The organism is Streptomyces sp. NPDC035033 (assembly GCF_040636735.1).
In the GTDB taxonomy this organism is placed as follows: domain Bacteria; phylum Actinomycetota; class Actinomycetes; order Streptomycetales; family Streptomycetaceae; genus Streptomyces.
On record NZ_JBEZUZ010000018.1, the window covers coordinates 1 to 54,355 of the forward strand.

Below are 54,355 nucleotides of genomic sequence, written 5' to 3' on the forward strand. Positions count from 1 at the left end.
GCGGCGCCGTCGCCGCGCGCGTCGGCGACGGCGTTCAGCGCGCAGCTCCGGGGGAGCTTCGGGAAGGCGTGGGTGGAGCCCTTCGTGCCGCCCTGGGTCTTGGCGTACAGGGACGGGGTGGCGGTGTGGGCGTCGACGATCCGGGCGACGATGCCGGCGTCCTTCGGGAGCGACGGGCGGGCGCGGTCGAGGACCCCGATGACCTTGTTGTCGCCGGCGGTGATCAGCTTGGCCTTCGGGCCCTTCGGGCTCATGATCAGCTTGGCGCCGGTGCCCGCGCCGATGTCCACGAAGCGGGTGACGGTGCACGCGCCGAGGGCGTCGGGGTCGGTGTCGACCGGGGTGGGCTCGCCCTGGCCGCCGCCGCCCATGCCGTACGGCTGCGGGGCGGCCTGCTTCGCGGAGCCGGGGATGTAGGCGGCGAAGCCCCCGTCGCGCTCCAGGACGACGACGGCCCTGCCGTACGTCCAGACCGCGCGGTCGCCGTCGAGGTAGGTGAAGCCGCGGCCCTTGTCGTTCTCGATGAGCTGGAGGCCGTAGCGGCCGTCCTTCCGGGCCAGCTCCAGGACGGTGCCGTCGGCGAGCCGGTAGATGCCGGGGGTGGCGCCGGGGCGGTGGTTGCCCACCCAGTTGTGGGTGGTGCCGTCGGGGTTGAGGACGAAGAACTCGCCGTTGTCCTGGCCGGCGACGGAGATCTCGTACGCCTTGAGGACGCCGACCGGGCGGCCGTCGCGGAACAGCTCGGCGCGGTGGTTCCCGGCCTTGACCTTGTAGATCTTGGCGACGGTGCCGCCGATGAGGGTCTGGGTGCGGACCAGCGTGCCCGTCGTGGTGGCGGCGGGGACGGCGGTGACCCGGCCCTCGAAGTCCAGGGTCACCGCGTGTCCGGCGAAGACCTTGGTCTCCTTCTGGGGGTATCCGGCGCCGGCCTTCAGCTCGCCCAGGACCGTGCCGCCCTTCAGGACGGTGGCGGTGACGTACGGGTGCTGGTCGCCCCGGGCGTACACCTTGGCCGACAGGCCGCCGGCCAGCTGGACGGTGCGGAGCAGGGTGCCCGCCGGCGCGGCGGCCGCGGTGGCCTTCGGCGCGGGGGTGGCCGCCGGGGCGGTCTGCGCGGCCGGGGCGGCCTTCGGAGCGGTCGGAGCGGCCGGAGCGGCCTTCGGAGCAGCCGGAGCGATCGGAGCGGCCGGGGCGGTCGCGGTGGCCTTCGGCGCCGGGGCCGTACCGGCGGCGAAGGCGCTGCCGGCCGCGAGGACCGGGGTGGCGGCGACGCCGGCGACCAGGGCGGTGGCGAGGGCGGTGCGAAGGGCGGTGCGCATAACGACTCCCGAGAAAGATTCGGTGGCGGAAGAGGAAGAGCCGCATGCCGCTGACATCTCGATCGGGGAGGGCCGGTGAGTTCTCGCTGGCTGCTGATAAGAATCTAAAGATCCCGTATGGGGGAGCCGTCCGCTCCGTGTCACGGACGTGTGACAGCCGTCACCGCCCCGACGGACCTTTCCCCGCCGCCCCTTCCCGGCCCCGTCCCCGCCGGGGCGCCACGCCGTCGCGCGCCCCCGACCTCGGCCTCCCCGCGGGGGCTCCCCTGTACAGGTCGCTACGCGCGTAGATATGCTCGACTGGTGACCATGCCCACCACTGCATCCGCAGCAGCAGCTTTCGCCGACGTGACCGCGTCCGAGAGCACGCTGCGCCGCTTCCTCCACGGGCTGCCCGGCGTCGACGCCGTGGGCCTGGAGGCGCGCGCCGCGTCCCTCGGCACCCGCTCGATCAAGACCACGGCCAAGGCGTACGCCATCGACCTGGCCATCTCCATGATCGACCTGACGACGCTCGAAGGCGCGGACACCCCGGGCAAGGTCCGGGCCCTCGCCGCCAAGGCCGTCCACCCCGACCCGACCGACCGCACGACCCCGACGACCGCCGCCGTCTGCGTCTACCCCGACATGGTGGCCACCGCCAAGGCCGCCCTCGCGGGCTCGGGCGTCAAGGTCGCCTCGGTCGCCACCGCCTTCCCGGCGGGCCGCGCGGCCCTCCCCGTGAAGCTGGCCGACACCACCGACGCGATCGCCGCCGGCGCGGACGAGATCGACATGGTCATCGACCGCGGCGCCTTCCTCGCCGGCCGCTACCTGGAGGTCCACGACCAGATCGCCGCGATCAAGGCCGAGTGCGGCGACCGCGCCCGCCTCAAGGTGATCTTCGAGACCGGCGAGCTGTCGACGTACGACAACATCCGCCGCGCCTCCTGGCTCGGCATGATGGCCGGCGCCGACTTCATCAAGACCTCGACCGGCAAGGTCGCGGTCAACGCCACCCCGGCGAACACCCTGCTCATGCTGGAGGCGGTGCGCGACTTCCGCGCGCAGACCGGTGTGCAGGTCGGCGTGAAGCCGGCCGGCGGCATCCGCAACACCAAGGAAGCGATCAAGTTCCTGGTGCTGGTCAACGAGACGGTCGGCACGGACTGGCTGGACAACCACTGGTTCCGCTTCGGCGCCTCCAGCCTGCTCAACGACCTGCTGATGCAGCGCCAGAAGATGGCGACCGGCCACTACTCCGGCCCCGATTACGTGACGGTGGACTGATCGACATGACCTCCCCCTTCGAGTACGCCCCCGCGCCCGAGTCGCGCGCGGTCGTCGACATCGCCCCGAGCTACGGCCTGTTCATCGACGGCGAGTTCACCGACGCGGCCGACGGCAAGGTCTTCAAGACCGTCTCCCCCTCCACCGAGGAGGTCCTCTCCGAGATCGCCCAGGCGGGCGAGGCGGACGTGGACCGCGCGGTGAAGGCCGCCCGCCGCGCCTTCGAGAAGTGGTCCGCGCTGCCCGGCTCCGAGCGCGCCAAGTACCTCTTCCGGATCGCCCGGATCATCCAGGAGCGCAGCCGCGAGCTGGCCGTCCTGGAGACCCTGGACAACGGCAAGCCGATCAAGGAGACCCGCGACGCGGACCTCCCCCTGGTCGCCGCGCACTTCTTCTACTACGCGGGCTGGGCCGACAAGCTCGACCACGCCGGCTTCGGCCCCGCGCCGAGGCCGCTGGGCGTGGCCGGCCAGGTCATCCCGTGGAACTTCCCGCTGCTGATGCTGGCGTGGAAGATCGCCCCGGCGCTCGCGACCGGCAACACGGTCGTCCTGAAGCCCGCCGAGACGACCCCGCTCTCCGCCCTGTTCTTCGCGGACATCTGCCGCCAGGCCGGTCTGCCCAAGGGCGTCGTCAACATCCTCCCCGGGTACGGCGACACCGGCGCCGCCCTGGTCGCGCACCCGGACGTGAACAAGGTCGCCTTCACCGGCTCGACCGCCGTCGGCAAGCAGATCGCCCGCACGGTCGCCGGCACCGGCAAGAAGCTCACCCTGGAGCTGGGCGGCAAGGGCGCCAACATCGTCTTCGACGACGCGCCGATCGACCAGGCCGTCGAGGGCATCGTCAACGGCATCTTCTTCAACCAGGGCCAGGTCTGCTGCGCGGGCTCCCGCCTGCTGGTCCAGGAGTCGATCCAGGACGAGCTGCTCGACTCCCTCAAGCGCCGCCTGTCGACGCTCCGCCTCGGCGACCCGCTCGACAAGAACACCGACATCGGCGCCATCAACTCCGAGGAGCAGCTGACCCGCATCACCTCGCTGGTGGAGCAGGGCGAGGCGGAGGGCGCCGAGCGCTGGTCGCCCGCGTGCGAACTCCCCACGTCCGGCTACTGGTTCGCCCCGACGCTCTTCACGAACGTCACCCAGGCGCACACCATCGCCCGCGACGAGGTCTTCGGCCCGGTCCTGTCGGTCCTCACCTTCCGCACCCCGGACGAGGCCGTCGCCAAGGCCAACAACAGCCAGTACGGCCTCTCCGCCGGCATCTGGACGGAGAAGGGCTCCCGCATCCTCGCGGTCGCGAACAAGCTCCGCGCCGGCGTCGTCTGGGCCAACACGTTCAACAAGTTCGACCCGACCTCGCCCTTCGGCGGCTACAAGGAGTCGGGCTTCGGCCGCGAGGGCGGCCGCCACGGTCTGGAGGCCTACCTCGATGTCTGAGCAGACCCGACTCTCCGTCTTCAAGACCTACAAGCTGTACGTCGGGGGCAAGTTCCCCCGCTCCGAGAGCGGCCGGGTGTACGAGGTGACCGACTCCAAGGGCAACTGGCTGGCGAACGCGCCCCTCTCCTCCCGCAAGGACGCCCGTGACGCGGTCGTCGCCGCCCGCAAGGCGCAGGGCGGCTGGGCGGGCGCCACCGCCTACCTGCGCGGCCAGATCCTCTACCGCGTCGCCGAGATGCTGGAGGGCCGCCGGGACCAGTTCGTCCGCGAGGTCGCGGACGCCGAGGGCCTGTCGAAGTCGAAGGCGGCGGCCCAGGTGGACGCCGCGATCGACCGCTGGGTCTGGTACGCGGGCTGGACCGACAAGATCGCCCAGGTCGTCGGCGGCGCCAACCCGGTCGCCGGCCCCTTCTTCAACCTCTCCACCCCGGAGCCGACCGGCGTCGTCGCCGTCGTCGCCCCCCAGGAGTCGTCCTTCCTGGGCCTGGTCTCGGTGATCGCCCCGGTCATCGCGACGGGCAACACGGCCGTCGTCATCGCCTCCGAGAAGGCCCCGCTCCCCGCCCTCTCCCTGGGCGAGGTCCTGGCCACCTCCGACCTCCCCGGCGGCGTGGTCAACATCCTCTCCGGCAAGGCCGTCGAGATGGGCCCGCACCTCGCGGCCCACCTCGACGTCAACGCGATCGACCTGACGGGCGCGGACGCCGACCTGGCCCGCGACCTGGAGATCGCGGCCGCGGAGAACCTGAAGCGCGTCCTGCGCCCCCGTACCGAGGACTTCGCCGAGTCCCCCGGCACGGACCGCATGACCGCCTTCCTGGAGACGAAGACCGTCTGGCACCCCACGGGTTCGCTGGGCGCCTCCGGCTCCTCGTACTAGCTCCGCCCTCCGCGAGGCCCCCGGGTGTCCGCACCCGGGGGCCTTGCGCCTGTCCGCGATCGGCCGGAGGATCCGGTCATGCTCAGGGGATTGATCAAGGGTGCCAACACCTTCGTCCCGACGGCGGCGCTGCGCGTCGCCGTCGGGGACCGCGTCGACGTCGCGGCGCTGCTGCTGACGGAGGAGGGCAGGGTCCGCGGGGACGCGGACGTCGTGTTCCACGGCGCGCCGGTCCACCCGTCGGGCGCGGTGCGGCTCGCCGCCGACGGGGACCGCGCGGTGGGGGTGGACGCCGACCTCGCGGACGTCGAGGAGGAGGTCGCCCGCGTCCTCGTGGTCGCCTCCACGGAGGAGGGCGCGCTGCGGGACGTGCGCGACCTGTCGGTGCGGGTCCTCGGACCGGACGGCACGACGGTCGTCGGGTACGAGGTGACGGACGCCGGCGACGAGACGGCGATGGTCCTCGCCGAGCTGTACCGCCGGGCGGGCGGCTGGAAGTTCCGCGCGGTGGGCCAGGGGTACGCGGACGGCCTCGCGGGCCTGGCGGCGAACCACGGCGCGGCGCCGGCGGAGGCCCCCGCGCGGGCGGTCCACGAGGCGCGGAAGCCGGAGGCCCCCGCACCGACGGCCCCCCACACGCGGAAGCCGAACGCCGCCCCGCCCACCGCCCTCGCCGTGAGCAAGACGGACACCGCCCCACCCGCCACCCCCGGCGTGAGCAAGACGGACACCACCCCGCCCGCCACCCCCGGCGTGAGCAAGACGGACACCACCCCGCCCGCCACCCCCGGCGTGAGCGAGACAGGCCCCGTCCCGTCCGCCACCCCCGGCGCGGGCGGGACGGGCCCCGTCCCGCTCGCCGCGGTGGAGGCCCCGCCCGCGTTCGCCGGTACGGAAGCGCACCCGTCGGACTGGACGTTCGGCAGCGTCTTCGAGCCGCGCGTGCTCACCGGCCCGGGGAACGACGTCATCGACGTGGAGGGCCTTCCGCCCGGCCCGGTCGTGGTCGAGCTCGCCCTGGAGACCCAGGGGTACACCGGCGTGTGGACCCTCACCGGGAAGAACAAGGAGAAGGACCTCCTCGTCAACAGCACGGAGGAGAACTTCCGGGGCCGTCTGCTCGTCGTCGTCCCCGCCGACGGGCGGCTGCGGCTGAAGCTCCGGGCGGACGGGCCCTGGCAGGTCCGGGTCCTGCCGCTGGCGTCCGCCCGGCGCCTCACCGAGGAGCCCCTGGAGTCCTGGGGCCCGGACGTCCTGCTGCACACGGGAGGGACGGCCGACGTCGCCTTCCACTACCGCGGCAGGTCCAACTTCATCGTGGACACCTACCACCTGGCGGGGCACGACGACCCCACCAGGCTCCCGCGGAACATATGGCCGCGCCTCAACGAGATCGGCCGGCGCCGGGAGACCCTGCCGCTGCCCGAGGGCCCGGTCGTCGTCCATCTGGGGCGGGCGGACGGCCCGTGGCGCGCGCGCCTGAAGGACCTGCGGCCGCACAGCGGACGGACCGACGGCGCCCCGGTGCGCCCGCCGGAGCCGGGCGGGGCGCGGGGCTGGCTCCGGCGGCTCGGGCGCTGACCCCCGCCCGCGCCCGGCCCGCTACGGCAGCAGCCTCTGCGTCAGCGGGCCCGCGACCGGCAGGTCGGCCACGGCCCCGCCCTGCGTGACGTGGTCGGTGACCAGGTTCGTGCCGACCGGCTTGAAGTCGGCGACCTGGGTGCCGAGGCCGTTGGCGAGCGGGTCGACGCCGGTGTTGGCGAGCGGGTCGAGCTGGAGCCGGGTCAGCGGGCCCACCCCGTGGGCGACGCCGGTCAGCGCGCCCGCGCCGGCCGCGCCGGCGTCGGTGCGGGTCAGCGAGTCCACCGGCAGCGGCACCGGCGCCACGGCCTGGGCGGAGGCGCCCGCGCCGAGGACGGCGGCACCGGCCGCGGTGACGCCGAGACCGGCCTTGAGGAGGAGGCCGCGGCGGGGGGCCTTCGGCTCTGCGTGACGCGCCATGAGGATCCTTCCGAGGGGTGAGCGGGCGGCCACCGACAGTAGTGGAGGTGTGATGCTCGATACCAACGGCCCTCCTCGGTGGTCCCCTGGACGGGGGAATGCCTCACACTGGTGTCCCGTGAGTTCCCAACCGATCCCGACCCGGGTCGTCCTGCTCGCGGGCCCCTCCGGCTCCGGCAAGTCGTCCCTCGCCGCCGTCGCCGGCCTCCCGGTCCTGCGCCTCGACGACTTCTACAAGGAGCACGACGACCCGTCGCTCCCGCTCGTCGACGGCTCCACGGACGTCGACTGGGACTCCCCGCGTTCCTGGGACGCGGACGCCGCCGTCGCCGCGATCGTCGAGCTGTGCCGCACGGGCCGGACCGAGGTCCCGGTCTACTCCATCGCCACCAGCTCGCGCACCGGCAGCGAGTGCCTCGACATCGAGCGGACCCCGCTCTTCATCGCCGAGGGCATCTTCGCCGCCGAGATCGTGGACCGCTGCCGGGAGCTCGGCGTGCTGGCCGACGCGCTCTGCCTGCGCGGCCGCCCGTCCACGACCTTCCGCCGCCGGCTCCTGCGCGACCTCAAGGAGGGCCGCAAGTCGGTCCCGTTCCTGCTGCGCCGCGGCTGGCGCCTGATGCGCGCCGAGCGCGCCATCGTCGCCCGCCAGACCGCCCTGGGCGCCCACCCCTGCGCCAAGCCGGAGGCCCTCGGCCGGCTGGCCGCCGCGGCGGCCGGCCGCCACCGCGCCCCGGCGAACCGCTGACCGCGCGGAGACCTGGAGCCACGGCACCCCGGCAACACGGCACCCCGGCAGCACGGAAAGCACGAAGCGGGCCCTACGAGACCCCCCGGACTCGTACGACCCGCTTCGCTTTTTCCCCCGTGGGCCCCAGATCCCCCCTGAGGCCTCCCCCCGTGGTGTTCCCCCGTGTCCCCCCGGGGTTTCCCCCTGCCCTCAGGCGACGAGCTCGCCGAAGGACTCCTCCTCGTCACGGCCGAAGCTCAGCACCTCGTCCTCGCGCAGTCGCCGCAGCGAGCGCCAGATGCTCGACTTCACCGTGCCGACGCTGATGTCCAGGATCTCCGCGATCTCCGGATCGGTCCGGCCCTCGTAGTAGCGCAGCACCAGCATGGTCCGCTGGAGCTCGGGCAGGCGGGCCAGGGCCTGCCACAGCACCGCGCGCAGCTCGGTGCCGCGCATCGCGTCCGTCTCGCCGACCGTCTCCGGCAGCTCCTCGGTCGGGTACTCGTTGACCTTGCGCCGGCGCCAGGCGCTGATGTGCAGGTTGGTCATCGTGCGGCGCAGGTAACCGCCGACGGCGGCCTTGTCGCTGATCCGGTCCCAGGCGCGGTACGTGGAGAACAGCGCGCTCTGGAGCAGGTCCTCGGCCTCGAAACGGTCACCGGTCAGGTGGTAGGCGGTGGCGTACAGGGAGGCCCGGCGCTCCTGGACGTAGGCCGTGAACTCGGCCTCCGAGCAGGAACGCTCCCCCGTGGCCTCCCCGTACGCCGCTCCCCCGTCAGCGACGGCGACCATGTACGGCGCCTTGCGCTGACGTCCGACGGTACGAACGCACCCCCGTCCGTTCACACCCCCGGACTTCTCCGTGCCCCGCACGTCGTGGAGACGCGTGACAACTGCGCTGGAACTGGTGCCGTGCAGTGTGTTCATCTCGCGCCCCCCGTCGTTCGGAGTGAGTGTTTCGGTCCGTGTGCCAAGAAGCTTGCCCGGCGCACATCATGGCGCTGTCCGCCGACTGTCACAGGCGTGTCACAGGGGCGGCGACGGAAGCGCGCCTCCGGGCGGTCGATCTCCGACGGCTCATGAGCCAGAATGACGTCCGTGCCTTTTCTGTTGCTGATCGAGGACGACGACGCCATCCGCACGGCCCTCGAACTCTCCCTGTCCCGGCAGGGCCACCGGGTGGCCACCGCCGCGTCGGGCGAGGACGGCCTGCAGTTGCTGAAGGAGCAGCGGCCGGACCTGGTCGTGCTCGACGTGATGCTGCCCGGCATCGACGGCTTCGAGGTGTGCCGGCGGATCCGCCGCACCGACCAGCTCCCGATCATCCTGCTGACCGCGCGCAGCGACGACATCGACGTGGTGGTGGGCCTGGAGTCGGGCGCCGACGACTACGTGGTGAAGCCGGTGCAGGGCCGGGTGCTCGACGCCCGGATCCGGGCCGTGCTGCGGCGCGGCGAGCGGGAGTCGACGGACTCGGCGACCTTCGGCTCGCTGGTGATCGACCGGGCCGCGATGACGGTGACGAAGAACGGGCAGGACCTCCAGCTGACCCCGACCGAGCTGCGGCTGCTGCTCGAACTGAGCCGGCGGCCCGGACAGGCGCTGTCCCGGCAGCAGTTGCTGCGGCTCGTGTGGGAGCACGACTACCTGGGCGACTCGCGCCTGGTGGACGCGTGCGTGCAGCGGCTGCGGGCGAAGGTGGAGGACGTGCCGTCCTCGCCGACCCTGATCCGCACGGTGCGGGGCGTCGGTTACCGACTGGACGTCCCTGCGTGACCGAGGGGAACAAGGGGGTGTTCGGCCGGCTGCGCCTGTCCAGTCTGCGGCTGCGGCTCGTCGTGGTGTTCGCGCTGGTGGCGCTGACGGCGGCGGTGTCGGCGTCGGGGATCGCGTACTGGCTGAACCGCGAGGCGGTGCTCAAGCGGACCCAGGACAGCGCGCTGAACGACTTCCGGCAGGAGATGCAGAACCGGGTGGCGACGCTGCCGCTGCGGCCGACCCAGGAGGACCTGCGGCGCGCCTCCGAGGAGATGACGGCGGGCGGTGCCGGCTACCAGGTGCTGCTGCTCGGGGAGCGGGCCGCGGGCAAGCCGATCGTGGGCGCCTCGGACCCGGACGTGTTCACCCTGACCGACGTGCCGACGGCGCTGCGGGAGGCGGTGGACACCCGGCGCCCGGTGACGGACGCGAACCCGTACCCGTACCACCTGTTCTGGCAGCGGACCGAGCGGGGCGGGACGCCGTACCTGGTCGGCGGGACGCGGATCGACGGCGGCGGGCCGGCCGGCTACATGTTCAAGTCGCTGGCGGCGGAGAAGGCGGACCTCAACTCGCTGGGGTGGTCGCTGGGGATCGCGACCGGGCTCGCGGTGATCGGCTCGGTGCTGCTCGCGCAGGTGGCGGCCTCGACGGTGCTGCGGCCGGTGCGGCGGCTCGGCGAGGCGGCCCGGCAGCTCGGCGAGGGCAAGCTCGACACCCGGCTGCGGGTCTCCGGCGCGGACGAACTGTCCGACCTGTCGCGGACGTTCAACAGCGCGGCGGAGAACCTGCAGAAGAAGGTGGCGGACATGAGCGCCCGGGAGGAGTCCTCCCGGCGCTTCGTGGCCGACATGTCGCACGAGCTGCGGACCCCGCTGACGGCGCTGACGGCGGTGACGGAGGTGCTGGAGGACGAGCAGGACTCCCTGGACCCGATGATCGCCCCGGCGGTGGCCCTGGTGGTCTCCGAGACCCGGCGGCTGAACGACCTGGTGGAGAACCTGATGGAGGTGACCCGCTTCGACGCGGGCACCGCCCGGCTGGTCCTGGACGACGTGGACATCGCCGACCAGATCACCGCGTGCGTCGACGCGCGGGCCTGGCTGGACGCGGTGGAGCTGGACGCGGAGCGCGGCATCGTGTGCCGGCTCGACCCGCGCCGCCTCGACGTGATCCTGGCGAACCTGATCGGGAACGCGCTGAAGCACGGCGGGTCGCCGGTGCGGGTCTCGGTCCGCACCGAGGAGGGGCCGGACGGCGAGGACCTGGTCATCGCCGTCCGGGACCACGGGCCCGGCATCCCCGAGGAGGTGCTGCCGCACGTCTTCGACCGCTTCTACAAGGCGAGCGCGCAGCGGCCGCGCTCGGACGGCTCCGGGCTCGGCCTGTCGATCGCCATGGAGAACGCGCTGATCCACGGCGGGACGATCTCCGCCGCGAACTCGGCGGGCGAGGACGGCGCGGTGGACGGCGCGGTGTTCGTGCTGCGGCTGCCCCGGGACGCGTCGGCGGTCGCCGGCGAGCCGGGCACCCGGTCCCCGCAGGGCGAGGGGGAGGACGCGTGAGGCTGCGTACGGTGGCGGTGGCGGCGCTCGCCTTGCTGACCGCCGGCTGCGGGATCAGGACGACGTCGGTGCCGGTGGACGCGGGCGCGGCCCCGTCGCGGGTGCCGTGCAACGTGCCGGAGGCGCCGTCCCCGGCGCAGGGGGTGCCGGTGCGGGCCTTCCTGGTGTGCGGCTCGCAGCTGGAGCCGGTGGACCGCAGGTCGCCGCAGCCGGAGGACAAGGCGAGCGGTGATCCGGTGCGGACGGCGTCGGCGCTGCTCGCGCAGCTCCTGGCGGAGCCTTCGGAAGCGGAGCGGCAGGCCGGTTTCACCACGGCGGTACGGGCTCCGCTGAAGGTGGCGGGCGGCCGGGCCGGCGATCCGGCGGGCACGCTGCGGCTGAGCCGGCAGCCGGAGGACCTGGCCCCGGCGGCGCTGTCGCAGCTGGTGTGCACCTTCGCGGAGAGCTCGGCGGGGGCGGGCGGGCACACGGTGCTGCTCGCGGGCCCGGGGGCGTACCCGCCGAAGCGGTACCGCTGCACGACGGAGCTGCGGGAGCGGCCGGAGTCGGCCCCGCCGACGGCCCCGGTGCCGTCCGCCGCGGCGACGCCGGAGGGCTGAACCGGAACCGTTCCCGGCGCGGTCCGCGTCTTGGGGGGCGTGCAGCGTCAAGGTTCGGGCGGGAACGCCGCCGTGGTCGTCCGCGTGACCGGGTTCGTGCTCCTGGTCGCGCATCTGCTGCTCGTCGCCTGGTTCGGCCTGCTGCCACGCGACGTCGCCTGGGTGACCGCGCCGAACACCGTGCCGCTGGCCGGGCTGCGGGCCGAGCTGGCGCTCGGGCCCGCCGAGGCGGCCCGGCAGATCGCCGGAGGGCTGCTGCTGCTCGCCCCGCTCGGGGTGCTGCTGCCGATGTGCGAGGGGCGCCTCGACGTGTCGGGGTGGGGGTCGCTGGCCCGGACGACGGCGGCGGGGGCGCTGGTGTCGCTGGCCCTGGAGCTGTTGCAGACGGCGGTGCCGGGGCAGGTCGTGGACGTGGACTCGGTGTTCCTGAACACGCTCGGGGTGGCGCTGGCGCACCTGCTGGTGGTGCCGGCCGCGCGGGCGCGGCTGCGGCGCCGGCGGGCGTCCCGGCAGGGCCGGGGCCGGGTCGTGATCGGGAACGAGGCGGGTCAGGGTCGTACCCCGAGGATTCCCAGGGTTCCGATCGCCCGGTAGACCGACGTCGCAGGGTGGGGCCGGGCGGCACCATGGAGTCATCGGGAGCCCGAGGGAGCGGTTCCCGGAATCGACGAAGGAGCCCACCATGGCCGCACTTGTCCGCCCCCGCGAAGGCCGGATGATCGGCGGGGTGTGCGCGGCGCTCGCCCGGCGCTTCGGCACCTCCGCCACGACGATGCGCGTGATCACCCTGGGCCTGTGCCTGATCCCCGGCCCGCAGTTCCTGGTCTACCTGGCGCTGTGGCTGCTGCTGCCGAGCGAGTCGCGGACCAAGGCCGCGGCCTGGTAGCGGGCCGGCGTACGGACCGCGTGCCGAAGGGGCGCGGACCCGGGTTCTTCCGGGTGCGCGCCCCTTCGGCGTGGGGGTGCGGGTCAGCCGATCGGCAGACCGCCGGCGCCCAGCGGCAGGCCGCCGAGGAGGCCGCCGAGCGGGGTGGCGCCGAGGGCGCCGGTGGCGGCGTCGGTCGGCAGGTTCTGGGTGGCCTGGCCGGCCGCCGCGGGAAGGGTCTTCACGCCCTGGTCGAGGCCCTGGCCGAGGGCGCCCTGGCCGGCGCCGAGGGCCTCGCCCGCACCGTCGGGGAGCTCGGTGAGGCCGTCGCCCAGGGGGGCGAGCTGGGTCACGGAGCCCAGCGCGTCGGCGCCGTCGAGCGGTGCCGGGAGCGGGGCCGCGGAGGCCGTGCCGGCGGCGGCAGCGGCGAATGCGGCGCCGAGGGCGGCGACACCGAGCTTCTTGGCAGCAGACTGCTTCATCTGAAAATCTTCCTTGGGGCTTGGGGGCTGAGCTTCGGGCCATCACGCGAAGAAATCCCACGCGAAGAAATCCGGAACAGGGGAATCCGGACAGGCAGAGCAGCTCCGCAAACTAACCGCCCCGCTCCGGCTCCGCAATCACCGGAAAGCCGCCGGGTGTCGCACTCCCCCGGCGGCCCCGCGGCCCTCCGTCGGCCTCTTCTCAGCCCTCCTGACCGGAATACGCGCTGGTCGTGGCGGTCTGCCGGAAAAGCCACTCGGACTTCAGTTCGGCATATCCGGGCTTGATCACGTCATTGATCATGGCGAGTCGTTCATCGAAAGGAATGAACGCTGATTTCATCGCATTGACCGTGAACCACTGGAGATCGTCGAGCGTGTAGTCGAAGGCGTCGACCAGGAGCTCGAATTCCCGGCTCATGCTGGTACCGCTCATCAGCCGGTTGTCCGTGTTCACCGTGGCCCGGAAGTGGAGCTTTCGGAGCAGCCCGATGGGGTGCTCCGCGTACGAGGCGGCGGCGCCGGTCTGGAGGTTGGAGGTGGGGCACATCTCCAGCGGGATCCGCTTGTCGCGGACGTACGCGGCGAGCCGGCCGAGCCGCACCGAGCCGTCCCCGGCCACCTCGATGTCGTCGATGATCCGGACCCCGTGGCCGAGGCGGTCGGCGCCGCACCACTGGAGGGCCTGCCAGATGGAGGGCAGGCCGAAGGCCTCGCCGGCGTGGATGGTGAAGTGGTTGTTCTCCCGCTTGAGGTACTCGAAGGCGTCGAGGTGGCGGGTGGGCGGGTAGCCGGCCTCGGCTCCTGCGATGTCGAAGCCGACCACGCCCTCGTCCCGGTACCGGTTGGCCAACTCGGCGATCTCCAGGGCGCGGGCCGCGTGCCGCATGGCGGTGAGCAGGGCGCCGACCCGGATCCGGTGGCCGTTCGCCCGCGCCCGCCGCTCGCCCTCCCGGAAGCCCTCGTTGACCGCCTCGACGACCTCCTCCAGGGTCAGCCCGGCCTCCAGGTGCTGCTCGGGGGCGTACCGCACCTCGGCGTAGACGACGCCGTCCTCGGCGAGGTCGACGGCGCACTCGGCGGCGACCCGGAAGAGCGCCTCGCGGGTCTGCATGACGGCGCAGGTGTGCGCGAAGGTCTCCAGGTAGCGCTCCAGGGAGCCGGAGTCGGCGGCCTCGCGGAACCAGACGCCGAGCTTGTCGGCCTCGGTCTCGGGCAGCTTCGCGTAGCCCTGCTCCCGGGCGAGTTCGATGATCGTGCCGGGGCGCAGTCCGCCGTCGAGGTGGTCGTGGAGCAGCACCTTCGGGGCACGGCGGATCTGGTCCGCGGTGGGGACGTGGGATGTCTGGCTCGTCATTGCCGCACTCTAGCCCCTACGCGCGTAGAACGCGCCCTGTCGGCGCCGGGTCCGCGGCGGGCTTTTCCGGTGCGGGGGTGGGCGCGGCCCGCCTGGGCTCGCGCCACGAGCCCCGCCGCGCACGCCGCCGAACCGCCCCGCCTCCACGCCTTCGTGTCCGCCTTCACCCGCCGGCGGGCGGCACGGACCGTCGACCTCCCCGGCGGCTTCGCGGCCCTCGACGACGCCTACGCGCTGTCGCGCGGCGACAACCACCTCCCGGTCGGCGGGCCCACCGGCCCCGAGGCCCTGCCCGGACGCGCGGACGAACTCCTGGCGCACCTCCCGCACCGGGCGGCGCACGTGCCCGACGGGACGACCGCCGACGCCTGCGCCGCGCCGCCGGCACGAGCGGCGCGGCTTCGTCCCGATCGGGACCGTCCACTGCTTCGAACGCGGGTAGAGGGGACGGGCGTTCGCTCTCCGGACGATACGTAACAGAGACCGCGCGTACGACTGCCGTACACCTCGGCTTCTGAGACTGTTCTGCCATGGCGCAGTACGCACTCGTGGGGACTGCCGACGGCCGGAGACCCCGGCTCGGTCGGCCTGTCGGGGTTTCGCGGTCGGCGACGGCGGTGGGGGGCGTGGTGCTGCTCCTCCCCGACGGCGAGCCGGTGTCGGACCGCCGGGCCTCGGTCCGGGCGCACACGGCCGTGCTGCCGCTGGGACGCGAACTCGCCCGCGCGGGACGGTCGGAGGGGCTGGTCGCCCAGGTGGTCCGCTACCGCGGGCGGGGCTGGAACGGCGCCGACGCGGAGCTCGCGGCGGACGCCTCCTGGGCGGTCGCCGAGGCGGTGCGGCGCTACGGCGACGTCCCGGTCTGCCTGATCGGCCACGGGATGGGCGGCCGGGCGGCGCTGCGGGCCGGCGGGCACCCGGCGGTCGCCGCGGTGCTGGCGCTCGCGCCCTGGCTGCCCGAGGACGACGTGGCCGCCGAGCCCGAGCCCGTGCGGCACCTGGTGGGGCGGCGGGTGCTCCTCGTGCACGGCACCAACGACGCCCGCACCGACCCCGAGCTCTCCTTCCGCTTCGCGGCCCGCGCCAAGAAGGCGAACCGCGAGACCTGCCGCTTCGAGGTGCACACGGACGGGCACGGGCTGCGCCAGTACGCCGACGAGGTGCGGGCGCTGGCCGCCGACTTCGTCCTCGGCGCGCTCTTCGCCCGCCCCGTCGCCCGGCCGCTCACGGACGCCATGGCGGCCCCGCCGCCGATCGGACTCCGGATGCCGCTCGCGGCCGGCTTCGGCACCGGCTCACGCCGGCGCTGACTCCTCCGGCGGCGGCTGGGACCCCTTCGGGAGGAGGTGGCCCCGGCGGCTCAGGAGGAACTTCTTGAAGGCGGCCACCGGGGGCGTGTCCGGGTGGCCGTCCAGCCAGGCCACGCCGATCTCGCGGACCGCGCGCGGCGCGGTGACGGTCAGTTCGACCACTCCGGGGCGGGCCACGGCGGGCGGCGGCAGGAGCGCCACCCCGAGCCCGGCCGCGACCAGGCCGCGCAGGGTCTCGGCCTCCTCGCCCTCGAAGGCGACCCGGGGCGCGAAGCCGGCCTCGGCGCACAGGTCGTCGGTGATGCGGCGGAGCCCGTACCCCGGTTCGAGGGTCACGAAGGTCTCCTCGGCGGCCTCGGCGAGCCGGATGCGGCGGCGGCCGGCGAGCCGGTGGTCGTCGGGGACGACGAGCCGCAGCCGCTGCTCGTCGAGCCGGCGGCCCACCAGGTCGGGGGCGTCCGGCACCGGCGAGGTCAGGCAGAGGTCGAGCTCGCCGGCCCGGAGCCGTTCGATCATCGCCTCGCCGTAGTTCTGGACGAGGGTGAAGCGGACCTTCGGGTGGTCCACCCGGAAGGCGCGGATCAGCGCGGGCACGGTCTCGGAGCCCATGGTGTGCAGGAAGCCGAAGGCGACCCGCCCGGCGGTGGGATCGGCGTCGGCCCGTACGGTGTCGGCGGCCCGCTCGACCTCGGCGAGGGCCCGCTCGGCGGCGGTCAGGAAGCGGCGGCCCGCCGGGGTGAGCGCGACGGTCCGGCCGCGCCGGGCGAAGAGGGCGACGCCGAGGTCCGCCTCCAGCCGGACCATCGCCCGCGACAGCGTCGACTGCGGCACGCCCATCTCGGCCGCCGCCCGGGTCACGTGCTCGTGCCGGGCGACCGCGGCGAAGTACGCGAGCCGCGGCGCGAGCACCGGTCCCATGTCTTCTTCGTTACTGTTCGGTGACAGCCGCGGCTGCGACCTGTACTCATGCGCCATGGGAACGATTACAGCAGTTCCGTGCATTGGACGCATGAAGCGGACCGGCCTACGTTCGGGGCATGCCTTCCGCCAGTACCGAGGCGGGCGCCACCACCCCCGCGTCCGCCGACACCGCAGCCGACACCCGCCTCGCGCCGGGCGCCCCCGGCCACCGCCGGATGAGCCTCGCGCTCTTCGCCGCCGGCCTGGCCGCCTTCGCCCTCCTCTACTCCACCCAGGCCCTCCTCCCTGCGATCTCCGCCGAGTTCGGCGCCACCGCCTCGGCCGCCTCCTGGACCGTCTCCGCCGCGACCGGCGCGCTCGCCCTGTGCGTGCTGCCGCTCAGCGCCCTGTCGGAGCGGTTCGGCCGGCGCACGATGATGACGGCCTCCCTCGCGGTCGCGGTCGGCGTGGCGCTCCTGGTGCCCTTCGCGCCCAGCCTGGAGGTGCTGATCGCGCTGCGGGCGGTGCAGGGCGCGGCCCTGGCCGGACTGCCGGCCTCGGCGATGGCGTACCTGGCCGAGGAGGTGCGGCCCCGGGCGCTGATCGGCGCCATCGGCCTCTTCGTCGCGGGCAACTCGATCGGCGGCATGAGCGGCCGCCTCGTCACCGGCTGGATCGCCCAGCTGTGGGGCTGGCGGGCGGGGCTCGCCGCGGTGGGCCTGACCGCGCTGCTGTGCGCGCTCGCCTTCCGGGCGCTGCTGCCGAAGGCCCGCCACTTCACCCCGGGCACCCTGAACCCGAAGGCGCTCGCCGCCACGGTGAAGGGGCACCTGGCGGACCCGCTGCTGATGCGCCTGTACGGGATCGGCGCGCTGTTCATGACGGTCTTCGGCGCCGTCTACACGGTGATCGGCTACCGGCTCGCCGAGGCCCCGTTCTCGCTGCCGCAGGGCGTGGTCGGCTCGGTCTTCCTCGTCTACCTGGTCGGTACGGTCTCCTCGGCGGCGGCCGGGAAGCTGGTCGGCCGGCTGGGCCGGCGCGGGGCGCTGTACCTGGCGGTCTCCACGACCGCGGCGGGCCTGCTGCTCTCGCTCTCCGACTCCCTGGCGGCGGTCCTGGCGGGCCTGGTCCTCATCACGGCCGGTTTCTTCGCGGGGCACGCGGTGGCGTCCTCCTCGGTGAGCCGGACCGCGAGGACGGGCCGCGCGCAGGCCTCGGCGCTCTACCAGTCCGCCTACTACCTGGGCTCCAGCGCGGGCGGCACGCTCGGCGCGGTCGCCTTCCACGCGGGCGGCTGGGCCGGGACGGTCGGGATCGGCCTGGTGGCGGTGGCCGGCGTCGTCTCGATCACCCTGTACGGGTCGCACAGCGCGCGCGTCGAGGCGCGGCGGATCCGTCCGGCAACGGCCTGAGCACGCCCGGATGACCGTACGGTCACGACCCGCGGGGCCGTGCAACCGTGCCGCTCCCCCGGACGTCCCACATTTCAGGACTCAAGGGGGAGTTGACGATCATGAACGGATTCGCGCACCGGGCGGGGAAGAGAGCCGGCATAGCCGCCGGCCTCACCTCGCTGCTCGTGCCGGCGGCCCTCGCGCTGGGCGCCTCGCCGGCCCAGGCCGCGTCGTGCAACGTGACGACGGGGCCCTACCAGAAGCAGGTCGAGAAGTTCCTCGGCCGCACCGCCGACGGGCGCCAGTCGCTCGGCGACTGCCAGGCGATCCAGGCCTTCCAGCGCAAGCACGGCATCACGCCGGCCATGGGCTACGCGGGCCCGCTGACCTGGCGCACGATGAACACGATGATCCAGCAGAAGGCGGCCGGGACCAACCCGAACAAGGCCGGCAAGTGCCCGACCAACAAGGGCCGGATCGCGTGCGTGGACCTCACCCGCCAGCTCAGCTGGATCCAGGACGGCTCGCGCCTCAAGTACGGCCCGGTGCCGGTGCGCACCGGCAAGGACGGCACCGAGACCCGTACCGGCCTGAAGAAGATCTACTGGCGGAACATCAACCACTGGTCGACGATCTACCACGTGTCGATGCCGTACTCGCAGTTCTTCGACGGCGGGCAGGCCTTCCACTCGACCACCAAGTCCATGTGGAACCCGCCCGGTTCGGGCGGCTGCGTCAACATGCGGTCGGCCGACGCCAAGGCGTACTGGAACCTGCTGCGCAACGGCGACGACGTCTACGTCTACGGCCGGAAGCCGGGAACCTGACCCCGGCTGTCGGTGCGCTGCGGTAGCTTCGCTCTCACCGGTGCCGAACGCCGGCGCCGGTGAGGGGTGAGTGGGGACGCGATGGGCGAGACCGCCGTGGTGACGACCGATGAACTCGACAAGTACCGGCGCGAGCTGACCGGTTACTGCTACCGGATGCTCGGTTCCTCCTTCGAGGCGGAGGACGCGGTGCAGGACACGATGGTGCGGGCCTGGAAGGCCATGGACTCCTTCGAGGGGCGCTCGTCCCTGCGGTCCTGGCTCTACCGGATCGCGACCAACGTCTGCCTCGACGCGCTGAACGCGGGGAACAAGCGGGCCCGGCCCATGGACCTCTCCGGGCCGACGCCCGTCGCGCAGGCGCAGCTCGTCAAGCAGCCGGAGATCACCTGGCTGGAGCCGATCCCGGACGGGCGCGTGCTGCCGACCGCCGGCGACCCGGCGGAGGCGGCGCTGCACCGGGAGACCGTGCGGCTCGCCTTCGTCGCCGCGCTCCAGCACCTGGCGCCCAAGCAGCGGGCGGTGCTGATCCTGCGCGAGGTGCTCGCGTGGAAGGCGAGCGAGGTCGCCGAGCTGCTCGACACCTCGGTCGCCTCGGTGAACAGCGCGCTCCAGCGGGCCCGGGCGACCATCGCCGAGCAGGCCCCGGCCGAGTCGGACGCGGCGAACCCGCTGGACGAGGAGCAGCAGGCGCTCCTGGAGCGGTACGTGGCCGCGTTCGAGGGCTACGACATGAAGGCGCTGACCGCGCTCCTCCACGAGGACGCGACCATGACCATGCCGCCGTACGACCTCTGGCTGCGGGGCCACGACGACATCGTGGGCTGGATGCTGGGCGTCGGCGACGTGTGCCGCGGCTCGAAGCTGGTCCCGACGGTGGCCAACGGCTCGCCGGCCTTCGCGCACTACCACCCGGACCCGGAGGGCGGTTACAGCCCGTGGGCCCTGATCGTCCTGGAGGTGCGGGACGGCAAGGTGGCCGGGATGGACTTCTTCCTGGACACCCCGCGCTGGTTCCCGCTCTTCGACCTGCCGGAGCGGCTGGAGGCGTAGTCCTTCACAGGACCTCGTCGAGGCCGGTGAGGCGGAGCAGGGCCGTGAGGTCGGGCCCCGCTCCGCGGAAGGTCAGCCGGTGGCCCGCGCGGCGGGCCGCCAGGGCGAGCCGGGCCAGGGCGTCGACGGCGGCGAGCCCCTGCGCGCGCGGGTCGACCTCGCACCGCACCTCCCCCGGCGGGGCGGCGGCCAGCTCGGCGCAGAGCCGGGCGACCTCCTCGCGGGTCGGCGCGGCGGGCAGGGTGACGACGAGGGGCTGACTGGTGTCCACGTCCATGGTGACCGGCCCGGGGGCCGGAACTCATCGCGTGAGAAGCTCGTGATCATGACTTCTCACCCTGTCGAACTGGTGATCTTCGACTGCGACGGCGTTCTGGTGGACAGCGAGCGGCTCTACTGCCGGGTGGACCGGGAGGTCTTCGCGGAGCTGGGCGCCGAGTTCACCGAGGCGGAACTGGTCGAGCACCTGGTGGGCTCCCCCATGGAGATCTGGACCGCGCTGGTCGAGGAGCGCCGGGGCCGGCCGCTGGAGCCGGGCTGGATGGAGCCGTACCGGCCGCGCTACGAAGCGGTCCTCGACGCCGAGCTGACGGCGGTGGAGGGCGTCGCGGACGCGCTGGAGGCGCTGCGCGTCCCGTACTGCCTGGCCTCGAACGGCGGGCACGAGGAGATCCGCCGCAACCTGGCCCGCACCGGCCTGCGGGAGCACTTCGCCGACGACCGGATCTTCAGTGCCCGCGACGTCGCCCGCGGCAAGCCCGCCCCGGACCTCTTCCTGCACGCCGCCGCCACCATGGGCGTCCCGCCGGAGCGGTGCGCGGTGGTGGAGGACAGCCCGTACGGCGTCCGCGCGGCCCGCGCCGCCGGCATGCGCGCGTACGGCTACACGGGCGGCCTGACCCCGGCCCACCGCCTGGAGGGCCCCGGCACGGTGGTCTTCGCGGACATGCGCGAGCTGAGGGGGCTGCTGGGCGTCAGCTGACGGGGAACTCGGCGGTGTCGAGGGCGAGGTCGAAGGGGGCGGGGAGATGGATCTTCTCGCCGAACGGGGCGGCGCTCAGGACCCGGTAGACGGAGTCCTTCGGCTCGCCGTAGAGGGTGACGGTGGGGCCGCCGGGGGCATGGCGGTCGACGAGGAGGTAGAGCGGTACGCCGGCTTCCGCGTAGACAGCGGCCTTCGTGATCCGGTCGGTGGTCGCGTTCGACGGAGAGGTGACTTCGACGACCAGTTCCGCCGCCGTGGCTGGGACGAGATGGCCGGGTCCGTCCAGTTCGGCCAACGGAGCCACGAGGAGATCAGGGATGAAGGCGCTCATACGGCTCGGAATCGAGACGGACTGCGTCTGGTAGACGCCCCAGTCCTCGGGGATGACAGCGGTGAGCCGCCGCAGAACCCGGTAGGCGATGCTGTTGTGTCGTGCGGATGGCGTGGGTGCCACGGTGATGATCCCCTCGACGATCTCCACCTTGCAGCCCTCGGGCCAGTCCATCGACTCCCAGCGACGGACCAGGTCCTCCCAGCCGTTGCCCGCGTCGGCGTGGGGCTCGGCAGCGAGTGCGCTCATGGTGTGCTCCTCAATCGGTCGTCACCGATCCCAGCATGCCGAACGGGACCGGTGGGGGTCCACCGGTCCCGTTCGCCCGAAGGTGTCAGCGGCACGTGCCAGGGCCGTTACGCGATGCGGTCCAGGACGATCGGGGTCGGGGTGAAGGCGGTGCCCTCGGGGGCGATGTCCCAGGCGGCGTCCAGGGACGCGAGGGCGTAGTCGAACTTCTCCGGGGTGTCCGTGTGGAGGGTGAGGAGGGGCTGGCCCGCCGTCACCGTGTCACCGGGCTTGGCGTGCAGCTCGACGCCGGCGCCGGCCTGCACCGGGTCCTCCTTGCGGGCGCGGCCGGCGCCGAGGCGCCAGGCGGCGATGCCGATGTCGTACGCGTCGAGGCGGGTGAGGACGCCGGAGGACGGGGCCGTCACGACGTGCCGCTCGCGGGCGACCGGGAGGGCCGCGTCCGGGTCGCCGCCCTGGGCCGCGATCATCCGGCGCCAGACGTCCATCGCGGAGCCGTCCTTGAGGGCCTTCGCCGGGTCGGCGTCCTTGATGCCGGCCGCGGCCAGCATCTCGGCGGCGAGGGCGACCGTCAGGTCGACGACGTCCTGCGGGCCGCCGCCGGCGAGGACCTCGACGGACTCGCGGACCTCCAGGGCGTTGCCGGCCGTCAGGCCGAGCGGGGTCGACATGTCGGTGAGGAGCGCGACCGTCCTCACGCCGCTGTCGGTGCCGAGCGCCACCATGGTGGAGGCCAGCTCGCGGGCGTCCTCGATGGTCTTCATGAAGGCGCCGGTGCCGACCTTGACGTCGAGGACGAGGGAGCCGGTGCCCTCGGCGATCTTCTTCGACATGATCGAGGAGGCGATGAGCGGGATCGCCTCGACGGTGCCGGTGACGTCGCGGAGCGCGTACAGCTTCTTGTCGGCGGGGGCCAGGCCGTCGCCGGCCGCGCAGATGACCGCGCCGGTCGTGTCGAGGACGTGGAGCATCTCCTCGTTGGAGAGCAGCGCGCGCCAGCCGGGGATGGACTCCAGCTTGTCGAGGGTGCCGCCGGTGTGGCCGAGGCCGCGCCCGGAGAGCTGCGGGACGGCCGCGCCGCAGGCGGCGACGAGCGGGGCGAGCGGGAGGGTGATCTTGTCGCCGACGCCGCCGGTGGAGTGCTTGTCGGCGGTGGGGCGGGAGAGGGAGTCGAAGTTCATCCGCTCGCCGCTGGCGATCATCGCCGCCGTCCAGCGGGCGATCTCGTCGCGGTTCATGCCGTTGAGCAGGATCGCCATGGCCAGGGCCGACATCTGCTCGTCGGCGACCTCGCCGCGGGTGTAGGCGTCGATGACCCAGTCGATCTGCTCCGGGCTCAGCTCGCCCTTGTCCCGCTTGGTCCGGATGACGGAGATGACGTCCATGTCGTGGTGCCTCTTTCTACGCGCATAGAGGGGGGAACGGAGGGAGCGGCCCTTCCATGGTGCCGGAAGGGCCGCTCCGAGGTGTTACTTGGCGAGGTGGTCCGGGCCGAAGGCCTGCGGCAGCATCTCGGCCAGGGTCAGGAACCCGGCGGGCGTCTCCAGGACGAGCTCGGGGCCGCCGAACTCGTACAGGAGCTGCCGGCACCGGCCGCACGGGACGAGGGACTCGCCCCGGCCGTCCACGCACACGAAGTGGGTGAGCCGGCCGCCGCCGGTGGCCTGGAGCTGCGAGACCAGGCCGCACTCGGCGCACAGGCCGAGCCCGAAGGAGGCGTTCTCCACGTTGCAGCCGGAGACCGTCCGTCCGTCGTCGACGAGGGCGGCCGCTCCGACCGGGAAGCCGGAGTACGGGGCGTAGGCACGGGCCATCGCCTCGCGCGCCGCGACCCGCAGGGCCTCCCAGTCGGGCCCGCCGGCGGGGGCCGTCACTTGCCCTGGCCCTTCCGGTACGGCAGGCCGTCCGCCTTCGGCATCCTCAGCCGCTGTGCGGACAGGGCCAGCACGAGCAGGGTGGTGACGTACGGGGCGGCGTCGACGAACTGGCTCGGGACCTGGTCGGTGAACGCGTACCAGAGGAAGAAGCCGACCGCGAAGACGGCGGAGATCACGGCGGGCACGTACTTCTTCTTGTACAGCTGCCAGGCGGCGGCCAGCACCAGGAGGATCGCGACGAGCAGCAGCAGCGCGTGGACGTTCTCGGCGCCGCCGCGGATCTTGAGGCTGTCGGTGAAGCCGAAGAGGCCGGCGCCGAGCGCCATGCCGCCCGGCATCCAGTTGCCGAAGATCATCGCGGCGAGACCGATGTAGCCGCGGCCGCCGGTCTGGCCCTCCTGGTAGATGCCGGTGGAGACGATCGCCAGGAACGCGCCGCCGAGGCCGGCGAGGGCGCCGGAGACGACGACCGCGATGTACTTGTACTTGTAGACGTTGACGCCGAGGGACTCGGCGGCGACCGGGTTCTCACCGCAGGAGCGCAGCCGCAGGCCGAACGCCGTGCGCCACAGCACCCACCAGGTGGCCGGGATCAGCAGGATCGCGACGATGGTGAGCAGCGACAGGTTGGTGACCAGGCCGCCGAGGATGCCGGCGAGGTCGGAGATGAGGAACCAGTGCTTCTGCTGGAGGTCCTGGAGCCCGTCGGAGAGCCCCGGGATCGTGATCTGGGTGATCTGGTCGATGCGCGGGGACTGCTTGGAGGAGCCGCCCTCGGCCTCCGCGAACGTGAAGTTCGAGAGGTACATCGTGAAGCCGGCCGCGAGGATGTTGATCGCCACGCCGGAGACGATGTGGTTCACGTTGAACGTCACGGTGATGATCGCGTGCAGCAGGCCGCCGAGGGCGCCGCCGAGGAGACCGAAGAGGACGCCCACCCAGGGGCCCCACTGGTAGCCGGCCCAGGCGCCGAACCAGGTGCCCAGGATCAGCATGCCTTCGAGACCGATGTTGACCACGCCCGCGCGCTCGGCCCACAGGCCGCCGAGGCCGGCCATGCCGATCGGGACGGCGAGCTGGAGCGCGCCGGACACCTGGCCGACGGAGGTCAGGTCGTCGGCGCCGGAGACGACGCGGACGAGGGAGAAGAGGACGAGGCCGGCCGCGACGATCAGCAGGATCCAGGGCCAGGTGAGCTTGCGGCGCCCGGGCTTCTGGGGAGCGGCGCTCGGCTTGGCGACGGTTCCGGTGCTCATGCCGAGACCTCCTTGTCGGTCTTGATGGCGCCGCCGGCGGCCAGCTCCTCGCCGACCTTCTGCTGCTGACGACGGAGGCCGTAACGGCGGACGAGTTCGTAGGAGACGACCACGGCGATCACGATGATGCCCTGCATGATCTGCGTGATCTCCTTCGGGTAGCCCTCGACGTCGAGCGACGAGGACGCCTTGTCGAGGAACGCGAAGAGCAGCGCGGCGAAGAGGATGCCGACCGGGTTGTTGCGGCCGAGCAGCGCGATCGTGATGGCGGTGAAGCCGACGCCGACCGGGAACGACAGGCTGTACGTGTGGGTGTCGCCGAGCAGCGTGGGCATGCCGGAGAGGCCCGCGAGACCACCGGAGATGAGCATCGAGGTGAGGATCATCTTCTTGGCGTCGACGCCGCTGGCCTGGGCCGCGGACTCGCTCTCGCCGGTGGCGCGCAGGTCGAAGCCGAAGCGGGTGCGGTTGAGGACGAACCAGTAGACGACCCCGAGGGCGAGGGCGACGAAGGTGAAGCCGTAGATCTCGCCGTTGCCCTGGCCCATGTCGATGCCGGGGAACCAGCCGGACTCGGCGATCTTGCCGGTCGTGAGGTCGTTGGAGCCCTCGGGCTGGACGCCGAGGTTCTTCGGCAGGATCAGCCAGGCGATCAGGGAGGTCGCGATGGCGTTGAGCATGATCGTCGAGACGACCTCGGAGACGCCCCGGGTGGTCTTGAGGATGCCGGCGATGCCGGCCCAGAAGGCACCGGTGAGCATCGCGACGACCACGATCAGCAGGATGTGCAGCGGACCGGGCAGCTCGATCGAGGCGCCGACGACGGCGGAGAGCATCGCGGCGAGGCGGTACTGGCCGTCGACGCCGATGTTGAAGAGGTTCATCCGGAAGCCGATGGCGACGGCCAGGGCTGCCAGGTAGTAGATCCCCGTCTGGTTGACGATCAGGACCTGGATGTCCGAGTACCCGGCGTTCTCGATCATCAGCTGGATCGGCTCGATCGGGTCGAGGCCCGTCGCGAGCAGCACCAGCATGGTGAGCACGAACGAGGAGACCAGCGCGAGCACCGGGCCGGCGGCCCCGATGATCAGCTTGTCCTTGTCGAATTTCATCATCGGGCGTCACCGTCTTCGGACTGCTCGGTGCCTTCGAGGTGGCCGGTGGCCGCGCCGGTCATGGCGGAGCCCAGCTGCTCGGGCGTGATGGTGGCGGGGTCCGCGTCCGCGACGAGCTTGCCGCGGTACATGACCCGGAGGGTGTCGGAGAGGCCGATCAGCTCGTCGAGGTCGGCGGAGATCAGCAGCACCGCCAGGCCCTCGCGGCGGGCGTCGCGGATCGCGTCCCAGATCTGCGCCTGGGCGCCGACGTCCACACCGCGGGTGGGGTGGGCGGCGATCAGGAACTTGGGGTCGTGGCTCATCTCGCGGCCGACGATCAGCTTCTGCTGGTTGCCGCCGGAGAGGGAGGCCGCGGTCACGTCGATGCCCGGGGTGCGGACGTCGTACTCGCGGACGATCCGCTCGGTGTCCTGGCGGGCCGCCTTCGGGTCGAGGATGCCGCGCTTGGAGTTGGGCGCCTCGGTGACGTGACCGAGGATGCGGTTCTCCCAGAGCGGGGCCTCCAGGAGCAGGCCGTGGCGGTGGCGGTCCTCGGGGATGTAGCCGATGCCGCCCTCGCGGCGCTTGCGCACGGAGACGGAGGTGATGTCCTGGCCGTCGAGGGTGATCACGCCCGCGTCGGGGACGGCCATGCCCATGAGGGCCTCGATGAGCTCGGTCTGGCCGTTGCCCTCGACACCGGCGATGCCGAGGATCTCGCCCTTGTGGATGGTGAGCGAGATGTCGTCGAGGAGCTTGCGGCCCGCGCCGACCTCCTGGAGGGCGACCGTGCCGGACGGGTCCGGCGGGGCGGCGGTGGTCAGCGGCGCGGCGGCCGCGGCACCGGCCTCGGTCAGCGTCAGGCCCTTGACCTCCAGCATCGGCACGTCGGTGACGGTCGACTCGCGGGTCTCCGGGGAGGGCAGCTCGCTGCCGACCATCAGCTCGGCGAGCTGCTTGGTGGTGGCGGTCTTCGGGTCGGCGGTGCCGACGGTGGTGCCGCGCCGGATGACGGTGATGTCGTCGGCGACCTTCAGGACCTCGCCCAGCTTGTGCGAGATGAAGATGACGGTCAGGCCCTCGGCCTTGAGCTCGCGCAGGTTGTCGAAGAGCGCGTCGACCTCCTGCGGGACGAGGACGGCGGTCGGCTCGTCGAGGATGAGGATCTTCGCGCCGCGGTAGAGGACCTTCAGGATCTCGACGCGCTGGCGGTCGGCGACGCCGAGGTCCTCGACGAGGGCGTCGGGACGGACGCCGAGGCCGTACGCGTCGGAGATCTCCTTGATCTTCTTGCGGGCCTTCGCGCCGATGCCGTACAGCTTCTCGCCGCCGAGGACGACGTTCTCCAGGACGGTGAGGTTGTCGGCGAGCATGAAGTGCTGGTGCACCATGCCGATGCCGCGCGCGATGGCGTCGCCGGGGCTGGAGAAGGTGACCTGCTCACCGTCGATGGCGATGGTGCCCTCGTCCGGCTTCTGCATGCCGTAGAGGATCTTCATGAGGGTTGACTTGCCGGCGCCGTTCTCACCGATCAGGGCATGGACGGTGCCCTTGCGGACGGTGATCGCGATGTCCTTGTTGGCGACGACGCCGGGGAAGCGCTTGGTGATGCCGTGGAGTTCCACGGCGGGGGGGCTGGACGCGTTGATGACGCACTCTCCTTGGCCGAAAGGAGTGGGAGCGGAGGGCAGGGCGGGGCGAAGTTATCGTGCCAGTGCGACATCTACACGCGTAGCGCTGCCGAAAAGTGAAAACCCGTACGGGAATGGGCCCGGGGCCCGGCTCCGGTGGGAGTCCCACCGGAGCCGGGCCCGCGGGCGACAGATCGTGAGCCGCGCGCCTTACGGGGCGGTCTTGACCGTGATCTTGCCGTCGACGATGTCCTTCTTCGCCTTGTCCACGGCGGCGATGAGGTCGGTCATGGCCTTGTACTTCGGGTTGGAGTCGGCCAGGCCGACGCCGTCCGTGGCGAGACCGTAGCGGACCTCACCGGTCTGCGGCTTGCCGTCCTTGACCGACTTGATCAGGTTGTAGACCGAGTCGGAGACGTCCTTGGTGACCGAGGTCAGGATCGAGTCCTTGTACGAGGCGAGACCGGCCTGGTTGTACTGGTCGGAGTCGACGCCGATGGACCACTTGCCGGCCTTGGAGGCGGCCTCGATCGCACCGGAGCCGGCGAGACCGGCGGCGGCGTAGATCACGTCGGCGCCCTTGTCGAGCTGGCCCTCCGCGGCGGCCTTGCCCAGGTCGGGCTTGGCGAAGCCGTCGAAGTTCGGCGGCTGGGTCAGGTACTGGGTGAGGACCTTCGCCTTGGGGTTGGTGTCCTTGACGCCCTGGACGTAGCCCGCCTCGAACTTCTTGATCAGCGGGACCTCGACGCCGCCGATGAAGCCGACCGTGCCGGACTTGGACGCCTTGGCGGCGGCGACGCCGGCCAGGTAGGAGCCCTGCTCCTCGTTGAAGACGAGGTTGGCGATGTTCTTGCCGGTCACCGAGGTGTCGTCGATGATGCCGAAGGTCGTGTTCGGGAACTGCTTGGCGACCTTCTCGATGGCCGGGGCGTAGGCGAAGCCGACGCCGATGACCGGGTTGTTGCCGGCGCGGGCCAGCGAGGTGAGGCGCTGGACCTTGTCGGCGTCGCCCTCGCCGGCCGACGGCTCGGCCTCGGCGCCCTTGACGTCGAGCTCGTCCTCGGCCTTCTTCAGGCCCGCGTAGGCGGCGTCGTTGAAGGACTGGTCGCCACGGCCGCCGATGTCGTACGCGATGGCGGCCTTGGCGGCCTTCGAGTCGGAGCCGGAGCCGCCCTCGGAGGAGGACTTGCCGCAGGCGGTGGCGGAAAGCGCGAGCGCCGCGGAGGCGATGCCCACGGTGGTGATCCTGGTGATCCGGCGCAAGAGGAGGGTCCCTTCAAGACTGACCGAAAGCGCCTCTTCCGGCGCTGGCTTTGCGGCGATCGTAACGCGCGTAGATGTCAGTTAAAGACCCGTTCATGAGTCGTTACCGTATCGACGCGTATCCAGGGGTCACAGTACCCCTACACGCTTGGCGATCAAGGCGCAACCCCGTGTCATCAGCCGAGATGAGAGCAGGTGGGGCCTGGTGGCGGACGGACGGGAGCCCCCCGGGACCAGGGTCTCCGGGGGGCTCCCGCGGCGGGTCGCGCGGCGGGCGTCAGCCGGTCTCGACGCCCGCGTCGATCAGCGCGGCGGCGGTGAAGAGCTCCACGGCCGTCTCGATGCACCGCTCGTCCACGTCGAAGTCGCCCGCGTGCAGGTCGCGGACGTGCGGGTCGCCGGGGGTGCGGACGCCGAGCCGGGCCATCGCGCCGGGCACGTGCTCCAGGTACCAGGAGAAGTCCTCGCCGCCGAGGCTCTGCTCGGTGTCCTCGACGGAGTCGTGGCCGCGGCGGGCGGTCATCGCCTCCCGGAGCAGCTCGGTGACCGCCGGGTCGTTGACGACCGGGGGGACGCCGCGGACGTAGTCGACGGTGGACTTGGCCCGGTGCAGCGTGGCGACCTCGTCGATGGCGGCGTGCACCAGGTCCGGGGCGTCGCGCCAGGCGGGCAGGTCGAGGCAGCGGACGGTGCCGGAGAGTTCGGCGTGCTGCGGGATGACGTTGGGCGCGTGTCCGGCCTCGATCCGGCCCCAGGTGACGGAGAGTCCGGAGCGGGCGTCGATCCGGCGGGCGAGCACGGCCGGCACGTCGGTGGCGATCCGGGCGGCGGCGGTCACCAGGTCGGTGGTGAGGTGGGGGCGGGCGGTGTGGCCGCCGGGGCCGTCGAGGGTGATCTCCAGGCGGTCGCAGGCGGAGGTGATGGGGCCGGTGCGCAGCCCGATCCTCCCGGCGTCGACCTTGGGGTCGCAGTGGACGGCGATGATCCGGCCGACGCCGTCGAGGACGCCCGCGGCGACCGCGTCGGCGGCGCCGCCGGGCAGCACCTCCTCGGCGGGCTGGAAGAGCAGCCGCACCGGGCGCGGCAGCCGGCCCTCGCGCGCCATCCCGGCGAGGACCAGGCCGGCGCCGAGGACGGTGGTGGTGTGCACGTCGTGGCCGCAGGCGTGGGCGCGGTTGGGCACGGTGGAGCGGTACGCGACGGTCTTGGCGTCCGGGATGGGCAGCGCGTCGAGGTCGGCGCGGACGGCGAGCATGGGGCGCCCGCCGTCCCAGGTCCCGATGTCACAGATGAGTCCGGTCCCGCCCGGGAGGACGCGCGGCGCGAGGCCGGCCGCCTCCAGGCGGGCCTTGAGCGCGGCGGTGGTGCGGAACTCCTGGTTGCCGAGCTCGGGGTGCATGTGCAAGTCCCGGCGGAAGGCGATCAGTTCGCCCCGGAGGGCGGCGGGAAGCGTTCCGGGGAGGGAGGAGGACGGCGTTCCGGGCAGGGTGACGGATCCGGGCTCACGGGACTTCAACTGGTTCACCCTTTGAAGCGTAGGCCCATCCGGTGATCAACTGCCCGTTGATCACGAAAAGTTCAGCCCGTTAGGGGAAAGAATCTCGGTTTGCCGCGCATGGGACACACTCCGTATGGGTATGGTCACCCGAATTCGAGCCGGTCGACCGCCGATCCGCTGCGCGGGGTGAGCCGGTCCGCCCCCGACGCCGTGCCGGCGACGCCCGCCAGGAAGCCCTGGGCGCGCGGCGAGGCCGTGGCCCTCAGCCACTCGGGCGCGATCTCGCAGACGGCGACCTTGACCCCCGTGCCCGCCAGGGCGAGCGGGAGGGTGTGGACGACGGTGGAGGGGAAGCTGACGACGGTGGCGCCGATCGGGCCGCGCCGGGCGATCAGCTCCAGCGGCAGCTCGGGCCGGACCACCTGGAGGCCGGCCTCGACCGCCACCCGGTGCAGCTTCTCCGGGGTCTCGCGGCGGTGGGCGAAGTAGCGGGTGGCGCCGTGGGCGCGGGCGAGCTGTCCGACCACCCGCAGGTAGTGCTCGGCGTCCACCACCCCGGTCTCGACGAGCGAGGTGCCCACGAGGTCGGCGCCGCCGGTGAGCGCGGGCGGGCCGAAACGGGCCCGGGTCCACGCGTAGGCGTTCTCGGTGACCTCGGTGCCGGGCGGGGCCTGGACGGGCAGCGAGGTGAAGATCTCCACGGTCCGGCCGGGCCCGGGGGCCAGCCGGCGGCGGGCCAGCGAGGTGACCGGGGCGAGGACCAGCTCGCGCGGCCCGAGGTCGCCCTTGCGGTGCCAGCGGACCAGCCGCTCCCCGTCCGCGAGCTGGGCGGCGAACTCCATGGTGGCGGTGCCGTCGTCGACGACCGTGACGTGCCGGGGGCCGAAGAGGGTGAGCAGCAGCTGGACGTAGCGGGAGAACGGGTCGCCGACGATCACGCGCTCGGCGGCGCGCAGCGGCCCGCCCAGCTCCCGCAGCGTCCGCACGAGCGCGCCGCGTCCGGCCCGCGCCTCCTGCCAGTGCACGTCGAACCCCTCGTCCCGGGCGAGCTGGGCCATCCGGCGCAACTGACCGCGCGACATCGGGTCGGTGGGCGAGAGGACGACGACGGTGAGGTCGGGGACGGGAGCGGGGACGGACCCCTCCGGACCCGCCGGACCCTCCGGACCCGTTGGACCCGCCGGGCCCTCCTGACCCGCCGGAGCCGACGGGCCCGCGGCGGCCGGGACGTGACCCCGGCCGCGCGCGTGCGCCCATTCCAGGACGTTCAGGAGCTGGACGGGGCTCTCGACGAACGCCAGGCGGCCGGTCATGCGGAGACGGGCTCCAGGACGCGGCGGAGCTTCTTCATCGGGCCGAGCTCCGACTCGTACACCTTCTTCACGCCGTCGCCGAGCGCGGTCTCGATGGTGCGGATGTCGCGGACGAGGCGCTCCAGGCCCTGCGGCTCGACGGAGGCGGCCTGGTCCGAGCCCCACATGGCGCGGTCGAGGGTGATGTGGCGCTCGACGAAGGTGGCGCCGAGGGCGACGGCGGCGAGGGTGGTCTGGAGGCCGGTCTCGTGGCCGGAGTAGCCGATCGGGACGTTCGGGTACTCCTCCTGGAGCGTCTGGATGACGCGCAGGTTCAGCTCCTCGGCCTTGGCCGGGTAGGTGGAGGTGGCGTGGCAGAGCAGGATGTTGTCGCTGCCCAGGACCTCGACGGCGTGGCGGATCTGCTTCGGCGTCGACATGCCGGTGGAGAGGATGACGGTGCGGCCGGTGGCGCGCAGCTCGCGCAGCAGCTCGTCGTCGGTGAGGGAGGCGGAGGCCACCTTGTGGGCGGGGACGTCGAACTTCTCCAGGAAGGCGACGGCCTCGGTGTCCCACGGGGAGGCGAACCAGTCGATGCCGCGCTTCTTGCAGTGCTCGTCGATCTGGCGGTACTCGTCCTCGCCGAACTCGACGCGGTGGCGGTAGTCGATGTACGTCATCCGGCCCCAGGGGGTGTCGCGCTCGATGTCCCACTGGTCGCGCGGGGTGCAGATCTCCGGGGTGCGCTTCTGGAACTTGACGGCGTCGCAGCCGGCCTCGGCGGCCACGTCGATCAGCTTGAAGGCGTTCTCGAGGTCGCCGTTGTGGTTGATGCCGATCTCGCCGCAGATGTAGACGGGCTGACCCGGGCCGGCGGTCTTCGGGCCGAGGGTGCGCAGACGGGTGCTCATGGTGGTGCTTCCTTTAGCTTTCGAGAGGGGTGGCGGGGGTGTTCAGCTCGGGTCCGAGGAGCCAGGCGGCGATCTCGCGGATGGCTCCGAAGCCGCCCGGGGTGGCGGTGACCGCGCGGGCCGCGGCCCGGACGGAGTCGTGGGCGCTGCTCACCGCGACGGGCCAGCCGACGAGGTGGAAGCAGGGCAGGTCGTTGACGTCGTTGCCGGCGTAGAGGACGCGCGCGGGGTCGATCCCCTCGGCCTCGCACCACTCCTTGAGGGCGAGGTCCTTGCGGTCGATCCCGTGCAGGACGGGGATCTTCAGCTTCCGGGCGCGGGCGGCGACGACGGGGTTCTGTTCGGTGGAGAGGATGAGGACGGGCAGGCCGGCGCGGCGCAGGGCCGCGATGCCGAGGCCGTCGCCGCGGTGGGCGGAGACGAACTCCCGTCCCTCCGCGTCGAGGTGGACCCGGTCGTCGGTCTGGGTGCCGTCGAAGTCGAGGACGACCGCGTCGACGTCGGCGAAGGACGGGGTGACCGGCTCGTCGAGGAGCGGCGCGAGGGCCTTGGCGCGGGCCAGGTCGTGCGGGTCGTCGATCTCCAGGACGCGGGCCGGGTCGGTGACGACGACGGCGGTGCGGCCGAAGAAGCGGTGCCCGTGGGTGCGGAAGCCGGCCGCGTCCATCGCGTAGACGGCGCCGGTCTCCAGGTACTCGGGCTCGCGGTCCTGGCGGCGCGGGCGGTGGGCCTTGTCGTGGTTGACGCCGGTGGCGCCCTCGGCGGTCTCCTTCCACAGGAAGCCGTGCGAGGGGGCCGCGGTGAAGGCGGTGTCGGCGGCGCCGGAGGTGATCCGGGCGACGGCGTCGGCGACCTCGGCGGAGGTGAGGAAGGGGCTGGTGCACTGGACGAGGAGGACCACGTCGGCGGTGCGGCCGCGGTCGGCCTCGAAGGCGTCCAGGGCGTGCAGGACGGCCGACTCGCTGGTGGCGGTGTCGCCGGCGATCGCGGCGGGCCGCCGGACGGCCTCGGCGCCGAAGGAGCGGGCCGCGGCGGCGATGGCCGCGTCGTCGGTGGAGACGACGACGTCGGTGACGCCGGCGGCGCCCAGGCAGGCCCGGACGGCCCGGCCGACCAGCGGGATCCCGGCGACCGGGGCGAGGTTCTTGGCGGGGACGCCCTTGGAGCCGCCCCGGGCGGGGATGACGGCGAGCACGGTCGGGCTCGGCTTCTTCTCGGGCATCACAGTTCTCCCAGGCGTCGGACGACGGGCGCCACGCGCTGGACGCCGTGGCGGTAGGCGCCGCGCGCCGCCTCGCGGACGATCCGGCGCAGCCCGCTGTCGCGGACCGGGGGCGCGGTGACGTCCAGGCGGTGGCGGGCGAGGATCCCCGGCAGGTAGCCGGGGGCCGTCTCCGCGGTGTAGTAGGGGCTGATCGGGGGCAGTCCGGGCAGCGCGAGGAGCTTCGCGACCCGCTCGCGGGCGTCGTCGAAGGCGGAGTCGTAGCCGCCGTCGGAGGCGACGCCCTGCCGGGACAGCCACTCCTCGTCGGGCTCGGGCACCTCGCCCCGGTCGAGCCGGTCGAAGGAGGTGAGGAGGCCGGAGCCGAGGAAGTGGTGGTTGCCGTTGACCTCGCGGACCCCGCAGTCGGTGAGGATCGCGGTGGGGATCCGCCGGTGCAGGGCCTCCAGGGCGGCCGTGGAGGAGACGGTGACCAGCAGGTCGGTGCGGTCCAGGACCTCGCCCATGTGCCCGTACACCAGGCGGAAGTTGGCGGGCGGGTCGAGGTCGCGCACCAGCTTCTGGTACGGGTGCTCCTCCAGGTGCGTGGTGTGCTCGCCGGGCTTGGAGCGGAGCTTGAGGAGGACCTCGCGCTCCGGACGCAGCCGGGCGTGCCGGACCAGGCGCTCCAGGACGTACGCCCGCTCGGCGCGGGTGACCGGGACGGACGGCTGGGCGGCGAACACCAGGGTGTCGCGGCCCTCCTCCGGGCGGTGCGGGGCGCCGCCGAGGAACGGCAGCGCGGCCTCGACGACCGACCCGGCGTCCGCGCCGACCCCTTCGTACACGGCGCGGAACCGGTCCGCGTCGTGCCGGGAGTTGGCGAGGACGACGTCGGCGCCGTGGCGCAGCAGCAGCCCGTCGGCCAGCTTCTCGTAGACGACCCCGACGTAGCCGGTGACGATCACCGGCCGGCGGTCGAGGCCGAGGTCGGCGAGGCCCTGGAGGACCGCGCGGACGGTGCCGCCGACCAGCGCGAGGACCACGACGTCGTACCGCTCGCCGCGCCCCTCCGCGTCCCGCACCTCGCGCAGGAACTCCGCGCCGGTCACCTCGCGCGGGGCGGCCGTGGAGGCCCCCGTCTCGGCGATCTGGCGGGCGGTGGGGGTGGCCCGGCCGCGGAGCACGAACCCGGTCGGTTCGGCGTCCGCGGCGGTGATGCGGCGCGCGGTGAGCGCACCCCATTTCCACCGGGTGTCGGAATCCGCGAGTACGGCGACCCGTACCGCTTCACTGGAACTTGCTGGCACGTCGAGGACGCTAGAAGGGCATTCAGGTCGGCGGCCCAACTGAGCCGCAACAAACGGTGAACAGCACCTCTCCGTGAACTGAAGCGGCCCGGGATTAAGCCGTTGGACGGCCCGAAATCCCCTTGGGTAAAGGCGGTTAATCAGCCCGCCGCTTCGTGTTCACCGAAAATCCCCCGGCCGGTCGGCGGGGCGGCCGGGGCGGCGCCTAGCGTCGGCCGCGTGGTCAAGCTCTCCGTCGTCGTGCCGTTCTTCAACGTGCAGACATACGCCCCCGACACCCTCGCCAGTCTGCGCGCCAACGCCCGCGACGACTTCGAGTTCCTCCTCGTCGACGACTGCTCGTCCGACGACACCCCGGAACTCCTCGAACGGGCCGTGCGCGACCTGCCCGGCGCCCGCCTGATCCGGCACGAGCGGAACGAGGGCCTGGCGACCGCCCGCAACACCGGACTCGACGCGGCCCGGGGCGAGTTCGTCGCCTTCCTCGACGGGGACGACTGGCTCTCCCCCGGCTACTACGGGCGGCTGGTCGCCGCCGCCGAGGGCCTCGGCTGCGACTTCCTGCGCACCGACCACACCTCCGTCACCGGCCGCGCCCGCTCGGTCCGCCGGGTGCCCGTCCCGCGCCGCGGCGAGGTCCTGGACCCGCGCGGGTCGATCCTCCCCGCCCACCGCACCACCTCCGTCGACTACCCCTTCGCCTGGGCCGGGATCTACCACCGCCGGCTCCTCGACCGGGGCCTGCTGCACTTCCCGCACGGACTGCGCACCGCCGAGGACCGGCCGTGGATCTGGCGGCTGCACCGCGAGGCGAAATCCTTCGCGGCGATCGGTGAACTCGGCGTCTTCTACCGGCGCGGAGTGGCGACCTCGCTCACCCAGATCGGCGACGTCCGGCAATTGGATTTCATCCGCGCTTTCGACCAGGTGATCGCGGAGACCGCGCAGGACGAGGACGCGGAGCGCTTTCTCCCGAAAGCCGTCCGCACGTATTGCGCGGTGATCGCCCATCACGTCGGCTCGGTCGAGAAGTTCGAGCCGGAGGTGGCCCGGAAGCTGCGGGCGATGAGCGCGGGCGCGCTGCGCCGCATGCCGCAGCCGGTCCTCGACGAGGCGCTCGACGCGATGGGCGGCGAGCGGGCCGCGGTCCTGCGCAAGCTGCGCCGCCGGCGCCCCGCCCCGCCCCCGCCGGCCCCGCCGGGCGGCCGGGGCCCGGCGGTCGGCACGGACCCGTCGGAGGTGGCGGCATGAGCGAGCGCCGTACGACCCAGATCTTCGCCGCCTCCACCCTGTACGGGGCGGTCACCCTGGCCGCCGCCATAGACAGCGGCTGCTTCGGCTCCGCCGCCCGGCGGATCCTCCTCGTCACCCACAACGCGCCCGTCCCGGAGACCGCCCCGGCCCTCGACGAGGCCGAGGGCTTCGACCGGATCCGCGACCGCTTCGACGAGGTGGTGTCGTGGAACGAGACCATCTCCCCGCTCCACCCCGGCGGCTGGACCCCGCGCGGCCAGGACGTGCCGATGCTCCAGCGCCACCTCCACAAGCTGTGGGGCCTGGGCGACGACCGGATCGAGCTCGTCCTGGAGTCCATCCAGGTCACCCCGGCCCTCGCCATCGCCACCCTCCTGCCGGAGGCGGCGATCACCGTCTACGCGGACGGCCTGATGAGCTACGGGCCGACCCGCAACAAGATCGACCCGCTGATCGGCGGCCGGGCCGCCCGGCTGCTCCACCTCGACCTGGTGCCGGGGCTGCGGCCGCTGCTGCTCGGCGAGTTCGGCGCGGTGCCCGAGACCGTGCCGGCGGACGCCTTCACCAAGGCCGTCGCCGAACTGGCGGGCACCGACGCGCCCGCCGCCGGCGGCGAGGGCCCCGCCCTGCTCCTCGGCCAGTACCTGGCGGCGCTGAACCTGATGACCGCCGCCGAGGAGGAGGAGCTGCACCTGGACATGGTGCGCGGCGCGGTCGCCCGCGGCCACCGGCGCCTGGTCTTCAAGCCGCACCCCACCGCCCCCGACTCCTGGACGGCCTCGCTCACCGAGGAGGCGGCCCGGCTCGGCGCCGAACTGGCCGTGGAGACCCGCCCGGTCCTCGCCGAGGTGCTCTACCGGGAGCTGCGGCCCGCGCTGGTCGTCGGCTGCTTCTCGACGGCGCTGATGACCGCCCGCAGCTTCTACGGCCTGCCGGTCGCCCGGGTCGGCACCCGGGAACTGCTCCAGCGGCTCACCCCGTTCCAGAACAGCAACCGGATCCCGCTGACGGTCGTCGACGCGGTCCTCCCGCCGCTGGTGCCCGGCCCGGACGACGAGGAGCCGGTGACGGACGCCGCCCGCCTCGACGACCTGGTCGCCGCGGTCGGCTTCGCGATGCAGCCGAACATAAGGGCCGACCTGCGGGAGGCGGCCGTACGCCACCTGTCCGGGCCGTACGCCGAGCGCACCCGGCACCACTTCACCCGCCGCCGGCTCACCGTCCTGGACCTGCCGGGCGGCCTGCCGGTCCCCCGGCACCCGAGGGTCCGCCGGCTCGCCCGCCGGGCGCTGCGGCTGCGCAAGGCGCTGCGGAAGTAGCCCCGGAGGACCGGCCCGGGACCCGTGCGGGGGTCCCGGGCCGCGCCCTCACGCCCGGCCGATCGGCTCCTGGATCTCCGTCACCCAGCCGGCCGGGTCCTCCGGGCACTCCAGGTACAGCTCGCGGGCGTAGCCGGCGGAGGCGTACCCGTTGGCGTCGATCCAGGCGGCGAGGGCCTGCGAGGTCGCGAGGACGTCGTCCATCGAACCGTGGTGGACGACGGTCGCCGCCTCCTCGATGCCGGGCAGCACGTGCACGCGCACGCCCTCCGCCCCGGTGCCTTCCGGCACGGTCATGCCGGCGTGTACGACGACCGAGCCGTCGCCCTTCCCGGCGTCCTCGTAGTACGCGATCCCCGGCCCGAAGCCGGTGACCCCGGCGGCCTCCAGCCGGCCGCACAGCTCCTCGTACAGCGGCCCGATGACGGGCGTGATGGCCTCCGGCTCGAAACCGGCGGCGGTCGCGCTCAGCTCCGCGATCCGCACGGCCGGGATCTTCTTGACGACGACGTCCTGCGTGGACATGCGTCCCTCGCTCTCGATGGCTCGGAGCCGCGCACCGACCTGGGCGAGCCTGGCCCGCGCCTCCTCCAGCGCCTTCTCCAGCTCGGCCCGGCGCAGCCGCAGCATCCCCCGCAGCTCCTCCGCGCCGATCTCGTCGTCGAGGATGGCCCCCACCTGTTCCAGGGTGAAGCCGAGGTCCTTGAGCGCGATGACGCGGTTGAGCCGCGCGAGCTGGTCCGCGGTGTAGAACCGGTAGCCGCTGTGCGGGTCGACGCGGGCCGGGCGCAGCAGTCCGATGGCGTCGTAGTGGCGCAGCATCCGGACCGACACCCGCCCGTGCCGGGCGAAGTCTCCGATGGTGAACATGACGCCCCCTACGGAACGGCCTCACACGGTGTGAGGGTCAAGCGCGCTCAGGCGGCGCTGCTGAGGGAGAGCTTCACGGCGAAGCCGAGGAAGAGGGCGCCGGCGGCGGAGGTGGCGCCGGCGGAGAGGCGCTTGCGGCGGCGGAAGGCGGCGGCGAGGCGGGTGCCGCTGAAGATCAGGGTGGTGAGGTAGAGGAAGCTGCCGAGCTGGAGGAGGGTGCCGAGGACCAGGAAGGAGAGCGCCGGGTAGGCGTAGGAGGGGTCCACGAACTGCACGAAGAAGGAGATCAGGAAGAGGATCGCCTTCGGGTTGAAGAGGCTGATGATGAGCGCGCGCCGGTACGGGCGCTCGGTGGAGCCGCCGTCGGCCGCCTCGGTCTCCGCCCCGGCGGGTTCGCGGCGCGACCGCCACATGTCCCGCGCCGCGCGGAGCATCCCGTACGCCATCCAGGCCAGGTAGCCGGCGCCCGCGTACTTGACGATCGTGAAGAGCAGCGGGGTGGTCTGGAGGAGGGAGGCGGCGCCGAGCGCGGCCAGGGTCATCAGGATCGTGTCGCCGGTGAAGACGCCGGCGGCTGCCTTGTACCCGGTCCGGGTGCCCTTGCGGGCGGCGACGGACAGCACGTAGAGCGAGTTCGGCCCGGGCAGGAGGATGATGAGGACGAGCCCGGCGAGGTAGGTCGGCAGATCGGTGACACCCAGCATGAAGCGGAGTGTCGCACACCGGTACGACACTCCGCTTGAAGTTTCAACGGGCGGACGATCAGAAGACGTCGCTGGGCGTGTAGGTGCCCCAGACCTCGCGCAGCGCGTCGCAGACCTCGCCGACGGTGGCGCGGGCCTTGAGGGCGTCCTTCATCGGGTAGAGGACGTTGTCCGTGCCCTCGGCCGCCTTCTTCAGCGCGGCGAGGGCCGCGTCGACGGCCGCCTGGTCGCGCTCGGCGCGCAGCTTCGCGAGACGCTCGGCCTGCTGGGCCTCGATGGCCGGGTCGACGCGCAGCGGCTCGTACGGCTCCTCGACGTCGATCGTGTAGCGGTTGACGCCGACGACGACCCGCTCGCCGGAGTCGGTCTCCTGGGCGATCCGGTACGCCGAGCGCTCGATCTCGCTCTTCTGGAAGCCGCGCTCGATGGCGTTGACCGCGCCGCCCAGCTCCTCCACCTTGGCCATCAGCTCCAGGGCGGCGGCCTCCACGTCGTCGGTCATCTTCTCGACGACGTACGAGCCGGCGAAGGGGTCGACGGTGGCGGTCACGTCCGTCTCGTAGGCGAGGACCTGCTGGGTGCGCAGGGCGAGGCGGGCGGACTTGTCCGTCGGCAGGGCGATGGCCTCGTCGAAGGAGTTGGTGTGCAGCGACTGGGTGCCGCCGAGGACGGCCGCGAGGCCCTGGACGGCGACGCGGACCAGGTTGACCTCGGGCTGCTGGGCGGTGAGCTGCACGCCGGCGGTCTGGGTGTGGAAGCGGAGCATCAGCGACTTGGGGTTCTTGGCGCCGAACTCCTCCTTCATCACCCGCGCCCAGATCCGGCGGGCGGCGCGGAACTTCGCCACCTCCTCCAGGATCGTGGTCCGGGCGACGAAGAAGAACGACAGGCGGGGCGCGAAGTCGTCGACGTCCATGCCGGCCGCGACGGCGGTGCGGACGTACTCGATGCCGTCGGCCAGCGTGAACGCGATCTCCTGCGCGGGCGAGGCCCCCGCCTCCGCCATGTGGTAGCCGGAGATCGAGATCGTGTTCCACTTCGGGATCTCGGCCCTGCAGTACTTGAAGATGTCCGCGATCAGGCGGAGGGAGGGCTTCGGCGGGAAGATGTACGTCCCCCGCGCGATGTACTCCTTGAGCACGTCGTTCTGGATGGTGCCCGTCAGCTTGTCGGCGGGCACGCCCTGCTCCTCGCCGACCAGCTGGTACATCAGCAGCAGCAGGGAGGCGGGGGCGTTGATCGTCATCGACGTGGAGACCTTGTCGAGCGGGATCCCGTCGAACAGCACCCGCATGTCGTCGACCGAGTCGATCGCCACGCCGACCTTGCCGACCTCGCCGTGCGCGATCGCCGCGTCGGAGTCGTGGCCCATCTGGGTGGGCAGGTCGAAGGCGACCGACAGGCCCATCGTGCCGTTGTCGATCAACTGCTTGTACCGGGCGTTCGACTCCACGGCGGTGCCGAACCCGGCGTACTGCCGCATCGTCCAGGGGCGGCCCGTGTACATCGACGGGTACACACCGCGGGTGAAGGGGTACGCACCGGGCTCGCCCAGCTTCTCCGCCGGATCCCAGCCCTCCAGGGCGTCCGGCCCGTACACCGGCTCGATGGGCAGTCCCGACTCCGACTCGCGCGCCATTGTTTGTGCCTCCCGATTGACCTGCTGCCGCTCACTCGGCGGTACCGACCCTCGCGACGGACTGTAGCGGCGGGCGTGCGGCCCGGTGGAGTGCCGCACGCTGGGACCTTCCTCACAGCATGAGCGCTCGTTCGCACAGGTGCGCAACCGCGGGCGGGCGGGAAGCATCCCTATGGGCACAGTTCTTTCCTCGGGGGGCCACCATGAAGCGTTCATCCGCCGTGCGCAGAGCCGTTCTCGCCGCGGTCGCCGTCGCGCTCGTCACCACCGGCTGTACGGACCGGGCGGCCGGGGCGCCGAAGACGCCGAAGGCACCGGTGTCCGCGCCCGCGCCCACGAGCGGCGGCCCGTCCTCCGCCGCCACGCCGGACGCGAAGCCGTCCTCGTCCCCGTCCGCCCCGGCGTCCACGCCCGCGCCCACGCCCACGCCTTCGGCTTCGGCTTCGGCTTCGGGGAAGGTGCTGATGGGCGACGGGGACGAGAACGAGCAGGTGCGGGAGCTCCAGGCGCGGCTGCGGCAGCTCCACCACTTCGACCGGGCGCCGACCGGGTTCTACGGCTCGATCACGGCGAGGGCGGTCTCGGCCTTCCAGAAGAAGCGGGGGCTGCCGGAGACGGGCGCGGTGGACGGGACGACCTGGGACCGGCTGCGCGCGGCGACGAAGAAGCCGACGGCGGACGAGCTGAAGCCGTCCACCACCAACGAGCTGGACGCGCCGGACGCGCGCTGCATGACGGGCCGGGTGCTCTGCATCAGCAAGGAGAGCCGGACCCTGGCCTGGATGATCGACGGCCGGGTGGTCTCGTCGATGGACGTCCGCTTCGGCTCGGAGAACACGCCGACCCGCGAGGGCACCTTCGCGGTCGGCTGGAAGGCCAGGGACTGGACGTCGACGATCTACCACACGCCCATGCCGTACGCGATGTTCTTCAGCGGCGGCCAGGCCGTGCACTACTCGGCGGACTTCGCGGCGCGGGGCTACGGCGGGGCCTCGCACGGCTGCGTCAACGTCCGGGACCGGGCCAAGATCGCGGCCCTCTTCGACCAGGTGAAGGTCGGCGACAAGGTGGTCGTCCACTGGTAGTCCGCCGGCGGCGGACGGAGCGGGGAAGAAGGGGCGCGGGTGGGACCGGGGGAACGTGTCCCACCCGCGCCGGGTGCGCGGAGCCGTAGGTACGGGGGGAACCCCGGCTCTCTGCGCGGCCGATGACCAGTCGGCTCACTCCATACTGCGTCGGCGGGTCGAAAAGTGTCACACCCCCGGCGCGGGGGCTCCCGTCGGGCAGAGCGCGAGGGCCCGGACGGAGCTCCCGGTCCCGCTTCCGGCCCCGGTCTCGCCTCCGGTCCCGGACCCGGTTCCTGGCTCGGTTCCTGGCTCGGTTCCGGCGGCGGCCTCGGCCCGGGGCCGTTCCCCGGACCGGTCTCCGGTCCGGTCCTTGTCGCCGCCGTCGCCCCGGCGGGGCGCCTGGGCGCGCTTGCGGCCGGAGTCGGCGGGGGCGGGGACGGTGCCGTGGACGGTGCCCGGCCCGTTCTCCTCGTCCTCCTTGCCGTCGTCGTCCTTGGTGTCGCCCTTGCCGTCGTCCGCGGTGCCGCCGCCCGGCTGTCCGCCGGTGCCGCTCCCGGAGCCGGCGGGGTCGTCCTGCCCGGTGGAGCCGGCCGGGCCGGTCCCGAGGAGGGCGTCGCAGTAGGCGCGCAGGGTCTCGCCGGAGCGCAGCGCGCCGGAGAGCTGCCGGCGGGCGGTCGCGTCGAGCCGGCCGGCGCGGTACTCGCGGCAGGCCTTGACCCTGCCCTCGTCGCCGCCGGTCCGGCTCGTGGCGGAGGGTTCGGCCGGGCCGCGGCCGGTGCGGTCGCCCGAGGGGGTGGCGCCGGGGCGCGGGGACGCGGTGGAGCCGCCGCCGGACGGGGCGGTCGGGGTGGTGCCGGGGGCGGGCGTGCCGGCGGAGCGGCCGGGGCCGGCGCTCCGGTGGGGGTCCGCGTGGCGTTCCGCGTCGAAGGACGGGCCGGCGGACGGGTCGCGGGGGTCCGGCGACGCGGTCTCGGCGGCGGTGACCGTACGGGAGGGTTCCCGGTCGACCAGTGGGAGCACCCCGGTGCCGGCGGCGACGGCGACGCCGCCGACGGTGACGGCGGCGAACGCGGCGGCCAGCCCGTAGCGCAGGGAGCGGCCCCAGTGGCGGGCGGTGCCGGGGGCGGGTGCGAGCCGTACCCGCCCGAGGTCGGCCGGTACGGCGTCGGGGGCCGCCGCGGCGGAGGCGCGGGCGGCGGTGGCGGTCCGGAAGGCGGCGAGGGCGGCCTCCTCCCCGGCGAGCGGGACGCCGGGGGCGGGGACGGCGGGGACGGCGGGGACGCGGGCGGCGTCGAGGGCTTCGGCGAGGGCGGCGGCCCGGGCGCGGGCCGCCGGGTCGACGGGGTCGACGGGCTCGCCGCGGAGCAGCCGTTCCGCGGCTTCCGGGTCGAGCCACTGGTACCGCTCGTCGGCCATCACATGTCCTTCTGCGTACGGGGACGCCAATGCGTCACACCCCCGGGGGATATGACACCCGGGGCGCGGCCGCGCTGCGGAGGCACTCCGTCCAGGGGCGGAACGCCGTCGGCCGGCTCCTCGCCCGGCTCCGCGCCGGGGGAGGATTCGGCGCCGAGCAGCTCGGCGAGTTTCTTCAGACCGCGGTGGGCGGCGGTGCGGACGGCGCCGGGGCGCTTGCCGAGAGTCTCGGCGGCGGACTTGGCGTCGAGGCCGACGACCACGCGGAGGACGACGGCCTCGGCCTGGTCCTGCGGGAGGCGGGCGATGAGGCGGAGGGTGTGGCCGGTGGCCAGGGCCTCCAGGGCCTCGCCCGCGGTGTCGGAGTCGGCGGGCTTGTCGGTCAGTTCGGTCTCGTCGCCGCCGGAGGCGGGCCGGCGGCCGCGCATCCGGATGTGGTCGAGGGCCCGGTTGCGGGCGATCCGGGCCGCCCAGCCGCGGAAGCGGTCCGCGTCGCCGCTGAAGCGGTCGAGGTCGCGGGCGATCTGGAGCCAGGACTCCGAGGCGACGTCCTCGGCGTCGGCCTCCCCGACCAGTGTGCGCATGTAGCCCAGCAGACGGGGGTGCACGGCGCGGTACACAGTACGGAAGGCGTCCTCGTCCCCGTCCTGCGCAGCGAGCACCGCGGCCGTCAGCTCCGCGTCGTCCCCCAGCACTCCCCAAACCCTGTTCGTCGGTCGCGTTCCGCGCGCGCGTCGGTCACGCCCTTCGCGGCGTCGGGGCCGGTCACCGCCTCCGATTCCGCCTCGCGCTCCAGCACGCTACGTCGATTCCGGGTGTCGCGTCCACGCGGTACGCCCACCTTGTGCAACTTGCAACCTCCGCGCTCCGGGACGGGGAGTGCGGGCGGTGTGACAGAAAGCGCACCCCCGGCGCTGTATGGAGTACGGAGCCGTGCTGCGGCTCCGTGGACGACGACCGGGGCCTCTCCTGTGGGGGGTGGCGGCCCCGGTCGTCTCCCTTTTCCCGGGCCGCGCTCCGCCCGATTTCTCCCATCTTCACGCGATACGACGCATCACTCGAAAGAGTGCGCCCGCGCGACTGTCAACCACCCGTTGACAGTGGAGGGGTGTCAACCTAAGGTTGCCTTATGACGCAGCCCGTGGTTCCGAACGTCAGCATCCGTCTCGACGAACTCATCGAAGCGATCAAGAAGGTCCACCCGAACACGCTGGACCAGCTCTCCGGCGCGGTCATCGCGGCGGACTACCTCGGCGAGGTCGCCGACCACCTCATCGGCCACTTCGTCGACCAGGCCCGCCGCTCCGGCGCCTCCTGGACCGACATCGGCCGCAGCATGGGCGTGACCCGCCAGGCCGCCCAGAAGCGGTTCGTCCCCAAGGACCCCGACGCCGAGAAGATGGACCCGAACGCCGGGTTCAGCCGTTTCACCCCGCGCGCCCGCGGCGTCGTCGTCGCCTCGCAGAACGAGGCGATCGCCGCGCGGAACACGGAGATCGTCCCCGGCCACCTCGCGCTCGGGCTGCTGGCCGAGCCCGAGGGGCTCGCCGTCCTGTGGATCGCCTCCCGGGGCGTCACCGCCGAGCGGCTGCGCGAGGCCGTCACGCCGACGCTGCCGCCGGCCGCCGAGGGGGAGGTGCCGGCGCTCGTCCCGTACGACGCGGCGGCGAAGAAGGTGCTCGAACTGACCTTCCGCGAGGCGCTGCGGCTCGGCCACAACTACGTCGGCACCGAGCACATCCTGCTCGCCCTCCTGGAGCACGAGGACGGCGAGGGCGTGCTGAGCGGCCTCGGCCTGGACAAGGCGACGGCCGAGCGGCAGATCTCCGAACTCGTCGCCTCCGCGACGGTCGAAGCGCCCGCGGCGGCCGAGGCGCGGGAGGCCGAGGCGCGGGAGGGCTGACCCTCAGGCGGTGCGGGCCCGGCGCGAGACGACCGCGCGCAGCACCCGGCCGCCCTCGACGGAGAGCTCGCGGGCCCGGCGCAGTCCGGTCGGGCCCTGGGCGACCGCGTCGAGCACGGCCAGCTGGCGGCGGAGCTCCCCGGCCTGGAGCGGGCCGTCCTCGCCGACGTCGTACAGGCGGTGCACGGCGAGCGCCTGGGCCGAGCACCGCTCGGCCCAGGCGCGCAGGGGCTCCTCGGCCCACTCGGCGGGCATCCCGTCGAGCATCGCGCGCACCAGGGTGACGACCCCGCCGTCCTCGGCGGCCCCGCCACCCGCGCCGTCCAGGTCGACCCGCGCCTTGCCGACCGCCTCGGCCCAGGCGGCGGCGTCCGCGCGGGCGACCGCCGCCCACACCGGGCGCAGCGCCTCGGCACGGTCGGGGACGAGCAGCGGCAGGCACCGGTCCAGACAGGCGAGTCCGGCGGCGGCGAGGCCGCGTCCGTCGGCTCCGCCGATCAGTTCTCCCGGACTCCGACCCGTACTCGACGCCATGGACGCCTCCTCGCCACCCGATGCGGACTCTCTACATCCACTTCTGCGCCGAAGGGCGCTTTCTCGTCACCTGGCGGCCGAAAGCATGCCAGTGGCCTTGGCGTGCTGCATAGAGGTGAGACGCCGGACGAAGAGGATGGCGAGGACGCCGGCGGCGATGGTGAAGAGGTATCCCGCCAGGGACCAGGCCGCGGCGGTGGTCCAGGCGTCCAGCGTCTCGGCCCGGCTGTACATCCGGCTCGCCACCTGGTCCGTCACCGCTCCGGCAACCCAGAAGGCCCACCAGGAGTTGAGCAGGGCCATCTCCCGCGCGCCGTCGGAGGCGTACGGGTCCTGGCGGCTGGCCCGCCAGATGTCCGCGGCGATGGCGCGCGGGATCCACAGGTTGGCGATCGGGATGAACCAGGCGCCGATGGCCCAGCCGGGCGTGCGGCTCTGGATGTCGAGGGCCCAGACGTCGGCGTTCCGCCGGACCCGGTGGAACCAGACGAGGAAGAGGACGATGGTCGCCAGGTAGGCGCCGATGTCGGCGAGCGACAGCGCCACGAGGTTGACGCCCGCGAAGGCGCCCGCCTCGTACGCCTCCTCCGGGTCGGAGAGCGTCCAGAGCTCGACGCCGGCGCCCAGCAGGTCGAGGAAGACGTTGACGCCCAGCAGGGCCGTGACGGCGTGCGCCAGGCCGTTGGGATTGCGCAGCATGAAGGTTCCCCCCAGGAACGTGTGAACGGGATGCCCCTCCCCCAAGGGGCCGGGGCGGAACCTATGCCAGGCGGAACCGCCCCGTCCAGGGAAAATCCCAGCTCAGTCCCGTACCTTCGTCGCCAGCGCGCGGAACTCGGACCAGCTCGGGCCGGGTTCGCGGGGGTCCCACACCTTCTGGGAGAGGGCCGCGAGCGGCAGGCGGATGCCGGCGGCGACCTGGTCCTGGGTCTGGGCGTTCGCGAGGTCGCACCAGACGGCGAACCGGGCGCCGAGGATCTGCGCGTCGTAGCGGGCCGGGACCGGGGTGGTGCCGCGGACGACCAGCGGGGTCCACTGCTCGTAGATGCGGCGGCCGGTCGGGTAGGTGAACTGGTTGGGCTCGCCGAGCACGTAGTAGAGGTACTCGTCGTTCAGGTTCACCAGCCTGCGGCCCTCCCGGAGGTACGGCAGCGGGGGCCTGGCCCCGTACTCCTTGCCCGTCCAGTACTCGACCTCGATGTCCTTCGCCGCGCTCACCACGCCGCCGGCGAAGAAGCCGTCGTTCCACGCCTTGAGGGTCTTGCCGGTGGGGCGGACGGTGGCGGCGCGGTCGTTGAGCCAGTCGGTGGCCAGGTCCTGGACGCGGCCCGAGGGCCCGTACGCCTCCCGCGCCGCCCGCGCGAGCTGCGGGTAGCTGGCCTCGGGGTCCTTCGCCATCAGGGCGACGTACTCGTCGGCGCCCAGGTGCCAGTAGGCGCCGGGGAAGAGCTCCGCGTACTCGCGCAGCAGGTCGTCGACGATCCGGGCGGAGTCCGGGTCGGAGACGTCGACGGCGCCGCGCGGGGTGCGGCCGGTCGCGCTGACCAGCTGGAGGTCCGGGTGGGCGGCGATGACCGCGCCGAGGTGGCCGGGCGAGTCGATCTCGGGGACGACGGTGACGTGCCGGCTCGCGGCGAGCGCGAGGATCCGGCGGACCTCCGCCTTGGTGAGGTGCCGCTCCGAGACGACCTCGGGGTGCGACTCCGACTCGATGCGGAAGCCCTGGTCGTCGGAGAAGTGCAGCCCGAGCTGGTTCAGCTTGAGGTCGCCCATCTCCCGGATGCGGTCCTCCAGCCAGGCGGCCGTGAAGTGCTTGCGGGCGATGTCGACGTTGAGTCCGCGCTGCGGCTTGGCGGGCCGGTCGGCGACGGTGCCCTCGGGCATCGTCCCGGCCGACCTGACGGACTGCTTGAGGGTGCGGGTGCCGTAGAAGACGCCGGCCTCGTCGGGGCCGGTGATCCGGACCCGGCCGTCCTTCACGGTGAGCGCGTACGACTCGGGGGCGCCCTTCCCGCCGAGGGCCAGCTCGACGTCGCCGGGGCCGGCGGCGGCCTCGCCGCGGTAGCGCAGGCCCAGCTCCCGGGCGATCAGCCGGCCCTCGTCGGCGAGGCCCGCGCTGTCCGCGCCGAGGACGACGCCGGCCGTGGCGGCGGGCTTCCAGCCGGGGCCGCGGGCCGGCTCGTGGGAGCGGACGGCGGGGACGGTGCGGGGCGCGCTGGAGAGCGGGTACGTCCGGGTGGGCGTCGGGCTCGGCGTGGGGGTGGGGGACGGCTTCGCGGCGGTGGTCGTGGTCGTGGTCCCGGCCGGGGACGAGGGTCCCGGGCCGGCCGGGGAGCCGTTCGAGCAGGCCGCCACGGCGGTCAGGGCCACCGCGGCCGACAGGAGGGCCGGGCCGCGGGGGGAGGGTCGCGGGGAGCGTCGTGGGGAGTACCGCATCACACGGCATCCTCCCGCACCCCGGAGGCACCGGCCAGTCGACCGGCCTCCGGCCGAACGGAATCTTCACGTCCATCGCACGTTCCCAAACTCTCCCTTCCGGGTGAAATTCGCGCACTCGTCGGACACTTCCCCCGTCCCGTGGATAACGTTGCGTCACGTCCACCCCACTCGTCCCGCCGTCCCGGAGCCCACGCTGACCAGCGACACCCACGCCCCCTGCCGCCGGCCGGGACCGGCGGACGCGCCTGCCATACCCGCCCAGAAGGCCTCCGGCGCCCCGCACGGCCTGTCGGTCCTCAACGCGGCGGCCCCCGCCGAGGCGGTGGAGCTGCTGCTCTCCTGCTGCCACAGCCGCCACTGGGCCGAGCGGATCGCCGCGCACCGGCCCTACCCCACGGTGGACGCCCTGCTGGCCGCCGCCGAGGAGGCCGGGTACGACCTGACCGGCCCCGATCTCGACGAGGCGCTGGCCGCCGAGTCCGCCGCGCCGGCCCGCCCCGACGCCCCGCCGGCCGCCCGGACCGCGCTGAGCGCCGCCCACGCCGCGTACGAGAGCCGTTTCGGCCACGCCTTCGTCATCAGCCTCGACGGGGTGCGGCCGGACGAGCGGCTGGACGCCGTCCTGGCCGGAATCCGGTCACGTCTCGGCAACGAACCGGAGGAGGAACGGGCCGTCGCGGCGGACGAACTGCGCCGGCTGGCCCGCTCCCGGCTCGCCCTCGCGCTCGCCCGAGGGCTCACGTTCCACCGCTCGGACCTGTGATTCTCGCCGGAAAGGGCCGTTTTCGCCCCGGACAGTAGCCCGTCCGTGCCTGTTTGATCACACTGGAGGACCCCGCGCGAGCGAACCGACAAGTCGTCGCTACGATGACCGGGGCCGGTGGACCGTACCCGGCCGGGCCAGACCGACAGAGAAGCCGGCCGGGCCCCGATCCCCGCTCCCGGAGGGTTTTTCCGTGCCGGCTGGAACGCTGTACCGCGGCCGGGAAGGAATGTGGTCCTGGGTGGCTCACCGAGTCACCGGCGTCCTCATCTTCTTCTTCCTGTTCGTACACGTGCTGGACACCGCTCTCGTCCGCGTCTCGCCCGAGGCGTACGACGAGGTCGTCGCGACCTACAAGACGCCGATCGTCGCTCTTCTGGAGTACGGCCTGGTCGCCGCCATCCTCTTCCACGCGCTGAACGGTCTCCGTGTCATCGCCGTGGACTTCTGGTCCAAGGGCCCGCGCTACCAGAAGCAGATGCTCTGGACCGTCGTGGGCATCTGGGTCGTGCTGATGGCGGGCTCGCTGTACCCGATCCTCGGCCACGCCGCACGTGAACTGTTCGGGAGCTGACCTCAGACATGTCCGCTGACACGACTTCCGCGATCGGTCCCGTCGAAGGCGCCGCCTACGACGTGGACAACCCCGCCCCGTACATCGAGGCCCCGCGCAAGCGCACGGGCAAGACCCCGCGCGCGACCCGCGGCAACTTCGAGATGGCCGCGTGGCTCTTCATGCGCCTCTCGGGTGTCGTCCTCGTCGTCCTGGTCCTCGGCCACCTGCTGATCCAGCTCTTCCTGGACGGCGGCGTCTCCAAGATCGGCTTCGCCTTCGTGGCCGGCCGCTGGGCGTCCCCGTTCTGGCAGGTCTGGGACCTGCTGATGCTGTGGCTCGCCATGCTGCACGGCGCCAACGGCCTCCGTACCGTCATCAACGACTACGCGGAGCGCCCCAACACGCGCCTGTGGCTCAAGGGCCTGCTGTACACCGCCACGGTGTTCACCATCCTTCTGGGCACGCTGGTGATCTTCACCTTCGACCCGAACATCCGCTAGGCACGGGGCTGAGGTAATCCACGTCATGAAGATCCACAAGTACGACACCGTCATCGTCGGCGCCGGTGGCGCCGGCATGCGCGCCGCCATCGAGGCGACGAAGCGCAGCCGCACCGCCGTGCTGACGAAGCTCTACCCCACCCGCTCCCACACGGGCGCCGCGCAGGGCGGCATGGCCGCCGCGCTGGCCAACGTGGAGGAGGACAACTGGGAGTGGCACACCTTCGACACGGTCAAGGGCGGTGACTACCTGGTCGACCAGGACGCCGCCGAGATCCTGGCGAAGGAGGCCATCGACGCCGTCCTCGACCTGGAGAAGATGGGTCTGCCGTTCAACCGGACCCCGGACGGCACCATCGACCAGCGCCGCTTCGGCGGCCACTCCCGCAACCACGGCGAGGCCCCGGTCCGCCGGTCCTGCTACGCCGCGGACCGCACCGGCCACATGATCCTCCAGACGCTGTACCAGAACTGCGTCAAGGAGGGCGTGGAGTTCTTCAACGAGTTCTACGTCCTGGACCAGCTGATCACCGAGGTCGACGGCGTCAAGAAGTCCGCCGGCGTGGTCGCGTACGAGCTGGCCACCGGCGAGATCCACATCTTCCAGGCGAAGGCGGTCATCTACGCCTCCGGCGGCACCGGCAAGTTCTTCAAGGTGACGTCGAACGCCCACACCCTGACCGGTGACGGCCAGGCCGCCTGCTACCGCCGCGGCCTGCCCCTGGAGGACATGGAGTTCTTCCAGTTCCACCCGACGGGCATCTGGCGCATGGGCATCCTGCTGACGGAGGGCGCCCGCGGTGAGGGCGGCATCCTCCGCAACAAGGACGGCGAGCGCTTCATGGAGAAGTACGCGCCGGTCATGAAGGACCTCGCCTCCCGCGACGTCGTCTCCCGCTCCATCTACACGGAGATCCGCGAGGGCCGCGGCTGCGGTCCCGAGGGCGACCACGTCTACCTGGACCTGACGCACCTCCCGCCGGAGCAGCTGGACGCCAAGCTCCCGGACATCACCGAGTTCGCCCGTACGTACCTCGGCATCGAGCCGTACACGGACCCGATCCCGATCCAGCCCACCGCGCACTACGCCATGGGCGGCATCCCGACCAACGTCGAGGGTGAGGTCCTGGCGGACAACACCACCGTCGTCCCGGGCCTGTACGCGGCCGGCGAGGTCGCCTGCGTGTCGGTGCACGGCGCCAACCGCCTCGGCACCAACTCGCTGCTCGACATCAACGTCTTCGGGCGCCGCGCGGGCATCGCCGCCGCCGAGTACTCCCACAAGCACGACTTCGTCGAGCTGCCGGAGAACCCGGAGTCCCTGGTCGTCGCGCAGATCGAGAACCTGCGCAACTCCACGGGCAACGAGCGGGTCGCCGACCTGCGCCGTGAGCTCCAGGAGACGATGGACGCCAACGTGATGGTGTTCCGCACGGAGCAGACCATCAAGACGGCCGTCGAGAAGATCGCCGAGCTGCGCGAGCGCTACAAGAACGTGTCCATCCAGGACAAGGGCAAGCGCTTCAACACCGACCTCCTGGAGGCCATCGAGCTGGGCAACCTGCTCGAACTGGCCGAGGTCATGGCCGTCTCGGCCCTGGCGCGCAAGGAGTCCCGCGGCGGTCACTACCGCGAGGACTACCCCAACCGCGACGACGTCAACTTCATGCGCCACACGATGGCGTACCGCGAGGTCGGCGAGGACGGCTCCGAGACCGTGCGTCTCGACTACAAGCCGGTCGTCCAGACCCGCTACCAGCCGATGGAGCGTAAGTACTGATGGCTACCCCCGTTCTGGAGAAGGTGGAGAAGGACTCCGCCGCCTCGCCGTACATCACGGTCACCTTCCGGATCCGCCGCTTCAACCCCGAGGTCTCGGACGCGGTGGTCTGGGAGGACTTCCAGGTCGAGATCGACCCGAAGGAGCGCGTGCTCGACGGTCTCCACAAGATCAAGTGGGACATGGACGGCACGCTCACCTTCCGCCGCTCCTGCGCGCACGGCATCTGCGGGTCCGACGCCATGCGGATCAACGGCAAGAACCGCCTCGCCTGCAAGACGCTGATCAAGGACATCAACCCCGAGAAGCCGATCACCGTCGAGCCCATCAAGGGCCTCACGGTGATGAAGGACCTCGTGGTCGACATGGAGCCCTTCTTCCAGGCGTACCGCGACGTCATGCCCTTCCTCGTCACCAAGGGGAACGAGCCGACCCGCGAGCGCCGGCAGTCCGCCGAGGACCGCGAGCGCTTCGACGACACCACCAAGTGCATCCTGTGCGCCGCGTGCACGTCGTCCTGCCCGGTCTTCTGGAACGACGGCCAGTACTTCGGTCCGGCCGCGATCGTCAACGCGCACCGCTTCATCTTCGACTCGCGCGACGAGGCCGGTGAGCAGCGCCTGGAGATCCTGAACGACAAGGACGGCGTGTGGCGCTGCCGCACCACGTTCAACTGCACGGACGCCTGCCCGCGTGGCATCGAGATCACCAAGGCGATCCAGGAGGTGAAGCGCGCGCTCATCACGCGTCGCTTCTGACCTCCGCCGTACGGAAGGAAGGCCCCGTCTCCCGCTGGGAGGCGGGGCCTTCCCGCGTCCGCGGGTACGGGGGGTGTCAGCCGCCGACCAGGGGGACGAGTCTCAGGAAGACGACCTCGGTCTCCGGGCCGACCGTCAGGGTCTCGTCCGGGTCCTCGACCTGGCGGTCGCCGACCAGGACCAGGAAGCCGTTCCGGGCGAAGGCGTCCAGGGCGCGGGCGAGCGCGGCCCCGTGCTCCTCCGGTCCGGTCTCCCGGGCGATCCGGCGGGCCATCAGCTCGCGGAGCGTCAGGCGCTCCTCGGGGACGGCGAGCGGCGCGGAGGCCGTGCGGGCGCCCAGGGTCGTCTCGTCGACGAAGGTGACTGTTCCCATGGACGCCGAGCGTAGGCGGACCCACTGACAGCGGGTCAGCCGTGCCAGGGCGGGACGGCCGGGTCCTCCTCGGCGGCGAGCATGATCCGGCGGAGGAGGTCGTTGAGGGTGGCGCGCTCGGCGGGGGTGAGGACGCCGAGGAGGCGTTCCTCCTCGTGGCCGAGGACGTCCATGGCGCCGAGCCACGTGGTGCGGCCGGTCTCGGTGAGTTCGACGACGACCCGGCGGCGGTCGGTGGTGGAGGGGGTGCGCCGGACGAGGCCGCGCTTCTCCAGGGCGTCGAGGCGGCCGGTGACCGAGGCGGGGGCCAGGTCGAGGTCCTGGGCCAGTTCGGAGGGGGCGGCGGAGCCGCCGCGGCCGGCCAGCTTGTGCAGGGTGTCGAACTCGTGACGTTCGAGGTCGAAGTCGAGGAGCGACTGCTCGCGGACCCGGCGGAGGTGGACGGAGAGCTTCTTCATCCGGGTGACCGCGCCTTCGACGACGGGGTCGAGCTCGGGCAGGACGGGCTGCCAGCGGGCCACGTGCCCGTCGGTCCAGTCCTGGTCCTGGGGGGCTGCGGGGTCCGGCTGGTTCATGGGGTGATCGTACGTGCGCGGGGGCGACGGGGCCCGGGACCGAATATTTCGTTGCCGAATTATTCGATACCGAAATACCCTGCCCGCATGACCGCCACCGCCACCGCTCCCCCGCCCGTCCCCCACCCCCTGCGCACCCGGTCCTTCCGGCTGCTCTTCGCCGGCCGGGTCCTCTCGCTCACCGGGGACGCCGTCATCCCCGCCGCGCTCGCCCTCGCCGTCCTGGAGGCCACCGGCTCCACCGGCGCGCTCGCGCTGGTCCTCGCCTGCGCGATGGTGCCCAAGCTGCTCCTGCTGCCCGTCGGCGGCGTCCTCGCCGACCGGTTCGACGCCCGCTCCATCGCGCTCGCCATGGACCTCGTCCGGTGCGCCGCCCAGCTCCTCGTCGGCCTCCAGCTCCTCGGCGGCAGCCCCACCCTGTGGCTGATCGCCGCCGCCTCGGCCGCCGGCGGGGCGGCCGGGGCCTTCGCCATGCCGACCGGCTCCCCGCTGGTGAAGGGGGCCGTGGCCGCGGAGGTCCTGGCCCGGGCCAACGCGGCCATGGGGATCGCGTACAGCGCCACGCGCGTGGGCGGACCCGCGCTCGCCGGCGCGCTCGTCCTCACCGTCGGCCCCGGCTGGGCCTTCGTGCTCGACGCCGCCACCTTCGCGGTCAGCGCCGCGCTCCTCGCCGTCCTGCGGATCGACCGGGTGCCGCTCCCCCGCCGGTCCTTCGTCGCCGACCTGCGGGAGGGCTGGCGGGAGGTCAGGTCCCGCGACTGGTACTGGACCAGCCTGGTCGCCCACAGCGCCTGGAACGGCGCCGCCGCCGTCCTGATGACCCTCGGGCCCGCGATCGCCGTCGACCGGCTCGGCGGGGCCGGCGCCTGGGTGCTGCTGCTCCAGGTGGGCGCGGTCGGGCTGCTCGCCGGCTCGCTCGTCGCCGACCGGCTGAAGCCCTCCCGGCCCGTCCTCACCGCCAACCTGGCGCTCGCGAGCTACGCGCTGCCGCTGCTGCTGCTCGCCGCCGGGGCGCCCGCCTGGGCCGTCGTCACCGCGTACGGGCTCGCCCAGGCCGGCCTCGGCTTCCTCACCCCCGTCTGGGACACGGTCGTCCAGCGCGCGGTCCCCGAGGGGGTGCTGGCCCGGGTGGTCTCGTACGACTCGCTCCTCTCCTTCGCCGCGATGCCCGTCGGCTACGCGCTGGCGCCGCTCGCCGCCGACGCGTGGGGCCCGGCCGTCCCGCTGACCGCGGCGGCCGTCCTGGTCGG

At 72.9% G+C, this 54,355-nt stretch carries 54 protein-coding genes (1 of these 54 cut by a window edge); 25 read left to right on the forward strand and 29 right to left on the reverse strand.

What is annotated here, in order from left to right:
- On the reverse strand, nucleotides 1-1,319 hold a 1,319-nt coding region (locus AB0E83_RS10500), incomplete at its 3' end, for a hypothetical protein (RefSeq protein ID WP_362108705.1).
- A gap of 309 nt (nucleotides 1,320-1,628) precedes the next feature.
- On the opposite strand from AB0E83_RS10500, the gene deoC reads away from it, so the two are divergent.
- From deoC to AB0E83_RS10520, 4 genes are all read left to right on the forward strand, one after another.
- Nucleotides 1,629-2,588 carry a deoxyribose-phosphate aldolase gene (gene deoC / locus AB0E83_RS10505; RefSeq protein WP_362108707.1) on the forward strand — a complete coding sequence of 320 codons (960 nt, stop codon included), beginning with the start codon at nucleotides 1,629-1,631 and terminating at the stop codon, nucleotides 2,586-2,588.
- A gap of 5 nt (nucleotides 2,589-2,593) precedes the next feature.
- Nucleotides 2,594-4,030, forward strand: coding sequence for an aldehyde dehydrogenase family protein (locus tag AB0E83_RS10510; protein WP_362108709.1), 1,437 nt, complete (start codon nucleotides 2,594-2,596; stop codon nucleotides 4,028-4,030).
- Nucleotides 4,023-4,913 carry an aldehyde dehydrogenase family protein gene (locus AB0E83_RS10515; RefSeq protein ID WP_362108711.1) on the forward strand — a complete coding sequence of 297 codons (891 nt, stop codon included), beginning with the start codon at nucleotides 4,023-4,025 and terminating at the stop codon, nucleotides 4,911-4,913. Before AB0E83_RS10510 ends, AB0E83_RS10515 begins: the two co-directional genes overlap by 8 nt.
- A 78-nt stretch (nucleotides 4,914-4,991) precedes the next feature.
- Entirely contained in the window at nucleotides 4,992-6,494 is a 1,503-nt protein-coding gene (locus AB0E83_RS10520) for a TerD family protein (RefSeq protein ID WP_362108713.1), read from the forward strand.
- Nucleotides 6,495-6,515: 21 nt separating this feature from the next.
- Here the strand turns inward: AB0E83_RS10520 and AB0E83_RS10525 are convergent, their stop codons facing one another.
- Nucleotides 6,516-6,914: a hypothetical protein gene (locus AB0E83_RS10525; protein WP_362108715.1), complete on the reverse strand. Its 399-nt coding sequence runs from the start codon at nucleotides 6,912-6,914 to the stop codon at nucleotides 6,516-6,518.
- Nucleotides 6,915-6,966: 52 nt separating this feature from the next.
- Between AB0E83_RS10525 and AB0E83_RS10530 the strand changes: the two genes are divergently transcribed.
- Nucleotides 6,967-7,662 (forward strand): hypothetical protein, encoded by a 696-nt coding sequence (locus AB0E83_RS10530; protein WP_362108717.1) that lies wholly within the window; start codon nucleotides 6,967-6,969, stop codon nucleotides 7,660-7,662.
- Nucleotides 7,663-7,854: 192 nt separating this feature from the next.
- On the opposite strand, the gene AB0E83_RS10535 is transcribed toward AB0E83_RS10530, so the two are convergent.
- Nucleotides 7,855-8,571: a SigE family RNA polymerase sigma factor gene (locus AB0E83_RS10535; RefSeq protein ID WP_362108719.1), complete on the reverse strand. Its 717-nt coding sequence runs from the start codon at nucleotides 8,569-8,571 to the stop codon at nucleotides 7,855-7,857.
- A 171-nt stretch (nucleotides 8,572-8,742) separates the two neighbouring features.
- Here AB0E83_RS10535 and afsQ1 point away from each other — a divergent pair, with 171 nt between their 5' ends.
- The 5 genes from afsQ1 to AB0E83_RS10560 all read left to right on the forward strand — a co-directional run bounded on the left by afsQ1 (nucleotide 8,743) and on the right by AB0E83_RS10560 (nucleotide 12,452).
- On the forward strand, nucleotides 8,743-9,420 hold the full coding sequence (afsQ1, locus tag AB0E83_RS10540; protein ID WP_030496876.1) for a two-component system response regulator AfsQ1: 678 nt from the start codon (nucleotides 8,743-8,745) through the stop codon (nucleotides 9,418-9,420).
- Entirely contained in the window at nucleotides 9,417-10,967 is a 1,551-nt protein-coding gene (locus AB0E83_RS10545) for a HAMP domain-containing sensor histidine kinase (protein WP_362108721.1), read from the forward strand. Before afsQ1 ends, AB0E83_RS10545 begins: the two co-directional genes overlap by 4 nt.
- Nucleotides 10,964-11,566: a hypothetical protein gene (locus AB0E83_RS10550; protein ID WP_362108723.1), complete on the forward strand. Its 603-nt coding sequence runs from the start codon at nucleotides 10,964-10,966 to the stop codon at nucleotides 11,564-11,566. The genes AB0E83_RS10545 and AB0E83_RS10550 overlap by 4 nt, the downstream gene beginning before the upstream one ends.
- Before the next feature lie 39 nt (nucleotides 11,567-11,605).
- The gene (locus AB0E83_RS10555) at nucleotides 11,606-12,160 is read left to right on the forward strand and encodes a VanZ family protein (protein ID WP_362108725.1); all 555 of its coding nucleotides are present in this window, start codon (nucleotides 11,606-11,608) and stop codon (nucleotides 12,158-12,160) included.
- Between the two features lie 88 nt (nucleotides 12,161-12,248).
- Complete coding sequence (locus tag AB0E83_RS10560; RefSeq protein WP_362108727.1) at nucleotides 12,249-12,452, forward strand: PspC domain-containing protein; 204 nt, start codon at nucleotides 12,249-12,251, stop codon at nucleotides 12,450-12,452.
- Nucleotides 12,453-12,535: 83 nt separating this feature from the next.
- Here the strand turns inward: AB0E83_RS10560 and AB0E83_RS10565 are convergent, their stop codons facing one another.
- The gene (locus AB0E83_RS10565; protein WP_362108729.1) at nucleotides 12,536-12,913 is read right to left on the reverse strand and encodes a hypothetical protein; all 378 of its coding nucleotides are present in this window, start codon (nucleotides 12,911-12,913) and stop codon (nucleotides 12,536-12,538) included.
- Nucleotides 12,914-13,115: 202 nt separating this feature from the next.
- Complete coding sequence (locus AB0E83_RS10570) at nucleotides 13,116-14,270, reverse strand: adenosine deaminase (RefSeq protein WP_362108731.1); 1,155 nt, start codon at nucleotides 14,268-14,270, stop codon at nucleotides 13,116-13,118.
- A 530-nt stretch (nucleotides 14,271-14,800) separates the two neighbouring features.
- Between AB0E83_RS10570 and AB0E83_RS10575 the strand changes: the two genes are divergently transcribed.
- Nucleotides 14,801-15,580, forward strand: a complete 780-nt coding sequence (locus AB0E83_RS10575; RefSeq protein ID WP_362108733.1) for an alpha/beta hydrolase — start codon at nucleotides 14,801-14,803, stop codon at nucleotides 15,578-15,580.
- Here AB0E83_RS10575 and AB0E83_RS10580 read toward each other — a convergent pair.
- Nucleotides 15,566-16,555, reverse strand: a complete 990-nt coding sequence (locus AB0E83_RS10580; protein ID WP_362108735.1) for a LysR family transcriptional regulator — start codon at nucleotides 16,553-16,555, stop codon at nucleotides 15,566-15,568. The two genes, AB0E83_RS10575 and AB0E83_RS10580, sit on opposite strands and share 15 nt — an antisense overlap.
- Nucleotides 16,556-16,617: 62 nt before the next feature.
- Between AB0E83_RS10580 and AB0E83_RS10585 the strand changes: the two genes are divergently transcribed.
- The 3 genes from AB0E83_RS10585 (at nucleotide 16,618) to AB0E83_RS10595 (ending at nucleotide 19,754) form a co-directional block, all read left to right on the forward strand.
- On the forward strand, nucleotides 16,618-17,892 hold the full coding sequence (locus AB0E83_RS10585; protein WP_362108737.1) for an MFS transporter: 1,275 nt from the start codon (nucleotides 16,618-16,620) through the stop codon (nucleotides 17,890-17,892).
- A 101-nt stretch (nucleotides 17,893-17,993) separates the two neighbouring features.
- Entirely contained in the window at nucleotides 17,994-18,701 is a 708-nt protein-coding gene (locus AB0E83_RS10590) for a L,D-transpeptidase family protein (protein WP_362108739.1), read from the forward strand.
- Nucleotides 18,702-18,782: 81 nt separating this feature from the next.
- The gene (locus tag AB0E83_RS10595) at nucleotides 18,783-19,754 is read left to right on the forward strand and encodes a sigma-70 family RNA polymerase sigma factor (protein ID WP_362108741.1); all 972 of its coding nucleotides are present in this window, start codon (nucleotides 18,783-18,785) and stop codon (nucleotides 19,752-19,754) included.
- 4 nt (nucleotides 19,755-19,758) lie between these two features.
- Here AB0E83_RS10595 and AB0E83_RS10600 read toward each other — a convergent pair whose 3' ends face one another.
- Nucleotides 19,759-20,031: an STAS domain-containing protein gene (locus AB0E83_RS10600; protein WP_362108743.1), complete on the reverse strand. Its 273-nt coding sequence runs from the start codon at nucleotides 20,029-20,031 to the stop codon at nucleotides 19,759-19,761.
- Nucleotides 20,032-20,079: 48 nt separating this feature from the next.
- On the opposite strand from AB0E83_RS10600, the gene AB0E83_RS10605 reads away from it, so the two are divergent.
- Nucleotides 20,080-20,736, forward strand: a complete 657-nt coding sequence (locus tag AB0E83_RS10605; RefSeq protein ID WP_362108745.1) for an HAD family hydrolase — start codon at nucleotides 20,080-20,082, stop codon at nucleotides 20,734-20,736.
- Here AB0E83_RS10605 and AB0E83_RS10610 read toward each other — a convergent pair.
- The 12 genes from AB0E83_RS10610 to AB0E83_RS10665 form a co-directional block, all read right to left on the reverse strand.
- The gene (locus tag AB0E83_RS10610) at nucleotides 20,729-21,319 is read right to left on the reverse strand and encodes a Uma2 family endonuclease (RefSeq protein ID WP_362108747.1); all 591 of its coding nucleotides are present in this window, start codon (nucleotides 21,317-21,319) and stop codon (nucleotides 20,729-20,731) included. The two genes, AB0E83_RS10605 and AB0E83_RS10610, sit on opposite strands and share 8 nt — an antisense overlap.
- Before the next feature lie 107 nt (nucleotides 21,320-21,426).
- Complete coding sequence (locus AB0E83_RS10615) at nucleotides 21,427-22,704, reverse strand: thymidine phosphorylase (protein ID WP_362108749.1); 1,278 nt, start codon at nucleotides 22,702-22,704, stop codon at nucleotides 21,427-21,429.
- Nucleotides 22,705-22,788: 84 nt separating this feature from the next.
- A complete protein-coding gene (locus tag AB0E83_RS10620; protein ID WP_362108751.1) occupies nucleotides 22,789-23,193 on the reverse strand; it encodes a cytidine deaminase in 405 nt (134 codons plus the stop codon).
- Nucleotides 23,190-24,452: an ABC transporter permease gene (locus tag AB0E83_RS10625; protein WP_362108753.1), complete on the reverse strand. Its 1,263-nt coding sequence runs from the start codon at nucleotides 24,450-24,452 to the stop codon at nucleotides 23,190-23,192. The genes AB0E83_RS10620 and AB0E83_RS10625 overlap by 4 nt, the downstream gene beginning before the upstream one ends.
- On the reverse strand, nucleotides 24,449-25,567 hold the full coding sequence (locus tag AB0E83_RS10630; RefSeq protein ID WP_362108755.1) for an ABC transporter permease: 1,119 nt from the start codon (nucleotides 25,565-25,567) through the stop codon (nucleotides 24,449-24,451). The genes AB0E83_RS10625 and AB0E83_RS10630 overlap by 4 nt, the downstream gene beginning before the upstream one ends.
- Nucleotides 25,564-27,174 carry an ABC transporter ATP-binding protein gene (locus AB0E83_RS10635; RefSeq protein WP_362108757.1) on the reverse strand — a complete coding sequence of 537 codons (1,611 nt, stop codon included), beginning with the start codon at nucleotides 27,172-27,174 and terminating at the stop codon, nucleotides 25,564-25,566. The genes AB0E83_RS10630 and AB0E83_RS10635 overlap by 4 nt, the downstream gene beginning before the upstream one ends.
- Before the next feature lie 216 nt (nucleotides 27,175-27,390).
- Nucleotides 27,391-28,443 (reverse strand): BMP family ABC transporter substrate-binding protein, encoded by a 1,053-nt coding sequence (locus AB0E83_RS10640; RefSeq protein ID WP_362108759.1) that lies wholly within the window; start codon nucleotides 28,441-28,443, stop codon nucleotides 27,391-27,393.
- Between the two features lie 277 nt (nucleotides 28,444-28,720).
- Nucleotides 28,721-29,968, reverse strand: coding sequence for an amidohydrolase (locus AB0E83_RS10645; protein ID WP_362108761.1), 1,248 nt, complete (start codon nucleotides 29,966-29,968; stop codon nucleotides 28,721-28,723).
- Nucleotides 29,969-30,084: 116 nt separating this feature from the next.
- Entirely contained in the window at nucleotides 30,085-31,254 is a 1,170-nt protein-coding gene (locus AB0E83_RS10650) for a hypothetical protein (protein WP_362108763.1), read from the reverse strand.
- On the reverse strand, nucleotides 31,251-32,144 hold the full coding sequence (locus AB0E83_RS10655) for an N-acetylneuraminate synthase family protein (RefSeq protein ID WP_030496851.1): 894 nt from the start codon (nucleotides 32,142-32,144) through the stop codon (nucleotides 31,251-31,253). Before AB0E83_RS10655 ends, AB0E83_RS10650 begins: the two co-directional genes overlap by 4 nt.
- Nucleotides 32,145-32,157: 13 nt before the next feature.
- Nucleotides 32,158-33,366: an acylneuraminate cytidylyltransferase gene (locus AB0E83_RS10660; protein ID WP_362108765.1), complete on the reverse strand. Its 1,209-nt coding sequence runs from the start codon at nucleotides 33,364-33,366 to the stop codon at nucleotides 32,158-32,160.
- The gene (locus tag AB0E83_RS10665) at nucleotides 33,366-34,655 is read right to left on the reverse strand and encodes a DUF6716 putative glycosyltransferase (protein ID WP_362108767.1); all 1,290 of its coding nucleotides are present in this window, start codon (nucleotides 34,653-34,655) and stop codon (nucleotides 33,366-33,368) included. Before AB0E83_RS10665 ends, AB0E83_RS10660 begins: the two co-directional genes overlap by 1 nt.
- 219 nt (nucleotides 34,656-34,874) lie before the next feature.
- On the opposite strand from AB0E83_RS10665, the gene AB0E83_RS10670 reads away from it, so the two are divergent.
- Both AB0E83_RS10670 and AB0E83_RS10675 read left to right on the forward strand, forming a co-directional pair.
- The gene (locus tag AB0E83_RS10670) at nucleotides 34,875-35,906 is read left to right on the forward strand and encodes a glycosyltransferase family 2 protein (protein ID WP_362108769.1); all 1,032 of its coding nucleotides are present in this window, start codon (nucleotides 34,875-34,877) and stop codon (nucleotides 35,904-35,906) included.
- The gene (locus AB0E83_RS10675; protein WP_362108771.1) at nucleotides 35,903-37,228 is read left to right on the forward strand and encodes a polysialyltransferase family glycosyltransferase; all 1,326 of its coding nucleotides are present in this window, start codon (nucleotides 35,903-35,905) and stop codon (nucleotides 37,226-37,228) included. The genes AB0E83_RS10670 and AB0E83_RS10675 overlap by 4 nt, the downstream gene beginning before the upstream one ends.
- 48 nt (nucleotides 37,229-37,276) lie before the next feature.
- Here AB0E83_RS10675 and AB0E83_RS10680 read toward each other — a convergent pair whose 3' ends face one another.
- From AB0E83_RS10680 to AB0E83_RS10690, 3 genes are read right to left on the reverse strand one after another with little or no spacing between them, the layout of a single operon-like run.
- On the reverse strand, nucleotides 37,277-38,098 hold the full coding sequence (locus AB0E83_RS10680; RefSeq protein ID WP_362108773.1) for a MerR family transcriptional regulator: 822 nt from the start codon (nucleotides 38,096-38,098) through the stop codon (nucleotides 37,277-37,279).
- Between the two features lie 47 nt (nucleotides 38,099-38,145).
- A complete protein-coding gene (gene leuE, locus AB0E83_RS10685; RefSeq protein WP_362108775.1) occupies nucleotides 38,146-38,802 on the reverse strand; it encodes a leucine efflux protein LeuE in 657 nt (218 codons plus the stop codon).
- Between the two features lie 58 nt (nucleotides 38,803-38,860).
- Nucleotides 38,861-40,441, reverse strand: a complete 1,581-nt coding sequence (locus tag AB0E83_RS10690) for a methylmalonyl-CoA mutase family protein (RefSeq protein WP_362108777.1) — start codon at nucleotides 40,439-40,441, stop codon at nucleotides 38,861-38,863.
- Between the two features lie 203 nt (nucleotides 40,442-40,644).
- Here AB0E83_RS10690 and AB0E83_RS10695 point away from each other — a divergent pair, with 203 nt between their 5' ends.
- Nucleotides 40,645-41,526: a L,D-transpeptidase family protein gene (locus AB0E83_RS10695; RefSeq protein WP_362108779.1), complete on the forward strand. Its 882-nt coding sequence runs from the start codon at nucleotides 40,645-40,647 to the stop codon at nucleotides 41,524-41,526.
- 168 nt (nucleotides 41,527-41,694) lie between these two features.
- Here AB0E83_RS10695 and AB0E83_RS10700 read toward each other — a convergent pair whose 3' ends face one another.
- Both AB0E83_RS10700 and AB0E83_RS10705 read right to left on the reverse strand, forming a co-directional pair.
- A complete protein-coding gene (locus tag AB0E83_RS10700; protein ID WP_362108781.1) occupies nucleotides 41,695-42,924 on the reverse strand; it encodes a hypothetical protein in 1,230 nt (409 codons plus the stop codon).
- A complete protein-coding gene (locus AB0E83_RS10705; RefSeq protein ID WP_362108783.1) occupies nucleotides 42,924-43,619 on the reverse strand; it encodes an RNA polymerase sigma factor in 696 nt (231 codons plus the stop codon). The genes AB0E83_RS10700 and AB0E83_RS10705 overlap by 1 nt, the downstream gene beginning before the upstream one ends.
- 434 nt (nucleotides 43,620-44,053) lie before the next feature.
- On the opposite strand from AB0E83_RS10705, the gene AB0E83_RS10710 reads away from it, so the two are divergent.
- Nucleotides 44,054-44,827, forward strand: a complete 774-nt coding sequence (locus AB0E83_RS10710) for a Clp protease N-terminal domain-containing protein (RefSeq protein ID WP_362108785.1) — start codon at nucleotides 44,054-44,056, stop codon at nucleotides 44,825-44,827.
- Between the two features lie 3 nt (nucleotides 44,828-44,830).
- On the opposite strand, the gene AB0E83_RS10715 is transcribed toward AB0E83_RS10710, so the two are convergent.
- The 3 genes from AB0E83_RS10715 to AB0E83_RS10725 form a co-directional block, all read right to left on the reverse strand.
- Nucleotides 44,831-45,361 (reverse strand): hypothetical protein, encoded by a 531-nt coding sequence (locus AB0E83_RS10715; protein WP_362108787.1) that lies wholly within the window; start codon nucleotides 45,359-45,361, stop codon nucleotides 44,831-44,833.
- A gap of 66 nt (nucleotides 45,362-45,427) precedes the next feature.
- Nucleotides 45,428-46,060 (reverse strand): DUF4328 domain-containing protein, encoded by a 633-nt coding sequence (locus tag AB0E83_RS10720; RefSeq protein WP_362108789.1) that lies wholly within the window; start codon nucleotides 46,058-46,060, stop codon nucleotides 45,428-45,430.
- Between the two features lie 102 nt (nucleotides 46,061-46,162).
- Nucleotides 46,163-47,797 carry a glycoside hydrolase family 20 protein gene (locus tag AB0E83_RS10725; RefSeq protein WP_362108791.1) on the reverse strand — a complete coding sequence of 545 codons (1,635 nt, stop codon included), beginning with the start codon at nucleotides 47,795-47,797 and terminating at the stop codon, nucleotides 46,163-46,165.
- Between the two features lie 289 nt (nucleotides 47,798-48,086).
- Here AB0E83_RS10725 and AB0E83_RS10730 point away from each other — a divergent pair, with 289 nt between their 5' ends.
- The 5 genes from AB0E83_RS10730 (at nucleotide 48,087) to AB0E83_RS10750 (ending at nucleotide 52,157) form a co-directional block, all read left to right on the forward strand.
- Nucleotides 48,087-48,563, forward strand: a complete 477-nt coding sequence (locus AB0E83_RS10730) for a 2-oxo-4-hydroxy-4-carboxy-5-ureidoimidazoline decarboxylase (RefSeq protein ID WP_362108876.1) — start codon at nucleotides 48,087-48,089, stop codon at nucleotides 48,561-48,563.
- Nucleotides 48,564-48,756: 193 nt separating this feature from the next.
- A complete protein-coding gene (gene sdhC / locus AB0E83_RS10735; protein WP_073809812.1) occupies nucleotides 48,757-49,137 on the forward strand; it encodes a succinate dehydrogenase, cytochrome b556 subunit in 381 nt (126 codons plus the stop codon).
- A gap of 8 nt (nucleotides 49,138-49,145) precedes the next feature.
- On the forward strand, nucleotides 49,146-49,619 hold the full coding sequence (locus AB0E83_RS10740; RefSeq protein WP_351099620.1) for a succinate dehydrogenase hydrophobic membrane anchor subunit: 474 nt from the start codon (nucleotides 49,146-49,148) through the stop codon (nucleotides 49,617-49,619).
- A gap of 25 nt (nucleotides 49,620-49,644) precedes the next feature.
- Nucleotides 49,645-51,399, forward strand: a complete 1,755-nt coding sequence (gene sdhA, locus AB0E83_RS10745; RefSeq protein ID WP_362108794.1) for a succinate dehydrogenase flavoprotein subunit — start codon at nucleotides 49,645-49,647, stop codon at nucleotides 51,397-51,399.
- Nucleotides 51,399-52,157 (forward strand): succinate dehydrogenase iron-sulfur subunit, encoded by a 759-nt coding sequence (locus tag AB0E83_RS10750; RefSeq protein ID WP_362108796.1) that lies wholly within the window; start codon nucleotides 51,399-51,401, stop codon nucleotides 52,155-52,157. The genes sdhA and AB0E83_RS10750 overlap by 1 nt, the downstream gene beginning before the upstream one ends.
- Before the next feature lie 76 nt (nucleotides 52,158-52,233).
- Here AB0E83_RS10750 and AB0E83_RS10755 read toward each other — a convergent pair whose 3' ends face one another.
- Nucleotides 52,234-52,530 carry a hypothetical protein gene (locus AB0E83_RS10755; protein WP_362108797.1) on the reverse strand — a complete coding sequence of 99 codons (297 nt, stop codon included), beginning with the start codon at nucleotides 52,528-52,530 and terminating at the stop codon, nucleotides 52,234-52,236.
- 35 nt (nucleotides 52,531-52,565) lie between these two features.
- Nucleotides 52,566-53,105 (reverse strand): MarR family transcriptional regulator, encoded by a 540-nt coding sequence (locus tag AB0E83_RS10760; RefSeq protein ID WP_362108799.1) that lies wholly within the window; start codon nucleotides 53,103-53,105, stop codon nucleotides 52,566-52,568.
- An 87-nt stretch (nucleotides 53,106-53,192) separates the two neighbouring features.
- On the opposite strand from AB0E83_RS10760, the gene AB0E83_RS10765 reads away from it, so the two are divergent.
- Nucleotides 53,193-54,355, forward strand: the 5' portion of a protein-coding gene (locus AB0E83_RS10765) for an MFS transporter (protein WP_362108801.1). Its footprint extends 52 nt past the window's final position; only the first 1,163 of its 1,215 coding nucleotides appear in the window; the start codon lies at nucleotides 53,193-53,195; the stop codon falls past the right edge of the window.

What these genes read in the sequence shown, in the direction of transcription:
- deoC (WP_362108707.1), top strand. Translation starts at nt 1,629, where the DNA reads ATGCCCACCACTGCATCCGCAGCAGCAGCTTTCGCCGACGTGACCGCG.
- AB0E83_RS10510 (WP_362108709.1), top strand. Translation starts at nt 2,594, where the DNA reads ATGACCTCCCCCTTCGAGTACGCCCCCGCGCCCGAGTCGCGCGCGGTC.
- AB0E83_RS10515 (WP_362108711.1), top strand. Translation starts at nt 4,023, where the DNA reads ATGTCTGAGCAGACCCGACTCTCCGTCTTCAAGACCTACAAGCTGTAC.
- AB0E83_RS10520 (WP_362108713.1), top strand. Translation starts at nt 4,992, where the DNA reads ATGCTCAGGGGATTGATCAAGGGTGCCAACACCTTCGTCCCGACGGCG.
- AB0E83_RS10525 (WP_362108715.1), bottom strand. Translation starts at nt 6,914, where the DNA reads ATGGCGCGTCACGCAGAGCCGAAGGCCCCCCGCCGCGGCCTCCTCCTC.
- AB0E83_RS10530 (WP_362108717.1), top strand. Translation starts at nt 6,967, where the DNA reads ATGCTCGATACCAACGGCCCTCCTCGGTGGTCCCCTGGACGGGGGAAT.
- AB0E83_RS10535 (WP_362108719.1), bottom strand. Translation starts at nt 8,571, where the DNA reads ATGAACACACTGCACGGCACCAGTTCCAGCGCAGTTGTCACGCGTCTC.
- AB0E83_RS10560 (WP_362108727.1), top strand. Translation starts at nt 12,249, where the DNA reads ATGGCCGCACTTGTCCGCCCCCGCGAAGGCCGGATGATCGGCGGGGTG.
- AB0E83_RS10565 (WP_362108729.1), bottom strand. Translation starts at nt 12,913, where the DNA reads ATGAAGCAGTCTGCTGCCAAGAAGCTCGGTGTCGCCGCCCTCGGCGCC.
- AB0E83_RS10570 (WP_362108731.1), bottom strand. Translation starts at nt 14,270, where the DNA reads ATGACGAGCCAGACATCCCACGTCCCCACCGCGGACCAGATCCGCCGT.
- AB0E83_RS10575 (WP_362108733.1), top strand. Translation starts at nt 14,801, where the DNA reads ATGGCGCAGTACGCACTCGTGGGGACTGCCGACGGCCGGAGACCCCGG.
- AB0E83_RS10580 (WP_362108735.1), bottom strand. Translation starts at nt 16,555, where the DNA reads ATGGCGCATGAGTACAGGTCGCAGCCGCGGCTGTCACCGAACAGTAAC.
- AB0E83_RS10585 (WP_362108737.1), top strand. Translation starts at nt 16,618, where the DNA reads ATGCCTTCCGCCAGTACCGAGGCGGGCGCCACCACCCCCGCGTCCGCC.
- AB0E83_RS10590 (WP_362108739.1), top strand. Translation starts at nt 17,994, where the DNA reads ATGAACGGATTCGCGCACCGGGCGGGGAAGAGAGCCGGCATAGCCGCC.
- AB0E83_RS10595 (WP_362108741.1), top strand. Translation starts at nt 18,783, where the DNA reads ATGGGCGAGACCGCCGTGGTGACGACCGATGAACTCGACAAGTACCGG.
- AB0E83_RS10600 (WP_362108743.1), bottom strand. Translation starts at nt 20,031, where the DNA reads ATGGACGTGGACACCAGTCAGCCCCTCGTCGTCACCCTGCCCGCCGCG.
- AB0E83_RS10605 (WP_362108745.1), top strand. Translation starts at nt 20,080, where the DNA reads ATGACTTCTCACCCTGTCGAACTGGTGATCTTCGACTGCGACGGCGTT.
- AB0E83_RS10610 (WP_362108747.1), bottom strand. Translation starts at nt 21,319, where the DNA reads ATGAGCGCACTCGCTGCCGAGCCCCACGCCGACGCGGGCAACGGCTGG.
- AB0E83_RS10615 (WP_362108749.1), bottom strand. Translation starts at nt 22,704, where the DNA reads ATGGACGTCATCTCCGTCATCCGGACCAAGCGGGACAAGGGCGAGCTG.
- AB0E83_RS10625 (WP_362108753.1), bottom strand. Translation starts at nt 24,452, where the DNA reads ATGAGCACCGGAACCGTCGCCAAGCCGAGCGCCGCTCCCCAGAAGCCC.
- AB0E83_RS10630 (WP_362108755.1), bottom strand. Translation starts at nt 25,567, where the DNA reads ATGATGAAATTCGACAAGGACAAGCTGATCATCGGGGCCGCCGGCCCG.
- AB0E83_RS10650 (WP_362108763.1), bottom strand. Translation starts at nt 31,254, where the DNA reads ATGACCGGCCGCCTGGCGTTCGTCGAGAGCCCCGTCCAGCTCCTGAAC.
- AB0E83_RS10655 (WP_030496851.1), bottom strand. Translation starts at nt 32,144, where the DNA reads ATGAGCACCCGTCTGCGCACCCTCGGCCCGAAGACCGCCGGCCCGGGT.
- AB0E83_RS10660 (WP_362108765.1), bottom strand. Translation starts at nt 33,366, where the DNA reads ATGCCCGAGAAGAAGCCGAGCCCGACCGTGCTCGCCGTCATCCCCGCC.
- AB0E83_RS10675 (WP_362108771.1), top strand. Translation starts at nt 35,903, where the DNA reads ATGAGCGAGCGCCGTACGACCCAGATCTTCGCCGCCTCCACCCTGTAC.
- AB0E83_RS10680 (WP_362108773.1), bottom strand. Translation starts at nt 38,098, where the DNA reads ATGTTCACCATCGGAGACTTCGCCCGGCACGGGCGGGTGTCGGTCCGG.
- leuE (WP_362108775.1), bottom strand. Translation starts at nt 38,802, where the DNA reads ATGCTGGGTGTCACCGATCTGCCGACCTACCTCGCCGGGCTCGTCCTC.
- AB0E83_RS10690 (WP_362108777.1), bottom strand. Translation starts at nt 40,441, where the DNA reads ATGGCGCGCGAGTCGGAGTCGGGACTGCCCATCGAGCCGGTGTACGGG.
- AB0E83_RS10695 (WP_362108779.1), top strand. Translation starts at nt 40,645, where the DNA reads ATGAAGCGTTCATCCGCCGTGCGCAGAGCCGTTCTCGCCGCGGTCGCC.
- AB0E83_RS10700 (WP_362108781.1), bottom strand. Translation starts at nt 42,924, where the DNA reads ATGGCCGACGAGCGGTACCAGTGGCTCGACCCGGAAGCCGCGGAACGG.
- AB0E83_RS10710 (WP_362108785.1), top strand. Translation starts at nt 44,054, where the DNA reads ATGACGCAGCCCGTGGTTCCGAACGTCAGCATCCGTCTCGACGAACTC.
- AB0E83_RS10715 (WP_362108787.1), bottom strand. Translation starts at nt 45,361, where the DNA reads ATGGCGTCGAGTACGGGTCGGAGTCCGGGAGAACTGATCGGCGGAGCC.
- AB0E83_RS10720 (WP_362108789.1), bottom strand. Translation starts at nt 46,060, where the DNA reads ATGCTGCGCAATCCCAACGGCCTGGCGCACGCCGTCACGGCCCTGCTG.
- AB0E83_RS10725 (WP_362108791.1), bottom strand. Translation starts at nt 47,797, where the DNA reads ATGCGGTACTCCCCACGACGCTCCCCGCGACCCTCCCCCCGCGGCCCG.
- AB0E83_RS10740 (WP_351099620.1), top strand. Translation starts at nt 49,146, where the DNA reads ATGTCCGCTGACACGACTTCCGCGATCGGTCCCGTCGAAGGCGCCGCC.
- sdhA (WP_362108794.1), top strand. Translation starts at nt 49,645, where the DNA reads ATGAAGATCCACAAGTACGACACCGTCATCGTCGGCGCCGGTGGCGCC.
- AB0E83_RS10750 (WP_362108796.1), top strand. Translation starts at nt 51,399, where the DNA reads ATGGCTACCCCCGTTCTGGAGAAGGTGGAGAAGGACTCCGCCGCCTCG.
- AB0E83_RS10755 (WP_362108797.1), bottom strand. Translation starts at nt 52,530, where the DNA reads ATGGGAACAGTCACCTTCGTCGACGAGACGACCCTGGGCGCCCGCACG.
- AB0E83_RS10760 (WP_362108799.1), bottom strand. Translation starts at nt 53,105, where the DNA reads ATGAACCAGCCGGACCCCGCAGCCCCCCAGGACCAGGACTGGACCGAC.